At 41.6% G+C, this 57671-nt stretch carries 57 protein-coding genes, 1 tRNA gene and 3 pseudogenes (1 of these 61 running past the window's edge); 7 read left to right on the forward strand and 54 right to left on the reverse strand.

From position 1 onward, the window contains the following. The first annotated feature begins 414 nt into the window (after positions 1 to 414). A tRNA-Tyr gene (locus tag KQI87_RS10740) sits at positions 415 to 496 on the forward strand. A 151-nt stretch (positions 497 to 647) separates the two neighbouring features. Here the strand turns inward: KQI87_RS10740 and KQI87_RS10745 are convergent. From KQI87_RS10745 to KQI87_RS16835, 25 genes are all read right to left on the reverse strand, one after another. After that, a complete protein-coding gene (locus KQI87_RS10745; protein WP_216460153.1) occupies positions 648 to 2753 on the reverse strand; it encodes a glycoside hydrolase family 13 protein in 2106 nt (701 codons plus the stop codon). A gap of 307 nt (positions 2754 to 3060) precedes the next feature. After that, a complete protein-coding gene (ftsH, locus tag KQI87_RS10750) occupies positions 3061 to 4914 on the reverse strand; it encodes an ATP-dependent zinc metalloprotease FtsH (RefSeq protein ID WP_216460154.1) in 1854 nt (617 codons plus the stop codon). Positions 4915 to 4930: 16 nt separating this feature from the next. Next, complete coding sequence (gene hpt / locus KQI87_RS10755; protein ID WP_216460155.1) at positions 4931 to 5461, reverse strand: hypoxanthine phosphoribosyltransferase; 531 nt, start codon at positions 5459 to 5461, stop codon at positions 4931 to 4933. After that, positions 5454 to 7019, reverse strand: a complete 1566-nt coding sequence (tilS, locus tag KQI87_RS10760) for a tRNA lysidine(34) synthetase TilS (protein ID WP_216460156.1) — start codon at positions 7017 to 7019, stop codon at positions 5454 to 5456. Before tilS ends, hpt begins: the two co-directional genes overlap by 8 nt. 25 nt (positions 7020 to 7044) lie before the next feature. Then, complete coding sequence (locus KQI87_RS10765; protein ID WP_216460157.1) at positions 7045 to 8538, reverse strand: SpoIIE family protein phosphatase; 1494 nt, start codon at positions 8536 to 8538, stop codon at positions 7045 to 7047. Between the two features lie 115 nt (positions 8539 to 8653). Further along, the gene (locus tag KQI87_RS10770) at positions 8654 to 8866 is read right to left on the reverse strand and encodes an FtsB family cell division protein (RefSeq protein WP_253292476.1); all 213 of its coding nucleotides are present in this window, start codon (positions 8864 to 8866) and stop codon (positions 8654 to 8656) included. Positions 8867 to 8928: 62 nt separating this feature from the next. Beyond that, positions 8929 to 9387, reverse strand: coding sequence for a spore cortex biosynthesis protein YabQ (yabQ, locus tag KQI87_RS10775; RefSeq protein ID WP_216460158.1), 459 nt, complete (start codon positions 9385 to 9387; stop codon positions 8929 to 8931). Between the two features lie 3 nt (positions 9388 to 9390). Beyond that, complete coding sequence (gene yabP / locus KQI87_RS10780) at positions 9391 to 9657, reverse strand: sporulation protein YabP (protein ID WP_216460159.1); 267 nt, start codon at positions 9655 to 9657, stop codon at positions 9391 to 9393. An 80-nt stretch (positions 9658 to 9737) separates the two neighbouring features. Further along, positions 9738 to 9977 carry an RNA-binding S4 domain-containing protein gene (locus KQI87_RS10785; protein WP_008707948.1) on the reverse strand — a complete coding sequence of 80 codons (240 nt, stop codon included), beginning with the start codon at positions 9975 to 9977 and terminating at the stop codon, positions 9738 to 9740. A gap of 107 nt (positions 9978 to 10084) precedes the next feature. Further along, on the reverse strand, positions 10085 to 10363 hold the full coding sequence (locus KQI87_RS10790; RefSeq protein ID WP_117677071.1) for an HU family DNA-binding protein: 279 nt from the start codon (positions 10361 to 10363) through the stop codon (positions 10085 to 10087). 204 nt (positions 10364 to 10567) lie between these two features. Continuing rightward, the gene (locus KQI87_RS10795; RefSeq protein WP_216460160.1) at positions 10568 to 11572 is read right to left on the reverse strand and encodes a phosphotransferase; all 1005 of its coding nucleotides are present in this window, start codon (positions 11570 to 11572) and stop codon (positions 10568 to 10570) included. Positions 11573 to 11662: 90 nt separating this feature from the next. Further along, positions 11663 to 12988 carry a CCA tRNA nucleotidyltransferase gene (locus KQI87_RS10800; protein WP_216460161.1) on the reverse strand — a complete coding sequence of 442 codons (1326 nt, stop codon included), beginning with the start codon at positions 12986 to 12988 and terminating at the stop codon, positions 11663 to 11665. 242 nt (positions 12989 to 13230) lie between these two features. Beyond that, on the reverse strand, positions 13231 to 14670 hold the full coding sequence (gene proS / locus KQI87_RS10805) for a proline--tRNA ligase (RefSeq protein ID WP_216460162.1): 1440 nt from the start codon (positions 14668 to 14670) through the stop codon (positions 13231 to 13233). Between the two features lie 493 nt (positions 14671 to 15163). Continuing rightward, positions 15164 to 15655, reverse strand: a complete 492-nt coding sequence (locus KQI87_RS10810) for a deoxycytidylate deaminase (RefSeq protein WP_008707937.1) — start codon at positions 15653 to 15655, stop codon at positions 15164 to 15166. 224 nt (positions 15656 to 15879) lie between these two features. Beyond that, positions 15880 to 16311: a ribose 5-phosphate isomerase B gene (rpiB, locus tag KQI87_RS10815; RefSeq protein ID WP_118567208.1), complete on the reverse strand. Its 432-nt coding sequence runs from the start codon at positions 16309 to 16311 to the stop codon at positions 15880 to 15882. Between the two features lie 132 nt (positions 16312 to 16443). Continuing rightward, entirely contained in the window at positions 16444 to 17496 is a 1053-nt protein-coding gene (locus tag KQI87_RS10820; protein ID WP_118759354.1) for an L-threonylcarbamoyladenylate synthase, read from the reverse strand. Positions 17497 to 17812: 316 nt separating this feature from the next. After that, entirely contained in the window at positions 17813 to 18883 is a 1071-nt protein-coding gene (locus tag KQI87_RS10825) for a DUF459 domain-containing protein (RefSeq protein WP_216460163.1), read from the reverse strand. Positions 18884 to 19113: 230 nt separating this feature from the next. Further along, positions 19114 to 20397, reverse strand: a complete 1284-nt coding sequence (locus KQI87_RS10830) for a sensor histidine kinase (protein ID WP_216460164.1) — start codon at positions 20395 to 20397, stop codon at positions 19114 to 19116. 26 nt (positions 20398 to 20423) lie between these two features. Then, positions 20424 to 21137 carry a LytR/AlgR family response regulator transcription factor gene (locus KQI87_RS10835; protein ID WP_216460165.1) on the reverse strand — a complete coding sequence of 238 codons (714 nt, stop codon included), beginning with the start codon at positions 21135 to 21137 and terminating at the stop codon, positions 20424 to 20426. A gap of 517 nt (positions 21138 to 21654) precedes the next feature. Continuing rightward, the gene (locus tag KQI87_RS10840) at positions 21655 to 22758 is read right to left on the reverse strand and encodes an InlB B-repeat-containing protein (protein WP_216460166.1); all 1104 of its coding nucleotides are present in this window, start codon (positions 22756 to 22758) and stop codon (positions 21655 to 21657) included. Positions 22759 to 23262: 504 nt separating this feature from the next. Beyond that, the gene (locus tag KQI87_RS10845) at positions 23263 to 25500 is read right to left on the reverse strand and encodes a DUF2298 domain-containing protein (protein ID WP_216460167.1); all 2238 of its coding nucleotides are present in this window, start codon (positions 25498 to 25500) and stop codon (positions 23263 to 23265) included. Positions 25501 to 25700: 200 nt separating this feature from the next. Next, entirely contained in the window at positions 25701 to 27860 is a 2160-nt protein-coding gene (locus KQI87_RS10850; RefSeq protein ID WP_330655789.1) for a hypothetical protein, read from the reverse strand. Positions 27861 to 28149: 289 nt separating this feature from the next. After that, positions 28150 to 28845 (reverse strand): N-acetylmuramoyl-L-alanine amidase, encoded by a 696-nt coding sequence (locus KQI87_RS10855; RefSeq protein ID WP_320813757.1) that lies wholly within the window; start codon positions 28843 to 28845, stop codon positions 28150 to 28152. A gap of 215 nt (positions 28846 to 29060) precedes the next feature. Further along, complete coding sequence (locus KQI87_RS10860) at positions 29061 to 30707, reverse strand: glycosyl hydrolase family 18 protein (protein WP_216460168.1); 1647 nt, start codon at positions 30705 to 30707, stop codon at positions 29061 to 29063. Between the two features lie 320 nt (positions 30708 to 31027). After that, positions 31028 to 31159: a hypothetical protein gene (locus KQI87_RS16835; protein ID WP_256444823.1), complete on the reverse strand. Its 132-nt coding sequence runs from the start codon at positions 31157 to 31159 to the stop codon at positions 31028 to 31030. A gap of 573 nt (positions 31160 to 31732) precedes the next feature. Here KQI87_RS16835 and KQI87_RS10870 point away from each other — a divergent pair. Continuing rightward, positions 31733 to 32482, forward strand: coding sequence for an adaptor protein MecA (locus KQI87_RS10870; RefSeq protein ID WP_216460169.1), 750 nt, complete (start codon positions 31733 to 31735; stop codon positions 32480 to 32482). Positions 32483 to 32656: 174 nt separating this feature from the next. Here the strand turns inward: KQI87_RS10870 and KQI87_RS10875 are convergent, their stop codons facing one another. The 6 genes from KQI87_RS10875 to KQI87_RS17245 all read right to left on the reverse strand — a co-directional run bounded on the left by KQI87_RS10875 (position 32657) and on the right by KQI87_RS17245 (position 38199). Next, a complete protein-coding gene (locus KQI87_RS10875) occupies positions 32657 to 32857 on the reverse strand; it encodes a DUF1858 domain-containing protein (RefSeq protein WP_216460170.1) in 201 nt (66 codons plus the stop codon). 179 nt (positions 32858 to 33036) lie between these two features. Further along, positions 33037 to 34017 carry an ABC transporter permease gene (locus KQI87_RS10880; RefSeq protein WP_216460171.1) on the reverse strand — a complete coding sequence of 327 codons (981 nt, stop codon included), beginning with the start codon at positions 34015 to 34017 and terminating at the stop codon, positions 33037 to 33039. Positions 34018 to 34029: 12 nt separating this feature from the next. Further along, entirely contained in the window at positions 34030 to 35109 is a 1080-nt protein-coding gene (locus KQI87_RS10885) for an ABC transporter permease (RefSeq protein WP_216460172.1), read from the reverse strand. Further along, complete coding sequence (locus KQI87_RS10890; protein WP_216460173.1) at positions 35106 to 36641, reverse strand: ABC transporter ATP-binding protein; 1536 nt, start codon at positions 36639 to 36641, stop codon at positions 35106 to 35108. The genes KQI87_RS10885 and KQI87_RS10890 overlap by 4 nt, the downstream gene beginning before the upstream one ends. A 209-nt stretch (positions 36642 to 36850) precedes the next feature. Beyond that, entirely contained in the window at positions 36851 to 38002 is a 1152-nt protein-coding gene (locus KQI87_RS10895) for a BMP family ABC transporter substrate-binding protein (protein ID WP_442860615.1), read from the reverse strand. A 56-nt stretch (positions 38003 to 38058) separates the two neighbouring features. Continuing rightward, a complete protein-coding gene (locus KQI87_RS17245; RefSeq protein WP_334300735.1) occupies positions 38059 to 38199 on the reverse strand; it encodes a DUF6783 domain-containing protein in 141 nt (46 codons plus the stop codon). Between KQI87_RS17245 and KQI87_RS17250 the strand changes: the two are divergent. Then, a pseudogene (locus tag KQI87_RS17250) lies at positions 38137 to 38322 on the forward strand (DUF6783 domain-containing protein); the annotation flags it as partial. The gene KQI87_RS17245 and the pseudogene KQI87_RS17250 overlap by 63 nt on opposite strands. Positions 38323 to 38535: 213 nt before the next feature. After that, positions 38536 to 38709: a DUF362 domain-containing protein gene (locus KQI87_RS10900; protein WP_118511208.1), complete on the forward strand. Its 174-nt coding sequence runs from the start codon at positions 38536 to 38538 to the stop codon at positions 38707 to 38709. Between the two features lie 119 nt (positions 38710 to 38828). On the opposite strand, the gene KQI87_RS10905 is transcribed toward KQI87_RS10900, so the two are convergent. The 8 genes from KQI87_RS10905 to KQI87_RS17255 all read right to left on the reverse strand — a co-directional run bounded on the left by KQI87_RS10905 (position 38829) and on the right by KQI87_RS17255 (position 45124). Continuing rightward, positions 38829 to 39308 (reverse strand): helix-turn-helix domain-containing protein, encoded by a 480-nt coding sequence (locus tag KQI87_RS10905; protein WP_216460175.1) that lies wholly within the window; start codon positions 39306 to 39308, stop codon positions 38829 to 38831. A 295-nt stretch (positions 39309 to 39603) separates the two neighbouring features. After that, positions 39604 to 40935: a replicative DNA helicase gene (gene dnaB, locus KQI87_RS10910; RefSeq protein WP_216460176.1), complete on the reverse strand. Its 1332-nt coding sequence runs from the start codon at positions 40933 to 40935 to the stop codon at positions 39604 to 39606. Positions 40936 to 40957: 22 nt separating this feature from the next. Beyond that, positions 40958 to 41404, reverse strand: a complete 447-nt coding sequence (gene rplI, locus KQI87_RS10915) for a 50S ribosomal protein L9 (protein WP_216460177.1) — start codon at positions 41402 to 41404, stop codon at positions 40958 to 40960. After that, a complete protein-coding gene (locus tag KQI87_RS10920) occupies positions 41401 to 43452 on the reverse strand; it encodes a DHH family phosphoesterase (RefSeq protein ID WP_216460178.1) in 2052 nt (683 codons plus the stop codon). Before KQI87_RS10920 ends, rplI begins: the two co-directional genes overlap by 4 nt. 322 nt (positions 43453 to 43774) lie before the next feature. Further along, the gene (rpsR, locus tag KQI87_RS10925) at positions 43775 to 44038 is read right to left on the reverse strand and encodes a 30S ribosomal protein S18 (RefSeq protein ID WP_008707906.1); all 264 of its coding nucleotides are present in this window, start codon (positions 44036 to 44038) and stop codon (positions 43775 to 43777) included. Positions 44039 to 44085: 47 nt separating this feature from the next. Beyond that, positions 44086 to 44538, reverse strand: coding sequence for a single-stranded DNA-binding protein (locus KQI87_RS10930; protein ID WP_216460179.1), 453 nt, complete (start codon positions 44536 to 44538; stop codon positions 44086 to 44088). Positions 44539 to 44617: 79 nt separating this feature from the next. Beyond that, positions 44618 to 44905 carry a 30S ribosomal protein S6 gene (rpsF, locus tag KQI87_RS10935; protein WP_020993443.1) on the reverse strand — a complete coding sequence of 96 codons (288 nt, stop codon included), beginning with the start codon at positions 44903 to 44905 and terminating at the stop codon, positions 44618 to 44620. Positions 44906 to 45049: 144 nt separating this feature from the next. Continuing rightward, entirely contained in the window at positions 45050 to 45124 is a 75-nt protein-coding gene (locus KQI87_RS17255) for a DUF6783 domain-containing protein (protein WP_334300736.1), read from the reverse strand. On the opposite strand from KQI87_RS17255, the gene KQI87_RS17260 reads away from it, so the two are divergent. Both KQI87_RS17260 and KQI87_RS17265 read left to right on the forward strand, forming a co-directional pair. Continuing rightward, complete coding sequence (locus KQI87_RS17260; RefSeq protein WP_334300737.1) at positions 45101 to 45154, forward strand: DUF6783 domain-containing protein; 54 nt, start codon at positions 45101 to 45103, stop codon at positions 45152 to 45154. The genes KQI87_RS17255 and KQI87_RS17260 overlap by 24 nt on opposite strands. 28 nt (positions 45155 to 45182) lie before the next feature. After that, on the forward strand, positions 45183 to 45248 hold the full coding sequence (locus tag KQI87_RS17265; protein WP_334300738.1) for a DUF6783 domain-containing protein: 66 nt from the start codon (positions 45183 to 45185) through the stop codon (positions 45246 to 45248). A 43-nt stretch (positions 45249 to 45291) separates the two neighbouring features. Here the strand turns inward: KQI87_RS17265 and KQI87_RS10940 are convergent, their stop codons facing one another. The 4 genes and pseudogenes from KQI87_RS10940 to KQI87_RS17270 form a co-directional block, all read right to left on the reverse strand. Continuing rightward, positions 45292 to 45879 carry a hypothetical protein gene (locus tag KQI87_RS10940; protein ID WP_216460180.1) on the reverse strand — a complete coding sequence of 196 codons (588 nt, stop codon included), beginning with the start codon at positions 45877 to 45879 and terminating at the stop codon, positions 45292 to 45294. A 34-nt stretch (positions 45880 to 45913) separates the two neighbouring features. Further along, entirely contained in the window at positions 45914 to 46984 is a 1071-nt protein-coding gene (locus tag KQI87_RS10945) for a DUF4179 domain-containing protein (protein WP_216460181.1), read from the reverse strand. After that, positions 46981 to 47556: an RNA polymerase sigma factor gene (locus KQI87_RS10950; RefSeq protein ID WP_216460182.1), complete on the reverse strand. Its 576-nt coding sequence runs from the start codon at positions 47554 to 47556 to the stop codon at positions 46981 to 46983. Before KQI87_RS10950 ends, KQI87_RS10945 begins: the two co-directional genes overlap by 4 nt. Positions 47557 to 47843: 287 nt before the next feature. Then, positions 47844 to 47945: pseudogene (locus KQI87_RS17270) on the reverse strand (DUF6783 domain-containing protein); the annotation flags it as partial. Between KQI87_RS17270 and KQI87_RS17275 the strand changes: the two are divergent. Continuing rightward, positions 47922 to 48017, forward strand: a pseudogene (locus KQI87_RS17275) (DUF6783 domain-containing protein); the annotation flags it as partial. The pseudogenes KQI87_RS17270 and KQI87_RS17275 overlap by 24 nt on opposite strands. Positions 48018 to 48118: 101 nt before the next feature. On the opposite strand, the gene KQI87_RS10955 reads toward KQI87_RS17275, so the two are convergent. From KQI87_RS10955 to KQI87_RS11005, 11 genes are all read right to left on the reverse strand, one after another. Then, the gene (locus KQI87_RS10955; RefSeq protein WP_173683475.1) at positions 48119 to 48310 is read right to left on the reverse strand and encodes a DUF951 domain-containing protein; all 192 of its coding nucleotides are present in this window, start codon (positions 48308 to 48310) and stop codon (positions 48119 to 48121) included. A gap of 31 nt (positions 48311 to 48341) precedes the next feature. Then, positions 48342 to 49064, reverse strand: a complete 723-nt coding sequence (locus KQI87_RS10960; protein ID WP_216460183.1) for an NAD-dependent protein deacylase — start codon at positions 49062 to 49064, stop codon at positions 48342 to 48344. Positions 49065 to 49135: 71 nt separating this feature from the next. After that, on the reverse strand, positions 49136 to 49945 hold the full coding sequence (gene srtB, locus KQI87_RS10965) for a class B sortase (protein ID WP_216460184.1): 810 nt from the start codon (positions 49943 to 49945) through the stop codon (positions 49136 to 49138). A gap of 149 nt (positions 49946 to 50094) precedes the next feature. Continuing rightward, positions 50095 to 51663, reverse strand: coding sequence for an AAA family ATPase (locus KQI87_RS10970; protein WP_216460185.1), 1569 nt, complete (start codon positions 51661 to 51663; stop codon positions 50095 to 50097). A 103-nt stretch (positions 51664 to 51766) separates the two neighbouring features. After that, entirely contained in the window at positions 51767 to 52963 is a 1197-nt protein-coding gene (locus KQI87_RS10975; RefSeq protein ID WP_253292477.1) for a vWA domain-containing protein, read from the reverse strand. Continuing rightward, entirely contained in the window at positions 52960 to 53268 is a 309-nt protein-coding gene (locus tag KQI87_RS10980; protein ID WP_216460186.1) for a hypothetical protein, read from the reverse strand. The genes KQI87_RS10975 and KQI87_RS10980 overlap by 4 nt, the downstream gene beginning before the upstream one ends. 186 nt (positions 53269 to 53454) lie before the next feature. Then, positions 53455 to 54099, reverse strand: a complete 645-nt coding sequence (locus KQI87_RS10985) for a dihydroxyacetone kinase family protein (RefSeq protein ID WP_216460187.1) — start codon at positions 54097 to 54099, stop codon at positions 53455 to 53457. Between the two features lie 16 nt (positions 54100 to 54115). Beyond that, the gene (locus KQI87_RS10990) at positions 54116 to 55108 is read right to left on the reverse strand and encodes a dihydroxyacetone kinase subunit DhaK (RefSeq protein ID WP_216460188.1); all 993 of its coding nucleotides are present in this window, start codon (positions 55106 to 55108) and stop codon (positions 54116 to 54118) included. Between the two features lie 105 nt (positions 55109 to 55213). Beyond that, a complete protein-coding gene (locus KQI87_RS10995) occupies positions 55214 to 56188 on the reverse strand; it encodes an ABC transporter permease (RefSeq protein ID WP_216460189.1) in 975 nt (324 codons plus the stop codon). A 1-nt stretch (position 56189) separates the two neighbouring features. Next, entirely contained in the window at positions 56190 to 57206 is a 1017-nt protein-coding gene (locus KQI87_RS11000; protein ID WP_216460190.1) for an ABC transporter permease, read from the reverse strand. Between the two features lie 27 nt (positions 57207 to 57233). Beyond that, a protein-coding gene (locus KQI87_RS11005; RefSeq protein WP_253292478.1) for a sugar ABC transporter ATP-binding protein crosses the window boundary here: on the reverse strand, positions 57234 to 57671 show its 3' end. The gene runs 1026 nt beyond the window's last position; the window shows 438 of its 1464 coding nt (coding positions 1027-1464); its start codon lies beyond the right edge, outside the window — the gene reads right to left on this strand; it ends in the stop codon at positions 57234 to 57236.

Raw genomic sequence — 57671 nt, forward strand, 5'->3', positions numbered from 1 at the left:
GGTAAAAAATATTTTGTCAAGTTTTTTAAAAAGAAAAAAAGCCAGCAAATATGCTGGTTTGAGTAGTGGTCGAATTTTTGGTACTGCAAAAAATGATAGTGCTAAATCCTAAAGACGGGCATTTCTGTTGCACTTACTAACATGATAAATTCCTCCTAATCTGTAGTAACTGCTACGTTCTTTCGCAGCTACTCTAATCAATCTTTGATATGGAATTACATCTATATCCAGATATGGTTATATTACCAGATTTCTGCTTTTTCGTCTACTATTTTGCTAAAAAAATGACAAACAAAATTACATGGATTTATGAAAAACTCCCTGCTGCATGAGAAATCTTTTAATTTTTTCAGATTTTTTGAAAAAAGTTCTTGCAATCTGGTTCTGTTTCATATATAATAAGTTCCGGTTCAAGGATGGATTCCCGAGTGGCCAAAGGGGGCAGACTGTAAATCTGTTAGCAACGCTTTCGAAGGTTCGAATCCTTCTCCATCCACTTAAGACTCAGACGGATGTCTGGGTCTTTTTTTGTTCCATCAATACCGCCTGATACATATTGTAATCAAACAAATAACTTGTTTGTACAAAAAAGAACAGAAACTAAGAGCAAAATCTTAATCCCTGTTCTTTTTAATGCCAATTTTCAATTAATTTTTATGATGTAAAACCACCACGCCAAATGCCGGCATTGTAAGTTTGAGTATTCCAGCGGAGGCGATGTATTCGGCTGGTTCTTCGGTGAAGCCTTCGGCAGAAGTCATGACGATCCGTTCAAGTTTTGTATCTGCCAGTCGGCTGATTCCAGACTGCCATAGCTGGATTTCTACTTCACGGCTCTCGGCTCTGTTATTAATGATCACGATCATCTGCTCTTTCTGTGAGAATCTTGCATAGCAGAGTCCCTGATAGTCGTTCCAGAGGAAGCCCAGAGACCCTGTTTTCAGGACTTCGTAGCTCTTGTGGATGCGGATCATGACTCTGTGGAAGTCGATCATCTGATAATCTTCACGTCCCCACGGATACGTACGTCTGTTATCCGGGTCTGTAAATCCGCAAAGTCCGGCCTCATCTCCATAATATACCGTCGGTGCACCCGGCCATGTCATCTGGATGGCTACGGCTTCACGCATAACTGCCGGATTTACTCCCTCAGATGCTGCTTCTGCACCTGCGTAGGAAATCCTTCCTACTCTATGGTTGGTTCTGGTCAGGAATCTGGAATGGTCATGATTGGATAACTCATTCATTGCAGTCTGAAGCGCGGACATATGAAGAGCACGCATGTGATTCTTCATTGCACCGATAAAAGCATCGCTGTTGCCCAGAAGATCCTCTCTGTACTCATCGCTATGCTTCTCCATACCAGTCAGGAACCAGGTCAGTGGTTCCATGAACGCATCGTAGTTCATAACTGTATCCCACTCATCGCCCCGGAGCCATCCTTCTGGATTGCCGTAATGTTCTGCAAGAATGATCGCATTCGGGTTCGCTGCTTTCACTGCCTTACGGAAATCTTTCCAGAATTTATGGTTAAATTCATTGCTGTGTCCCAGGTCTGCTGCCACGTCAAGTCTCCATCCATCTACATTGTATGGTGCAGATACCCATTTCTGACCTACACGGAGAATATAGTCATAAAGTTCCTGAGAACCTTCATAATTCAGCTTCGGTAATGTGTCATGTGTCCACCATCCATCATAAGTCGGATTGTATGGCCATTTATTCGGATCATTAAAGGAGAAGAAGTTTCTGTATGGACTGTCTGCAGAAATATAAGCCCCTTTCGGATATCCTTCCTGGTTCTCATAAATGCGTTCTCTGTCCATCCATTTATTAAAAGAGCCGCAATGGTTAAATACACCATCCAGAATGATCTTCATTCCTCTTCTGTGGATCTCTGCTGTCAATTTGGCAAACAGTTCATTGCTGGCTTCCAGGTTCTTCTTGTCTGTGACACGTTTGATATATTTCCATGCATGAGAATTATCGCTGTCATCTCCCAGAAGAATTCCCTCATTACAGTCCTCTACGATCCTGCCGTAATGTGGATCTACATAGTCATAGTCCTGACAGTCATATTTATGGTTACTCGGGGAAACAAAAATCGGGTTCAGGTAAATAACCTCCACACCCAGATCCTGCAGATAATCCAGCTTGTTCATAATGCCCTGCAGGTCACCGCCGTAAAATTCACGTACGCCCATTACTGCCGGAATCTTGTTCCACTGTTCTACCTGTACACTCTTATCTCCAATATAATGGTATTCTCCGGTCACTACGTCATTGGTCGGATCTCCGTTCAGGAAACGATCCACGTAAATCTGGTACATGACTGCACCCTTCGCCCACTTCGGCGTATCAAATCCCGGATAAATCTCGAAGTCCATTCTGCCTTCATGCTTGGTACAGACTCCGAGGTTGTTATAATAGCAGGTTACCCAGCCATACTGTATCTCAAAATAATAACGGAAAATGTCCTCTCCAATGGTTACCTGGGCAGAATAATAATCGAATCCATTTTCTGTATCACATATCTGCATCTGTATGCGCCGTTCTCCGCTTACAAGGTATACAGAATCTACATTGTTCCTCTGTGTACGGAATTTGATCGTTACCGTATCCCCTGCCTTTGGCTCTGCCGGGTTTCTGTAAAATTCTGTTCCGTCACTGAAAAGCGCCTCTTTATTAAATACAGGACGCATGTTTAAGATATATTGCATTTTTTTTCTTATATCTGCTTTTCCATGTTCCATTTCCGTCAATCCTCTCTGTCATTTATCATCTTATTTATTTTATCTTAAAACAGGTAAGATGACAACCATCTGATTGTCCCAAATTTGCGCAGAGATTCAGTGATTCTGCTCAATCTTCCGCCGTTTTTTATACAAAGTAAAAAAGCCAGCGGGATAAGCTGGCTTTTTTGGAGAAGGTATTTCTTCTTATGGGGTGTAGCAAAAACTATATAATGTATTGGGGGGTTTTTACGATATATATAATAGCATGGGGCAAGGAAAAAGTGTGCACAAACTTCACAAAATTTGGCACACTTTTTTGTTTATATTATATATCAGTATTTTCTGTTTCTGGATTTTCTGTTGTAAAAAGTGCTTCAAACTCGTCTCTGTGCACCTTTTCCTTCTCAAGAAGAAGTGCTGCGCACTTGTGCAGAACGTCCTCATGTTCCAGAATAATTTTCTTGGCCTGATCGTGGCATTCTCCGATGATACGGCGGATTTCCTCGTCGATCGCCTTGGCTACATCTTCGCTGTAACTTCTGGTGTGGGCCAGATCTCTTCCGATAAATACTTCATCATCGTCATCACCGTAGCAGATCAGTCCCAGTTTATCAGACATACCATATTTCATCACCATGCTTCTTGCAGTCGCAGTTGCACGTTTGATATCATTGGATGCACCGGTAGTAATGTCCCCGAAGATAATCTCCTCTGCGATACGTCCACCCAACAGAGTCATAATATCCTGAAGCATTTTCCCTTTGGTATTAAACATCTCATCATTATCCGGAAGCGGCATAGTGTAACCTGCTGCCCCCATTCCTGTCGGGATGATGGAAATCGTGTAAACAGGATCCATATCCGGAAGTACATGGAACAGGATCGCATGTCCGGATTCATGGTAAGCTGTGATCTTCTTCTCTTTCTCAGAGATCACTTTACTCTTCTTCTCAGCACCGATACCAACTTTGATAAAAGCACCCTTAATATCAGACTGAAGAATGAATCCTCTTCCCTGTCTTGCAGCTTCAATGGCAGCTTCGTTCAGAAGGTTCTCCAGGTCTGCACCTGTAAATCCTGCGGTTGTTCTTGCGATCTGAGCCAGATCTACATCCTCTCCCAAAGGTTTATCCTTCGCATGAACACGAAGAATCTCTTCTCTGCCTTTGACATCCGGACGTCCAACTGCAACCTTACGGTCAAAACGTCCCGGACGAAGGATCGCCGGATCCAGGATATCCACACGGTTTGTAGCCGCCATTACGATGATTCCTTCATTCACACCAAAACCATCCATTTCTACAAGAAGCTGGTTCAGTGTCTGTTCTCTCTCATCATGGCCGCCGCCCATACCTGTTCCACGCTGTCTGGCAACTGCATCGATCTCATCGATGAAGATAATACACGGTGCATGACGCTTGCCTTCTTCGAAAAGGTCACGCACACGGGATGCACCTACACCGACAAACATTTCTACAAAGTCAGAACCGGAAATAGAGAAGAACGGAACTCCCGCTTCTCCGGCTACTGCTTTTGCCAGAAGTGTCTTACCTGTTCCTGGAGGGCCTACAAGGATCACACCCTTCGGGATTCTCGCACCGACTTTTGTATATTTCTGCGGGGATTTCAGGAAATCAACAACCTCTACCAGATCTTCCTTCTCCTCCTGCAGACCTGCTACATTGTCAAAAGTAACTTTCTTATTGTCATCCGGAGTTGTCATTCTCGCACGGCTCTTACCGAAATTCATCATCTTGGCATTTCCACCGCCGCCTCCACCGGCCATCTGACGGTTCATCATCATGATCAGGAAGATCACAAGTGCACCTGTGAGAAGAACCGGGAGCAGAGTTGTGAGAAATACATTATCTCCTGGTACATTCTGAGTTGTAACATCAATATTATACTTGTTCAGCAGTTCAATTGCCTGGTTGACATCTGTTACATAGACTTTTCTCTGTCCGTCATCTGTTGTGTCTACGATCACAGCACCTGTCGGAACCTCTCTGTTCTGCTGAATCGTTGCATCAACCACCTTGTTGTCTTCAAGAGCCTGCTCCAGCTGCTTCTGTGTGTAACTGCTCTGAGAAACCACCTGATTATTCAGATAAAAATATCCGGCTACCAGAGCAATGATCAGCACCAGATACAGACCAATTCTGCTTGGCTGTTTATTCACTTAGTTAAATCTCCTTTCAGTCTTCCCCCAGTTCTACTACTCCGATGAATGGAAGATTCCTGTATTTCTGTGCATAGTCCAGACCATAGCCTACTACGAACTCATCTGGAATATTGAAGCAGCAGTAATCAACTTTGACATCTTTGACTCTGCGTTCCGGTTTGTCCAGTAATGTACACAGACGGATGCTGTTCGGATTTCTCTTCTTAAGGATCTCGATCAGATAGCTTAAAGTCCTTCCAGAGTCAATGATATCCTCTACGATCAGAACGTCTTTACCTTCCAGTGGCTGGTCAAGGTCTTTGACGATTTTTACAACTCCGCTGGATTTGGTATCATCGCCATAGCTGGATACAGACATAAAGTCAAGTGAAACCGGTACTGTGATTCTCTTGGCAAGTTCACATGTAAAGAACACACCACCCTTTAATACACAGATTAAATGAATCTCTTTACCTGCATAATCCTTGCTGATCTTTGCTGCGATCTGTTTAATACGGGAATCTACTTCCTCTTCGCTGAGTAAAACTTTGATTTTCTCACTCATTTTCGTGTCCTCCTTGGTAATTTAATACTAACACCTTCCTAGTTTGGGGGTTAATTTTATACCTCTCATTCATCCTGCTTCCCACCATCCAGAGAATCTCATTTCCGCATGCGATCAGCGGAATCTCGTCCCGCTTCTCTGACGGGATCTTCTCATCGATCATACAGCGGTTCAGTTTCTTTGTGTTTCCCTGTGCGTTGATGACCATGTAATCCCCTGTCTGTCTGGTTCGAATACACGGATTCCCTATTATTCTATCATAATCAAGCCATTTCGTATACTTTTTTTCTTCAATCTTCTGACCTTCATAGGAAAATATTTCTGCCGAAAAAGTACCCAGAGGACTGGTGACAGTTCCAGGAATACAGACTTCCCACTTCATAGCTGCTGTATCATCTTTACAAGCTGTCTCCACTGACTTGATATCCGCCTTTTTTATATTATTCTGGCCTGACACCGTTCTCCAGTCATTCATATCAGATGATTGTTCCTCTTTTCGAAGAGAAAGCCGCACACCTTTATAAACTCTTCTGGCTTCCATGTTATATGGCAGACTGATTCTTTTTCCTGTCTGCATCTCATGAAGTGCCAGCACTTTCTCATAATGAACTGCTGTCAGGTCTTTCCGTTTACCTGCCAGACTCTCCATCGCCTGCTGAAGTGCATAAATCTGAATGATCTGAGGCTGCGCAAAAAATTTCTCCGTAAAATAATAGCCGGTATCTGTCTGAAATTCTTCCAGTATCTGACTGCTCTGCTGTGTCAGATACTCCTCCGCCTGTGAGATTCTGGCTGCTGTTTCTGCCATATGTGCCGCAGCTTTTGTATTTATCTGCCGCTCCAGTATCGGCAGAATATGATGGCGGATACGGTTTCTGGTATATTCATCAGACAGATTCGTACTGTCCTGGATATGGGAAATATGCTGTTCTTTTAAATAATCGGCAATTTTTTCCCTGCTTAAACATAAAATCGGGCGAATAATCTCTCCATCCACAGGACGCATGGTACAAAGTCCGCGCAGACCAGTTCCTCTGCACAGGTTGTGGATCATAGTCTCAGCAAGATCCTCCTGATTATGTGCCAGTGCTATCTTTATGACATTTTCTGAGTTTCCGCTGTCGTTCTGCCCTTTATCTGCCATATGGGATTCCTGCTTATTCACTATATTACATTTCTTCCTGCAGTCTTCCTGCTCTTTCCCACAGGCACTGATTTCTCTGTGAAAAGCCTCTTTCCTGACAATTCTTCCGGTCTCTTCTTCGCCCATTTTCCATTCCCTGCTCAGTTTCGGCACATCATAATGATAGACTCTGCATGGGATCTGCCATTCCCGGCAGATGTTTTCCACAAAGCTGCTGTCTCTATCAGCTTCCTTTCCACGTATTCCGTGATGTACATGCACAACCCGCAGCGCAAAACCCAATTCCTGCTGCAATTCCTTCAGCAGATGCAGCATTGCCATGGAATCACTACCTCCGGATACACCCGCAAGGATTACATCTTTCTCCACGATCATTCTGTTTTGCTTTATGTAAGCAAGAACTTCTTTCTTCATCTTCTATCGTTTATCCTTTTTTCTATTATTTCTTCCACACGCCTGCCACCAGCACCGTCATATCATCCCGTGCATGATAATCGCTGTATCCCAGCACCCTCTCCAGAATTCCCCTGCCAAAGTCTTTCGGCGCTTCCTCATGGACATCCATGATGATCTCCTTCATGGTCTCTTCCTCCTTCTGACTTGGAAGTGCATCCAAGACTCCGTCTGTCATCATGATCAGATAATCTCCGTGATAAAGTTTTCTGGATGCTGTTTCGAAGTCAATCTGCTGTACAAGTCCTGCCGCCAGGCTCTCAGAAGTGATGGATTCTACCCAATGATCTCTTTTGATAAAAGTCGATGCAGCACCTGCTTTCAGAAAATTACAGATTCCTGTATACAGATCCACAGCACAGATATCCACCGTGGAGAACATTCCTTCCTGATCTTTCAGCACCAGCGCGGAATTAACCATCTTCGCTGCTGTTTCCTGGGAAAACCCCGATTCCATGAACTGTTCCAACAGTTCTACAACTGTTTCACTCTCCCTGCATGCCTCCATCCCGGATCCCATGCCATCTGAAAGGCACATAACAAATCTGCCGCCATCTTCCTGCCTGCATACATAATTATCACCGGAAACCTTTTCTTCTTCCCTTGTCAGTCTGGCAACTCCGTAAAGGATCTGATAGCTTACATCTTCGATAAAATGCACCGTATGATATTCCCCATTTACAATACAACGGCTTCCATTTACAGGTACCATCAGACTGCCGCAGACCCCGGAAAGCAACTGCGAGATTTCTGTCATAGAAATGCACTGCCCGCTTCTGGCACGCATGGTAAGAAATACCTGCCTGCGCCCTTTTACCTTGTCCATTACCCAAGCCTGACGCAGGATCACATGGCACTTGCGCAGACTTTTTCGCAAATCTTCCTCAAACTGGGGTGTTCCTCTTTCCAGATCATACAGATCACTTGCTACATTTTCCATGATCTTTGAAACTTCCATCAGCTGCTGTGCAACTGCAAGTCTATTCTCGATCATGCGGTTATCCCACATCAGATTCTGTTTCTCCCGCTGATAATTCTCGGTAACTGCTTCATAATACTGAACCGAACGGGGACATATGCCTGTCCAGTCACCGCGGATACTTCGAATATCCTCTTCATTTCCGATCTCCATAGAACGTACCAGTGTCTCTACTCCCTTACAAAGCTCCTGTGCATGTTCTCCCCAGCAGATTTCCCGCTGATAACATCTGCTGCATACTTTCGCATTCGTATCCTCGATGATCCGCTCGATCTGCCTGCTGCTCAGGTAATCTTTACGGTACGGCATTCCATAAAAAGTATCTGCCAGTTTCTGAAAAGATGCCGCGTATTTCTCCACCCGTTCTTTCTGCGGATGACTTTCCTGCAAAGAGAGCAGTTCTTCTGTATCCGGCAGATTTTCCGCTAAAATAGTTTTTGCCATGTCCCGTATGATCAGCATGATGCTGATAACGAGCATGGCAATCATCCATTCCTGCATATTCTCCCCTCCCCTTGATATTCCCCTTATCATTCTTATCAGAGGTATTATATGGAAAGGGCTCTGAAATATCTGTCAAACTCAGACGAAAAAATCGTAAAAGTTTTCGACGTTTTTATTGCTGTTTCTTAAAAACAGTCTCATTATCCTTTACAAGTCCCAGTTTCTCTCTGGCAACTTCCTCAGCATATTCGTCTGTTTCCATATATTTCTTTAATTTATCAATCTCTTCTGTGCGGTTCTGCTCATCTTCTATCTGCTGCTCAAGTGTGGCGGCTTTAGCATCGTATCCTGTGAGGCGTTCCTGAAGGTCATTACTTTTAAGCATAAGTCCTCCCAGAAGGACTAAAACAACCAGCGCAATCGCAAGCATTCCAAGAGATTCATAACCTACTTTTCTTCTCTTCTTTTTTTTCTTAGAATTACCCAATTTGCCAGCCTTTCTTTCTTAGCGCACTTATACACTTTATATTTCAGAAGTTTACATCTTTTGACCGGAAATAGCAACCATTTTATCAAAAATTTAATAATTATTACAGGAATCTCCATAAGTCTCGTGCAGCATTTTACAAAAATACCGCCAAGTATTCTGTGACAAACGTATGCTCCCAGCAGGAAACCCAGAATCATAAAAAAGCGCAAAATTCCTTCATTTGTCCTGTAAATCTCCGAAAAGATAAAAAATGCACAACACAGCCAGTAGAGAAGATCTTCAATCCCTGCTGCTTTCTCCGAATGTGCAAGGACGTTTCTCAGGGCGATCAGAAGATCATAACACAAAAGGAGAACCGCTCCTGCAGCTACGGTCCGTACCAGAAGAAGTAATTCATGATGAATAAATGTACTCATCTCTTAACGAAACATCCTTTTTAGAAAAGATTCATCTCTGTTATCTGTATTCTTTGACAGATAGGTAAGACTGTCCACTTTTCCTTCCAGATCTACTTCTCCTTTTTCCAGATCGAGCTGCTTCACATGAAGCTGTTCTCCTTTTATTACAAGTTTACCTGCCTGTGTAAAAAGCAGGATTTCTTTTTCATCAAAGGATTTGACATCCTTTACTCCGGTAATTCTGCCGCCCTGACGGTTCTCCAGCATCAGGCTGTGTGTATTATCCATAGCCGCCTCCCGGATTTCTCACTTATCAGTATTTTATGTCCGTCAGGCTTAAAATAGAATTACCAGTATAGCATTGACTGTTAAAGGTATTTATACATACTCTCTACGTCTTCTTTTTTTACGGTCTCTTTTACATCCAGTACTTCGACTTTGACGTTCTTGCTTCCGAACTGGATTTCGATGGTGTCTCCTGTCTTGACCTGTACGGATGCCTTGGCAGGTTTGTCGTTTACAAGGACTCTTCCTGCATCACAGGCTTCATTTGCTACCGTACGGCGCTTGATCAGGCGCGACACTTTCAAATACTTATCTAATCTCATAATTCTGCTCCTGTATCAGATACTCACGAATTGCTCCGCTAACGCTCACGCAATTCTGGAGTATCAAAAAGGGGGAACTTTCGTCCCCCCGGTTATCGTCTTAATTATTATTTACCGTTAACCATATCTTTTAAAGCTTTTCCAGCTTTGAATTTCGGTGCTTTAGAAGCTTCGATCTTCATTGTTTCACCAGTCTGAGGATTTCTTCCCTCTCTAGCAGCTCTTTCGCTTACTTCAAATGTACCAAATCCAACTAACTGGATCTTTCCGCCATTTTTCAGTTCTTTAGAAACGACATCAACGAAAGATTTCAGAACATCTTCTACGTCCTTCTTGGATAAGTTCGTCTCTTTCGCCATAGCTGCTACTAATTCTGTTTTATTCATGGTGTTTCCTCCTCTAATGATCTCTTTCTTGTTTGGTGGCATCTGCCAAAAGCGACAGAGCTCTATCTTCTATATATATACCTTTTTCCCTATATTGTCAAGGTTTTTCAAAAGATTCGGGCAGTTCCGGATGCCCGAAATAGTTACTGTTCACTCCGTTCTCAGTAACCCGAAATATGCCCCTTTTAACATGTGCTATATTTTTCAAAAATCAGCAGGATAAACCTCAAAACACTTTTGTGCAAAATCCTTCCAGTTTTCTCTCTGTCGGATGAGATTCTGAAGCTTTTCCACATTTTTCTCAGAAATCCACACCTTTTTGTGCGAATAGTAATAATTTGCCAGTTTCCAGTATTTTTCGGGATAAGTAAAGCGTACTCTCAGGTTCTGCCATTCAGCTTTTGAAATGGGACGGATCCTGTGATATTCCCGGAGCATTTCCTGCGCCAGATTTAAATTCCAGTTATACTTTTCTAGGATTTTTCTCATAAAACGGTACAAATCTGCCATCTGAATGTCAAAGTTCCAGTGCCCGAAATTTGTCACTGCTGCAGTTTCATCTTCCCCTTTCAACATCAGAACATTATGCTGGTTGTATTCTCCGTGACAGACCTGTCCCTCACGCCATACCTTCTCTCTGAGACTGTCGTATTCTGTCTCGTCCAGAAGCTCTACCGCATACTGCGCTCTCTGTAAAAACCACTCCACACTTGCCAGATAATCTTTCTCGAATACACTGGACGCACCTTTTTTCCGGATGAATTTGCGGATCTTGCGAAGTTCCTGATTATGCCGGAGGTATTCATCCCGCAGGGAGCGTTCCCTGTATTCCTCCACAGGTTCCATTTTCATTAAAATATGTAACCTTGCCAGCGTCCGGACACTCTTTATGATATCATCTCTGGATTTGGTGTCGCATTCTCTTCCTTCGTACCAGTGCTGCAGTGTAAAAGCCATCTGGTCTTTATCCTTGCTGACCAGACTTTCCTGTGTATTCTGTAGAAAATAATCGGTATTCATCCCGCATTCTTTTAGATGAAGCAGCAGTTCCTGCTGTTTTTTCAGCTTTTTTTCCGAACCGTGAAATTCCCTCAAAATCAAAAGTCCCTGCGAGGTATAACAAAGCAGGGCCCCCCTTGTCCTTGCAGAACGGTCTGCTGTCAGCTCATACTGAGCCAGAGTGCTTAGTCCGTAATCATACAATGACATATCCCCCTCTTATTTTGATACTTTCTATACATATGAAAAAAATCCGGGGGATATACCCTCGGATTTTTATTGCCAGAAATGTAAACTGTTTTATTTCTTATCCAGCATACCTAATAATATTTCTTTCTGATTTTTCTGCGGATCAGCAAGTACCTCTTCCAGTAAACGGTTCAATGTCTCCCCAATCTCACGCCCCGGCTTATATCCGGCCTGGATCAAATCTTTGCCTGTGATTGCCAGGGTTTTCAGAGATACACACTGGTGCTCGTTCAGGATCACCTCATAGGCTTCTTTTACCTTGTCCAGACGCTCCTGTTTCTCAGCACGTCTGTACTCGCTCTGCGCCAGCATATCTGCCTGCTGCACTTCCAGATAATATGGAAAAAGCTCTTCACCGATGCGGTTCACTGCACGGCGGACAGATTTCGTTGTTCCCTCCGGTCTGTCATCATGCCACTTCACCAGGCGGGTTACTTTGCGGATGGTATCGTTGTCGAATTTCAGTCTGCGCAGGATCTGACCTGCCATCTTTTCCCCAGCCTCTCCATGGGTTTTGAAATGATCTCTGCCGTTTTCATCTGTCTTACGCACAACAGGTTTGCCGATATCATGGAGCAGCATGGTGATCCGCAGAACACGGTCTGCACGCACATAGTCAAGACTGTGCAGGATATGCTCTCCGACTGTATAGCAGTGATGAGGAGTATTCTGTGGCGTTTCCATGCAGGCATCAAACTCTGGCAGAAACTCTGCTGTGATCCCTGCTTCATAAGCGACTCTGAGATAATCCGGATGCGGAGACATGAGAAGTTTCACAAGTTCCACCTGAATACGTTCTGCGCTGACATGTTTCAGATTCGGCGCCAGGACTTTCAGTGCCTTACGTGTTTCCGCTTCAATGCTAAAACCAAGCTGTGCACTGAAGCGGACTGCACGCATAATGCGAAGTGCATCCTCTGTAAAACGCTCCAGCGGATCGCCCACACAGCGGATGATCTTTCTATCGATGTCCTCCATTCCGCCAAAGAGATCAACAAGTCCTCTGGACGGATTGTATGCCATAGCGTTAATCGTAAAGTCACGGCGCTTTAAATCTTCTTCAAGACTTGCCGTAAAGGTTACTTCTTTTGGATGTCTGCCATCTTCGTATTCGCCGTCTACACGGTAGGTCGTAACCTCATAGCCTTCTTTCTCCATAAGAACAGTCACGGTTCCGTGCTGCAGACCTGTATCTACAGTCCTGTGAAACAGTTCCTTAACCTGCTCCGGTTTCGCAGAAGTAGTGATATCCCAGTCATCCGGGGTACGCCCCAGGATAGAGTCGCGGACACAGCCGCCTACTACATAAGCTTCATAGCCTGCATTCTCCAGTATGTGCAAAATTGTCTCAGCATTTTTCGGTATTTCCAGAATCATATGACCATCCTTATCTGTTTAAATTATTATCTTTTCTTTTAGCCAGAAATCCGTGTATAGTTGTTTATACCTGCGCTGGATTTTCTCTGACAGCATATTCTTACTATACACCAACACAGTCCTGTCTGAAAGACTTTTTTATAAATTCTGAAAACCGGCATTCAGATATAATCTGCTGCCGGTTTTCTCTATTGCTGTTTTGTAACTGTTCATTATCTTCTCAGTTACAGCATTCTTCTAAATTAATATGCTCTTCCCCAGTAAACCATCTTCTTAGCCGGTTTTCCACAGCATACGCAAACATCACTTAAGTGTTCCTGCTCAAACGGCATACATCTGGATGTAGCCTGAACATCTTCTTTGATCTTGTCTTCACATGCACGGTCGCCGCACCACATAGCTTTTACGAAACCTGGTTTGTTGACGATAGTGTCTTTGAATTCTTCGTAGTTTGTAGCAACATAAGTATGAGCATCTCTGTGTGCACGCGCACGCTCCAGCATATCCTTCTGGATTGTTTCCAGGATCTCCTGTACTTTCTCTACAAGCTCATCAAATGTAACTGTGTATTTCTCTCTTGTATCACGACGGCAGATTACAGCCTGGCCATTCTCGATATCCTTCGGGCCACACTCGATACGGATCGGAATACCACGCATTTCCTGCTCTGCGAATTTGAATCCCGGACTCTTGTCTGTGTCGTCTACTTTTACGCGGACTCCTGCTGCTTTTAATGCTGCAAACATCTCGTCTGCTTTCTCAAGAACGCCTTCTTTTCTCTGCTGGATCGGGATGATCACTGCCTGTGTCGGAGCGATTCTCGGAGGCAGTACCAGACCGCTGTTGTCACCGTGTACCATGATGATGGCACCGATCATACGTGTTGTCATTCCCCAGGATGTCTGATGTACATACTGAAGTTTATTCTCTTTATCTGTATACTGGATGCCAAATGCTCTTGCAAATCCATCGCCAAAGTTATGGCTTGTACCGGACTGAAGGGCTTTTCCATCATGCATCAGAGACTCAATTGTATAAGTAGCTTCTGCACCGGAGAATTTCTCCTTGTCAGTCTTCTGTCCCTTGATAACTGGGATAGCAAGTACTTCTTCGCAGAAGTCTGCATACAAGTTCAACATCTGAATAGTACGTGCTTCTGCTTCCTCAGCTGTTGCATGAGCAGTATGACCTTCCTGCCATAAGAACTCACGGGAACGAAGGAATGGACGTGTTGTCTTTTCCCAACGTACTACAGAACACCACTGATTGTATACTTTCGGCAGATCTCTGTGAGACTGGATCTCTTTTGCATAGAAATCGCAGAATAATGTCTCAGATGTCGGACGTACGCACAGACGCTCCTGCAGCGGATCCAGACCACCGTGAGTTACCCATGCAACCTCAGGTGCAAATCCTTCTACGTGATCTTTCTCTTTCTGGAGAAGAGATTCCGGGATAAAGATAGGCATGTATACGTTCTGTACGCCTGTTTCTTTGAATCTTCTGTCCAGTTCATGCTGGATATTCTCCCAGATCGCATATCCTGCAGGTTTAATCGCCATGCAGCCTTTAACGCTGGTATATCCGCAAAGTTCAGCTTTCTTTACAACGTCGGTATACCACTGGGCAAAATCGTCTTCCATGGATGTGATGGCTTCTACCAGTTTCTTGTTGTTTGCCATGATTGTTTCTCCTTTTTATGTGATTGTGTTGATCCTGAACAAAATTCAGAAATACTAATATACTTTTCTGGCTTTTACTGTGTCAGGATATAGTCGCGGCGGAATGCATACTCTTCTTTTTTCATAAACGAAAAAAGAAGCCCAGCATCCCTCACAAGGGACCGAAAGGCTTCGGCGGTACCACCCTAATTAGCACTGTGCCCAAATGCCTGCACATTGCTCGCTCTTCTTCCGATAACGCAGGAAAAACGCCGTACTTCAATTGTACGGAGCTCCGAGGCCGGTTCCATAATTCACGCACAGAATCCTTCCACCACTGTTTCACAGCCAACCGGCTGTTCTCCGGGACTCTTCTCTGGGATTGCTCCTTATGTACTATTCTCTTCATCGCTGTATATATTTCGCATTTGGTTATATTTTATTTGAAATAAATTGATGTGTCAAGAGTAAAATCTGTTTACTGTTCACTCCGTTCTCAGTAACGTAGCCAAAATCACACTTCGATTGTAATCTTACGTCCGGTCCGGTTGTATTTATAATAACGAACCCCGGCTGCATCCAGCATTCTCTTGGAAGCGATCACTGCCGGCGTGTCTGCATATTTATCGCAGTCATAGACAATCGTCTTAATACCTGCCTGAATAATTGCCTTGGCACATTCATTACATGGAAAAAGGGAGACATAAAGCTTTGCACCTTCCAGACTTCCTCCTCTGTAATTAAGGATCGCATTCAGCTCACTGTGTGTCACATAAAAATATTTCGTATGAAGACTGTCACCCTCTCTCGCCCATGGAAATTCATCATCTGAACAGCCCTTTGGAAAACCATTATAGCCCATGGACAGGATTTTATTATCCTCACTTACAATACAGGCACCTACCTGAGAATTCGGATCCTTGGAACGCATCCCTGACATCATGGCAACTCCCATAAAATATTCATCCCATGATAAATAATCTGTGCGTTTATGATTTACATCCATTTTCCAAACCTCCCCTTCACATACTTCACCATTCACCTGCTTCATAAAAGCATCACATTGTCCGTTACTGTGAACGGAGCGAACAGTAACCATTGTCTGCTTATAACTGACACAGCCAGAACTTCACACTTTACTCTACAGCAATTCCCATTCATCATACATGTGAGAGAATTACTATAATCATGCAGGCTCTGGCTGTTTTATCAGTTTTCTTATTTTATGGCTTATTCAGTCTCTATCTGATTAATTCTTCTGATATGTCTCTCATCATTGGAAAACGGTGTATTCAAAAATGTATCCACAATCTTCAATGCCAGCCCAGGTCCTACCACTCTTCCGCCAAGTGCAAGGATATTAGCATCATTGTGAAGTCTTGTAGCCTCTGCTGTAAAACAATCTGTGCAGACTGCAGCTCTGATTCCCTTAATCTTATTTGCTGTAATGGAAATTCCGATACCTGTTCCGCAGATCAGGATTCCCTTCTCACATTCGCCGTCAAGAATTGCATGTGCAACCTTCTTTGCATATATCGGATAATCTACGGAATCCAGACTGTCACATCCATAATCTTTATATTCAATTCCTTTCTCATCCAGATACTTCTTGATCTCCTGTTTCAGTTCATATCCACCATGATCACATCCTAAAGCTATCATTAATCTTCCTCCTGAAATTAATTTCTTTACCTCTTCAGCAGACTATTTAAGTGAATCTTCATTATCCATCTGGCCATTACTGCTGATAAGATTATATAATCAGGCATATATCTGCTTCACTACCTGATTATATCATACCACCTGTATGATCTTATGTCCCGCTGCTTTCAGCAGACGGTTCATAATGGCCTGTCCCATTCTTGGTGTATAAAACGCTTCTGAATAAATAGACCTGACCGCACTCTGGTCAAAATCACGAAGCACTTCATATAAATGATGGGCGATTGTTTCCTCTTCTTTCCGACTTCCGATGCTGACTACCAGACCTTCGGGATATCTGTCCTTTGTCTCGTCCGTTGCAATAATTCCGACCTGCTCGCCGTGTGCTTTCGCTTCCGCAGCCAGCTCATTAATCTTCTTCACAACAGCTTCCTCTGGTCCCTCAACAATTGCCAGATCTGCCTTCGGTGCATAATGGCGATATTTCATACCCGGCGCTTTCGGACGCACCTTGCTGTCAGCCGCAATCAGCCCCTTGTCCATCCTTACATCTCCCAGAGTCTCTTGAAGCATCTCCAGAGAAATATAACCCGGACGCAAAACCACCGGCACATCCTCAGTAAAATCAACGATCGTAGACTCAAGACCGATTCCCACCTGGCCTCCGTCAATAATCATCTCAATCGCCTCGCCAAGATCCTCCTCTACATGCTGTGCAGTAGTCGGACTGGGTCTGCCTGAAGTATTCGCACTGGGTGCTGCCACATAGCCGCCGGCAGCCTTGATCAGCTCCTGTGCAATCCTGTCACTCGGAAACCGAACCGCCACACTGTCCAGACCACCCGTAGTTTCCTGTGGTACAAGATCCGACTTCGGAAGAATCATAGTCAGCGGACCCGGCCAGTACTTCTCTGCCAAAATCTTCGCCTTCTCCGGAACCTCCGCTACAATCGGAGCCAGCTTATCAAACTCTGCAATATGCACGATCAGCGGATTATCCGAAGGTCTGCCCTTCGCCGCATAAATTTTCATAGAAGCCTGCGGATTCAACGCATCTCCACCAAGACCATAAACAGTCTCCGTAGGAAACGCAACCAGACCACCCTGTTTCAAAATATCTCCACCACGCCGGATAGCCTCCATATCAAGATTATCCGCTGTCATGGATACAACTTCTGCTCTCATTAAATTCCTGCTTTCTTATCTGTTCTGTATTTTATATAACAATATTCCTCTTACTTTATTTTCGTTTTGTATGTTCATGATACAACAGAGATAAAAATTCGTCAAATGTTTCTTCTTTGGCAAACAGATATTCTCCATTATCCAACCAAACAAATAACAAGCTGACAGAAAATATTTCTCCTGTCAGCTCGTACATCAATCTCTTAATTTATCAAGCAATACATATACCCTTTCTTTTGTGAGTTCTGTGGCCTTAACTTCTGCTTATACTGCTTACCTGAAACAAGATTATAATTTGTGTATAAATCAAAAAGCATTATCTGATCGCATTCATACAATATTTATAGATTCTTTTATAGGTACGTGTAGAATAGTGAACGCCGTCATCTATATTTCCCTTAAACTCATTGTATGTACTGTAACCATTCTTCATCAGATATTTATAGGTATCTATCCATTGAAATCTCTTATTTAACCTGCTCTGCAATCTGTCATTAAAGTAACGTAACTGCGCTTCTTTTCGAGTTGGTTTCATTGCTGTATTTACCGGATTCACAGACATATAAAACAATCTGCAGTCACTTTCAAGTTCCTCTGCAAGAGTGTTCATACGCGCAAGATATGCATTTGCCTCGCCTTTATAATCAACCCCATTTCCGGAATTATGACTCGAAAGATCATTCACACCAAGATTAAAAATAACTGCTACGGGCTTATCTGAATCTGACTGCAGACGGGCAATTTCACTTCTCATTACTCTCTCTCCTGCTGTTTCAAACCAGCTCAGTCCCTCCCCTGTCTTACACACAAATGATACTTTTGCAACTGCATCCTTTCCATATTCCTGAAGAAGAGTTTTCTGCATAAAATACGTTCTGGAATCTCCCACAAAAATAATTCCGGAATACTCCGACAGCTGAGCTGCCAGATTATTGACCTGAATATCCGGCTCCTGTTGCCAGTTATACATAACTGCATATAAATGGGTTTTCTTCCTTACCTGTATCACCTGTCCCGCCTGATACTGCGGATTCTGAGTCTGATCCGGCTTCGTGCTCCATCCAAGAAAAGTATATCCGGTCTCGTTCTTTATTGCAGGAAGTGTCACTTTTCCATTACTGTCTGCTTTTCTTATTATCGTAGACCCATCTGCCTGATGGAAAATAACCACCTTCTGAGAAGCAGATGAAATCGCTCCTGTTCCCTCCGACGGTACCAGTGATTCATCCTTTTTATTATCCGAATATGTAAAAGATGTGAAGCTTGTGGTTCCTTTTTCCACATCGTAAACCCTTACTTTGCTGGTTTTCGCAAAAGCTGTTTGACAAAAACACGAGCTGAAACAAATCATTCCTGTCAACATTACAAAAAACAATTTTTTTACCATAATATTTATCTCCTTTCTGCTTTTCAAATTATACTACGTTTCACCTTGTAAATTTAGAACATGGCGAAAATAGCCCTAAATTTGGCGAAACTAATCTATAATAATCGAGTAGGGGAAATTTTTTTCTCCCCTCTCAGTCGAGTAAGTAAGTGGACTTTCACCACAGACTGACGGTATGCCCGTCATACGCAAAAAACAGATGGCTTTTACCATCTGTTTTTGTTATTTCATTATATAATTTCAGCAGATTTCAGCTTTTCTACCAATAACATTACTTTCACACAAAATATTTCTCCATCCCAGTTTATATTTATATCTCCTTCTTTCTCTTTTACAATTTTTTCCACATTGCCTAATCCAATTCCGTGTCTATCCACATTTTCTTTGGTTGATAATAGTTTGTTTTTTTCCATTCGCAAAACACCACTGTAACTATTTTCTACTTGTATATACAATATCCCCTGTTTTTCCCGTATAAATATACTCAGATACTTTTTTTCGGACTGTTTTGCCGCATGAATCGCATTATCAAGCAAATTTCCCAATATTACATTCAATGTAAATCCATGAATATCTAATTCTTCAGGTAATGCTACTTTCGCTCGCACATCATCTAGATTTTGCCTCGCATAATGCAATAAGTAATTCAATGTACTGTCTACCTCACTAATACCAGAACATATATATTCGTCCTCATTTACTATCTGCTTCTCCATATTATCCAGATATATCAGAATTTTATTTATATCTTCGTGTGCTGCCAGATATTTCAATTCAAAGATATGATGTTTCAAATCATGTCTCAAACTTCTAATCTTTCTCCATGATTCCTGCATAACTTCAATTTGATTCCTGTAACCTTCCATTAAAGAATGAAATTTTTCTTTCTCTGATTTCTGTTCATAATAATCCTGTAGTGCATCATACAGATAAAATATTGCAATATTAGTGATCAAAATACCAATAATTTCCATACTAATAAGTCGCTTATTATTATAATTTGCCTGCCACATACAAAATACTTCTATTATACTAAATGCTGGTACAGATAACATCATAATCCAGAGAGATGTCCTTATTGGAAACTGTCGTTCTTTCTTAAAACAAGTTCTCTCTAACAGAAACACACAAAAATATATTCCCAAACTGGTGATGCATTCTTTTATGGAACGAGTCATTTCATCATAATCTTTATATAACCCGGTTGCAGAAAAAACCAAGCTTTCAATCACTACATTAATCGAATAAATTCCAATAGCAAATACTATTTTTTTTTCTAAGCTTTCCTTATATATTAAAAGTATCAACATTAATCCCGTCAAATTTGTCATAATATTAATTATCTGATTATGAAACAGATAATATCCCCCACTTGTGAGGACTACAAAACCAGAATACATCAATATCTTCAAACGTCGCGAAACTGTTTTTAAAGGATTCATCACTTCCATAAAGCGGTAAATGGCATATGTTCTCAAAATATTCGCCATTACCCCAAGTATAATTTCCTGCATTTTTCCTCCCATTTTATAATCTTTTTCTATCCCAGTTCTAACTGCATCAGTTTTTGCTTTACACTTCCCCTATATGGCTTCGATATACTGACTATATCACCATTTATCATCTTAACCCAATCAGTTCCGTAACATTGTACATAAACGTGATTAATCAGATATGATTTATGTATTCTTAAAAACATTTTATTTGAAATCTCAGATTCTATATCATCCAATTTAGCAGAAAATTTAAATGTTTCTCCTGACTGCATGACCATATAAACAGTCTTGTTCTCACTTCTGAAATATAAAATATCTTTTATAAAAAAAACACGATTTTCTCTGTCTATCTTAACCGTTATTTTTTTTCTGTTCACAAGTTTTCTCTTCATCACTATACCTAAAGTTCTCTCTACCATTGGAAAAGTAATGGGTTTTACAAGAAAATCCATCGGTCTGCATTGAAAAAGTTTCATAGCATAATTTGTCTTAGATGATATATAAATAATCTCAGTTTCTTCATTTTCCAATTTTTCTCTTATATATTTTCCAACCTCTACACCATTACATTTCGGTAATTCAATATCCAAAAACAATAAATCTACAGAAGATGAACTTTTCAGATATTCACATAACGATTCACCATCATAAAACACATCTATATCTGCTTTTATAAAATGCTCCTGAGAATATTTTTCAATATAATTTTCCAGTTGTACACATGTACTAAATTCATCATCACATATAATAACCTGCATAACCATTTTCTCCAATCAAACGGATATTCTCAATCCGCTCCGCTACTTGTTCATAACCGAATAATTGCTTGATTCGGTGAAATCTATGCTATTTAATTGTTACTGTTCACTCCGTTCACAGTAACGTGTGAACAGTAACATTTAATTTTCTTCATTTTTGTAAGTCATCTATATTTTCAATTTATAGATATCAATACAAAAAGTAAATCCAAATATTCTATTTCCATATATATTTGTACTTCTTTTTATAGTGTATAATACTGCATTTTCTCAATCCTTTCAACTTAAATTAACTTATAAAAAGCATATTACCAACTTCTGTTTTATACAACTATAACTTGTATAATATTGACCAGAAAGACTAAAAATGAACCGTATTAAAGAATTACGTAAATTACTCGGAATTCCAATTGATTATATTTTTGAACTTTCTAATGTTAAGCACGAATGTATCCAGACTGTAACGTAAAAACAGTGGTAACCATGGACTTCATAATCCATGCTTACCACTGTTTTTCTAACTTCTGATCGCATTCATACAATATTTATAAATTCTTTTATAGGTACGTGTAGAATAGTGAACGCCATCATCTATATTTCCCTTAAATTCATTGTATGTACTGTAACCGTTTTCCATCAGATACTTATAGGTATCTATCCATTGAAATCCGTTATTTAATCCACTCTGTAATCTGTCATTAAAATAACGTAACTGTGCTTCTTTTCGGGTTGGTTTCATTGCTGTATTTACCGGGTTTACAGACATATAAAACAATCTGCAGTTACTTTCAAGTTCCTCTGCAAGAGTGTTCATACACGCAAGATATGCATTTACCTCACCTTTATAATCAACCCCATTCCCGGAATTGTGATTCGAAAGATCATTCACACCAAGATTAAAAATAACTGCTACAGGCTTATCTGAATCTGACTGCAGACGGGCAATTTCACTTCCCAACAGTCTCTCCCCCGCTGTTTCAAACCAATTCAGGCCCTCTCCTGACTTACACACAAATGATACTTTTGAAACTGCATCCTTTCCATATTCCTGAAGAAGAGCCTTCTGCAAAAAATATGTTCTGGAATCTCCCACAAAAATAACTCCGGAATACTCCGACAATTGACCTGCCAGATTACCGACCTGCATATCCGGCTCCTGTTTCCAGTTATACATAACTGCATATAAATGAGTTTTCTTCTTTACCCGTATCACCTGTCCCGCCTGATACTGCGGATTATGAGTCTGATCCGGCTTCGTGCTCCATCCAAGAAAAGTATATCCGATCTGGTTCTTTATTGCAGGAAGTGTCACTTTTCCATTACTGTCTGCTTTTCTTGTTATCGTAGTCCCATCTGCCTGATGAAAAATAACTGCCTTCTGAGAAGCAGATGAAATCGCTCCTGTTCCCTCCGACGGAGCCAGTGATTCATCCTTCTTACTATCCGAATATGTAAAAGATGTGAAGCTTGTGGTTCCTTTTTCCACATCGTAAACCCTTACTTTGCTGGTTTTCGCAAAAGCAGCTTCACAAAAAAATGAACTACAGCAAATCGCCCCTGTCAACATCATGATCACCATTTTTTTGCTATAATGTCTAACCTGAATTCTTTGTTTACTCATTTCAAAACTCTCCCTTTCTGTCATGTGAATATTCACACTCCTCATTTACTCCTACTACTTATACAGTGTCATCTTTTCATTTTTCCACTGTAGAAACATATTTTTCTTTTATATTACACATACATTATTATAATACAATCGTAATTCATATCTGTAAATTTTACTTTTTCACCTGATAATTATTTCCCCAAAACCATTCCAGTCAATAACCAGCGTAAAAAAATATTTCATTTCCTGTGCATTTGCAGGGTACTTAGATATTCTTAGCCGGCAAAATCTGCGTTATGAGAAATCAGAGACACTGTCTGAGCCGTAGGCGAGTTTGGCTCTGATTTCTCATGCCTTTAGCAGATTTTTGGCGGCTTAGAATATCTTAATGCCCGAAACCGCACAGGAAATGAAATATTTTTTTACGCGTCCCTCTTGACTGCAAAAGATTACCTCCGACGTTCTTTACAAAAATGCAAAAAATGGCGACACAAACTGCCGCCATTTTTCGCCCTCTTACTTATTAACTTTAAGAATATAAGTACTATACTCCTCATCCTGGAACACCACTTCACCAAACGCCTTCAGCACATCCTCATTCAATGCATCCCCATATTTCTCCCTCTCCTTCGATCCGACAAAAATATAAGAAACATCATACTCTTCCAGCAGTTCCTTCACATACTCCTGATCCAAAGAGGTATAAATATCCTCAATATCCGCACTCTTCTCATTCAGATCCGCAGTATCATCTCTCCACAGCCACTCATGCACATACCATCCCAGCACAGTCGGCAGCCCTGTCATAGCGGAAACACGTTCATATCCACTATAGCTGTCTCCATTCGCTTCAAGTACGACCGGCGAACCTTTCACTTTCTTCTTCAGCCATTTAATACCAGCTACATCCTCCGCGAAATCATTTGACAGGAACGATGTCGCATTCAGTCCTTTATATTCGGACGGATCCCATACCTTGCCAAACCAGGCATGTACACTGTTTCCGAAATATCCAAATGTCCAGCAAAGCAGCACCAGCCCGATCACTGACACCACCTTAAACACTTTCTTCTTCGCTGTCACCAGCATACGGAAAATACCATATCCCATCGTCATCCCAAACAACATATACGCCTGATAAGTCAGCTTAAACATGGTATTCGCTCTGGCATTTCCATTCTCGTAAATATCTCTCACATAAACAAACTCCGGAATCGCGATCAGCCCGATGGCACAGAGTCCCATAATAATTGCAAAGAGATCCGGTACAGAAATCGCTTTCATCAGTTTATATAGACTTCTGTTCGCACCGCCGCAAAGCTTCTCCCAGATAATGCAGATGATCAGCGGAACTGTCAGAACCACCGGCAGTCCCCACAGGATCAACAGCTGATGGATCATAGAATGATTCTGCGCGATTCCTACGCCCTTAAACATACTGTCAAACTGTAAAGTAAACGGCAGAGAAACAACATAGGAGATTACAATGATCTCCACTGCCTGAACCACAGTCACTGCCAGAATCTTCTTCACCTTACCATCAAACTGCACAATATTAGTAAACAGCACCACTCCACCGGTTACCACGAAATAAATAATAAAATCCCAGAAATTCGTAAACCGGAACATGCCGATCATCACTGCTGCCAGCAGGATATGCGGGATCAGTAACTGTTTTTTCCAGAACTCTTTTCGTCCCGGCTTCCTGATCATTGCTTCTCTCATCCGCACGCTTCGCATCCAGGCATAGAGAAGTCCCACCAGAAACATCACAAACATCACATTGACTACATGCGCATGAAGATCTCCCAATACAAAAGAATAGCACGGAAATTCATGGATCGTCTTGTCCGGCACATCCGGATTGTAACCGATATAGCGTGTCGCATCCGGGAACCAGTAGCTGTCCACTTCTTTTCCCTGCAGTTTCTGGATCCATGGAATGATCTTGCTGTAAACCACATAATGCATATTTCCCGCAATTGATACGGAAAGTCCTGCAATAATCCCAGATACAGCCGGTACACAACGTTTCTTTCCTGTCAGACTTCCCTTAAGCCTGTCCACAGACATCTGATGAACCAGTGAAAACGGCAGTATAAATGCAAATGCCGCCACAAAAGTACGCATTAGATTATAAGTAAGCTCCACTTTACTTCCCGTCAGCTTCGTAAGAAATACTGCGAAATACTGACCGCCATAATAATAGTTGATCGTGCCTTCGGAATACCACAGATCTCTTGCCGGGAGTGTCGTGCTTCGCATCATAGCTTCCATGAACCCATAATCCATAAACTTCTCAGTTCCGTAAGCCTGCGGACGGAATCCTGCGAAATAAGTCCACATCAGGAAAAATGCAAAGAACAAAATCTCTTCCCAGTAGATCAGCTCTCCCTTTCCATTGGGAATGCAGTCAATTCCCTTCTTCATCTGGATATGATACAGAACTCCACATACAACCGCACACGCCAGTGATACCCCGATACATGTCACAGCTGTAAAAGACAGAATCTTCACTGACACAAGCAGCCAGGTGAGAAAGCCTGTCACTGTAATCGCCAGAACTTTCGAGAACATCCAGCCTTTGTCTTCAAATCCTGCAAACAATCTTCCTGTTACAGGCATGGCAACCATTCCCATCAGGAACGCCAGCAGCCACCAGGTCCAGAATGTCCAGACATCTCCTTTTAATAAAAATGCAGACAGCCCTGTGAGGACTGCTGCAAGAAGCACTCGCGGTGCCCATTTTTTCATCCGTATCTCCTCCTCTTACCACTTATTCATTTTAATTTTACTCACGCTTTCCCTGTTTCTGTAACTTATCACTTACCTGACTCACCAAATATCTGCAATCCAATTCTAAATCAGATACAAGAAAAATTTCTGCCCAGAACGCTTTATTGTTATAGGAACATTACAGAGTAATTTCCTGTAACATAATATAAGCATCCGAATTACTCAGAAGTCTTATAAATCCGTATCCGTCCGTCTTCTGTCTCGTACACTTTCTCATACGTGGCAGCAATCATATCCTCCACACACTGCTGCTGTTCAAACTCAGAACCTTCTTCGAACAAGATATGTGTGATCTTCTCCTGTTTCACTACGTTTTTCAGTTCTTCGCTGTCCGTTGTGGTATAAATAGTCACCGCCTGCGCTGCCCTGTAGTTCGTGTCGTATCCTGCCGACCATGCATAATACGGCCAGCCGCAATAGAGCATCGCCCCAGACATTGTCACTTCATTCATGCTGTACTCCGGAGTCAGCAGCAAATCATTTTTCTCCAGATTCTCTGCCAGCCATTTCGTCAGATCACTGTTCATATTTACAGTCACACGTCTGCCCGATCCATTGTCCTTTATGATTACCACAAAATCATAAATACCGGTTATACTCAGACATAAAGCTAATACTACAGCCAGTATCTTTCCCGTAATTCTTAATGCCTTAGACTTACCTGATTTATTTAACTTCTTTGCATCTATTCTCTGCTCTCCTGTTGTTTCAGCACCTATGACTGCAATTTCCATTGTGTCAGACCGGAGAGATCCGCTCCACAGACTGCATACCGACCATGCCCAGAAAATTGCCAGAAATGCATAAGAAATCATAATATATTTATGATTTACATTAATATCCGGTGTCATTAAAAGTACAAATGCGAAGATCGTTGGAAAAAGAAATCCCATCAGGATCGTTCGTTCCCGTCTCCTCATAAACCACACCAGCACTGCCAGACCAAGAAAAAAGATCCCGCTCATCCAGAACAGATACTTGATGACTCCCAAGACTGTCTTCTCTTCTGCCAGAAATCCAAGATAAATCTGCGGACTCATCGCACTTCCTGAAATGAAAATCTTCGTCTGAAGCCAGGAAAAGAAAATCGTAACAGCCGCTGTAACAGCATAATCAATTTTTCCGTCCGAAAAAACTGCAAATCCGCATAGGATCAGCAGTCCGCCGATTACTGCTGCTCCGTTCCAGAATGCACATAAGCCAAGAAACAATCCCATAAGCAACGCCTGCTCCAGATTTCTGCTCTTCCAGCCCTCTTTTGAAAAAATACGATTCTTCATCCAGAGGAAACCTTTTTCCTTATGGGCAGTCCCTGCTTCCAGCCAATCCATAAACAGATACAATGCCAATGTCACCAGCAGAAGTCCAAACGCCAGATGTCTCTGATTCAGATAAACATTAAAATTCCACAATCCCCAGTTTTCATTGGCGGTATATCCAATAAAAGTCGTATTTTCACTTAAAGTTTCCAGCAGATCACCTGCCTGAATATGCTCCCATGCAAATCGGAAAAATGCCATTCCGCTTCTGAAGAAAAACAGAAAAAGCGTTACCACTCCACCGCACATTTTTCCCGTAATCCTCAATGCAAGCTGATACAGCAGCATGAGAAATCCTAGAAGCGAAGCAACACTTACAATATTGTAAGCGAAATCCATCCGTAATCCAAGATATTCCAGATTTCCGGACAGAAACTGAAACATAAAGTGATATTTCACATCTGCCCCGCCATAATGCGGATACTGTGTGGGGAAATTATTTCCAAAGGAAAAAGAACGCATCATTGCCGTATGCGGTGCATAATCTCCATATACAGTCAGTCCGGAATATAGAATACCGTCTTTTATATAAAAGACGTAGAACATCATATATGTAATAAACACTGCCAGCAATCCAAACAGAATCGCTTCTCTCTTAAAAGTTTTTTTATTGCTTATCAGCTTCTCTGTCGTTTTGATTCTTATCTTCTTACTTTCTTCGCTCCCCGCCGCTGTCCTCTTATGGCTTCGTACTGCTGTCAATATCAGAAGCAATGCTGTCCCCGTCATGGCAATCGCATTTCCGTATAACAATGGATTCGTAACTTTGCCAACTACACTGAAAAACCAGGAAATAATGTACACTGTCCATGTCAATAAAAGGATTCCTGCACCAAATGAAGCCGGAAGTATCAGCCAGATCCGATTAACGCCAGGTACACTTCTCCTTTCTTCCGTCAGCATCTTCGACACTTCATATCCTAACATTCCTGCCAGGATCAGATAAATAATTCCAAGCATAATCTCTCCCTGTGCTCTTTCTACCTTAAATATTGTCAAACGGATAAAATCATCCGCTTCGCTACTTGCTCATAACCAAATAACTGCTCCGCAGTTTATCAGAAGGAGCTCGCACTCCTCCTGCTACAAGCAAGTCCCCACCCACTGCCTATTGCTTTTCGCAATTGAAGCAGGGGGCTTACCTGATTTTGTTAAATCGCTATCAGTATAGCAAAAAACTCTACTTATTAAAAGCATGTTCACATAAATTAAACATTTTGTCGTCCGAATTATTTCTGCCCCATTGTCGTTTACGCCATATTTCTACATACATACTCTGAAACCGCATTTATTCTTTCAGATATGCGTCAATCCCCTTAGCTACCGCTTCTGCCACCTTTTTCTGATATTCTTCTGTCTGAAGAAGTTCTGCTTCTTTGGGATTAGTCAGAAAACCGCATTCCACAATATTCAGCACACTTTCACTTCTCTTCAACAGATAATACGTTTTATTTCCTTTTGCCACTCTCGGACGTGCCACTTCCAGTCCTGTATTTAATTCTTTCTGGATCAGTTCTGCCAGTTCTTTGCCCTGCGCTGAATCTTCATAATAAAATACCTGCGGTCCATAAACTTCAGAATCCTGATAACTGTTCTGATGAATACTTACACATAATACCGGTCTGCATTCCTTGATTATAGCAATTCTTCGCTGCATATCCTGCGCTTTCTGGTTTCTACTGTCCTCATCGTAAAGGCCCTTATCCTCCTCGCGCGTCATAACCACTGTATATCCTTTTTCTTCAAGAATCGCCTTCAGCTTTACTGCGATCTGCAGGTTGATTCCTTTTTCCTCCAACCCTCCCACTCCTATCATCCCGGGATCAGCTCCGCCGTGCCCCACATCCACCAGAACTGTTCTGGAATTGTCTGCCGTGCTCATTGTTCCTGCTACCTGTGCCGCCTGCTTCGACAGAATCAGGAAACTCACAAGCAACAGACACGCCATCAGAAACTCCATTCCATACCTTTTCATATAATTCATATAAAAAACACCTCCGGACATATTTATAGTTCCCGGGAAATATCTCTTTCCCCGGACTGCTATACTTAATATATGTCTCAGAAGGTGTTTTTAGAGCCTGTATGAAAATCTCACACAGTTATTTCTAGTTTATTCCATTTTCAAAACAATAGTAACTGTTCAGTACCTTCACAGTGAACTGCTGAATAGTTACAAATAATATTCTGTTATATTGATTAGTTCAGATTATCCGAAATTACCTGCCAGATTCCGCTGTTCTCGAATCCAAGCTTCCATGCAGAAACTCCTGCAAGATTGTATTTGGACACAAGCTTCACTTTCTCTGCAATAGACTGGGAATCTTCCAGCCAGATCTGATAGGTCGAATTATCAATATCATAAGTTCCATAATTCTGGGATGTTGTCTTATCCCAGTAAGTTTCTACATTATTCTCAGCGATTACCTGCTGTGCCTGATCCATACCAATGGCTTCACTGGTCACATTTCCGCCAGTTGTTCTCCAAAGCCTGGTATAAAACGGTACTGCATTGATCACACGCTCTGCCGGAACCTCTGCCAGTGTATCCTGTACACCCTGCTCTACCCAGGGAAGAGATGCCACAGAACCCGCATCGGAACCTACATAGTGCTCATCATATCCCATAATAATTACATAGTCCACAACTCTGCCCTGCTCTGCACGGTCATAATGACTGGTAAAGTCTTCCGGAACCGGATTATCTACAGAGAGAACCAGATTGTTCTTATGGCACTCTATGGAAAGCTCTCTCAGGAATTCCAGAAAATGAATCCCCACATCTTCACTGAGAGATTCAAAGTCCACATTGATGCCATCCATTCCCACGCCTGTAGCAGCCTGGATCAGCTGACTGATAATGTTCTGTCGTGCCGCTGTGCTGGAAAGAGTTTCTGTTGTGCTCACATCCTGTGTAAAGTTGTCAATGAGCCCCCATACTTTAAGTCCTTTTTCATGTGCCTGAGCTACATAATCTGCGCTGGCAATACTTGCAATATTTCCGGATGTATCTGTCAGATAAAACCAAGTCGGTGAAATTACATTTACACCTGTCATATTCGCAGTTGCATCTGCAAAATATGCATTTGCATCTGTGGAAGTCACCTGATGCCATACCATATTGACTTTCTCATCCATTGTCAGATATGAATACTGCTCTCCTTCAAAATTCCTCTCGAAAGTTGTCTCTGAAGCTTTTCCAACTTTCTTCTTATCTATATAACCAATATATCCATTATCTGTCGCTACCTGATCCCAGTTGTCCAACTCCTCAATCAGACGAAGCTGCGTTCCCTTCTTTACAGAAGTAATGATTTTAGACTTAATTCCTCCGCGGTAACGGATACTTGTATTCTTCTTGACTTCTACTGTCTTAATATTATCGAAGTTATACTGAATGGAAACCCTGTATGGTTCTTTAGAAATATATGCGTCTATATCCGTATACTGCTGTATATAGGAAAGATTCAGATATACGGTACCATCTTTCAGCCATACCTGATCACCTGCTTCGGAAGCTGCCGATACAGAAGTAAGTTCAGAAGGTGTGGCATAAAGTACTTTCTGATCTGCTGAATCCCAGTAATATCTCTGATTCAGATATGTATTTACCACATCCAGAGGTAAATAAACTCTGTCTCCGTCGATAAGACCGCGGTCTTCCAGCTTCTCTGTTCCAAGAATCAGTGCAATCTCCCCGTCTGCCACCTGTCCGTAATATTCATTTAAGTCCATTTTCTCTGTGGAAGGAACATATTTCATTACGACATGGCTGACAATTCCGATCACAGCTACCAGCAAGACCAGAACCACAACTGCAACTATCGGTTTATACTTTTTGTCCATATTATTCTTCCTTTCGGTAAAATTGTTGCCGTTCGGTCTAAGTATACCATAAATGATTACAATTGTATTGCTTTTCATATTTTTTTTATATTTAGATTGTGCCGACAAGCTGATTCTTGAAACAATCTTGCAGGATAAATTTTTTATTTCAAGGCATGCTGCCTGAATGTTTCCTGTTTACTTCGTTCTCATGTAATACACTTCACAGAATAGTGGTGTGTAAACAGGAACTATGCAGAGACATTATGAACATCGGGGGACTGTACCATAACTTTTTTCAGGCAGCCTTTATCTTTTGTGCTTTCTGCTATTTTCTTTTGTTATTTCTCTTTGACGAAATCGAAATCTACACGAGCGATTCGTCCTTTTTCATCCTCCACGTAATCCCGCATATAACCACCGCCCTCTGCAATCTGACAGGCTTTTGCAATTGATTTTGGGTTACTGATCATACCGTCGAGATACAGGGAAATCCCCTGATCACAGTAACTTTTAAGTTCATTTTCCAGTGGTTTACGCAGGGCTTTCTTTTTTGCACGTGATATATTTTCCGTAAGCTTACCTCCTTTCTCTGAAAAATCATGATTTTAGAAAGCACCTTATCGGCTGTTGAAAAAACAATATCCCTGCTGTACTTATTTATCCTGGGAAATTTACCTGTGTACTGCCACGGCAGGAACGCCGCATGAATGATCGACAGCAAGGTTTAGAAAAAATAATCTTATAGGTTAATGTTCTGACTCTCTTATAGGAACCGCAGGTCCATTGCTTCTTCTGCCTATTATTATACCTGTTTTCTGTTTTGATGCAAGGACTTTTATTCATTTATGTGTTTTTTTCGTTTTTGTTTCCAAAAATTTAATATTTAGGAAGATTCCTTATCTTTACATTTTGCAGTTTCCTGTTATATAATATAGTGTATAAAATTATATTTGCAGAAAAGCTTTCTGCAGCACATATTATACAGCAGAAGGATTTTAATAATCCGGCAATTCTGCAACGTTATTTAGATAGGATGTGACAACATGAAAATAGAAAAAATCAACGACAACCAGATACGCTGCACTTTGACAAGAGAAGATCTTGAAAGTCATCAGATCCGTATCAGTGAATTAGCATATGGCACAGATAAAGCCAAGAAACTTTTCCGCGATATGATGCAGCAGGCCCAGATACAGTTTGGTTTTGAAGCAGATAATATCCCATTAATGATTGAAGCGATTCCGGTCAGCACTGAGAGCATCATCCTGATCATCACAAAAGTAGAGGATCCGGAAGAACTCGACACACGCTTCTCCAAATTCGCTCCGTTTAAGGGTAATGAGAAGACAGACACTGTCCAGCTTGACGGCGCAGACAATATCATCGATATTTTCCAGAAGCTTTATGAAGCTAAAGTAAAGAGTGCACAGGCTAAAGAGAAAACCTCTTCCAGAACTACTGCTCCGGCAGATAAGGATAATACAACTCAGGTTCCTGATGTAAATCTTATCCGGCTTTACGAATTTGAAACACTGGACGATGTGATCGATGCAGCTCATGGACTGAATGGTTATTTTGCAGGTTCCAATACTCTGTACAAAGATCCTGCTGATGAAATTTACAAACTGGTCATCCACCAGTCTTCTCTCTCACCTGAAGAATTTAATAAAGTATGCAATATTCTCACCGAATATGGTCGCGGAAAGGCATTCACTGTTTCCGGTGAAGCTTATCTGAAAGAGCACGGTGAACTGATCTCAGTTTCTGCACTGCAGCAGCTGGTACAATTATAATCACAATGAGCATTTCTGTAATACCAAAAGAGCAGAAATGCTCTTTTTATATTTAAAAGGAGTAAATTCTGTCTTCAGAACTTCAAATCTATGGAGAACGCTTCAGCAGCCAAAAATGGGAGGTTCCGATATATTCAGAACCTCCCATTTATATGTCAGTTTTGTGCTGACTGATTATTCACCAAGAAAATCGTTGATCTGGTTAACAAGAACGTCTGCGTCCAGTCCGTGAACCATAGCAGCCTCTTCCAGAGATTCCATCTGAGAAGATGGGCATCCAAGGCAATGCATTCCTGCTCTCATAAGAATTGGTGCGATATTTGCGTCAATCTGAAGAAGCTGACCGATCAGCATATCTTTTGATACTTTAGCCATTGTAAATTTCCTCCTTAATTTTACTCAGCATTTATCGTTTCCATATTTTCTGCCCTGCATTCATTCTGCACAACATCCGCATATGGCACTTTCTGCTCAGCTTTATATAGCTTCTGATATTATAATACTATTTTACTCTGGAATCAACAGCAATCTCTGATTTTTATTATCAGATTTTATCATCTTTCTTCCCTGAAATACGGAAGTCCCAGCGCAGCCGGCGGCTGATGTTCTTTCTTCTTTCGGAAGCTTGTAAATACAAGTACGATAATGGTTACCACATATGGCAGTGCCTTAAATACTTCCTGCATGCTTCGGCCAAGTCCCGGAATATACAGATACAGGATGTAAAGAGCTCCAAACAGAAATGCTCCCCAGATGGCATTCAGTGGTTTCCAAAGCGCGAAGATTACCAGTGCAACTGCAAGCCATCCTCTGTCTCCGAATCCATTGTCTGTCCAGGTTCCGCCCGAATATTCCATTACGAAATAAAGTCCGCCAAGTCCTGCCAGACCAGCACCGATACAGGTTGACAGATATTTGTACTTGATAACATTGATACCTGCAGCATCTGCAGTTCCCGGATTCTCACCGATGGCACGGAGGCTTAATCCCGCTCTTGTTTTAAAGAGGAAATAGGATAACACAACTGCTGCAATGATGCAGAGATATGTCAGGAATCCATAGTTAAACAAAATTCCTCCAATAACCGGAATCTTCGATAATCCCGGAATTTTTGCCGTATAGGCACTCCCTGTTACTTTTACGGAAATCTGACCAACACCGCCTGCAAGCTTGGAGATGGAACCACCGAAGAAGTTACCAAAACCTGTACCAAAGATTGTCAGCGCAAGACCTGTTACATTCTGATTTACACGAAGTGTGATAGTCAGGATACTATAGATCAGTCCGCCGATCGCTGCACATGCAAATGCACATAAGAACGATATCAGAACACCTACAAGGGCATTGGGATTCGGATTGTCTTTTTCATAAAGGAAGGCTCCCATCAGACCGGAAATACCGCCCATATACATAATTCCCGGAATACCCAGGTTCAGGTTACCGGATTTCTCTGTCATAATTTCACCAAGCGCACCGTACAGAATACAGATGCCCTGGACAATTGCTTTTTGAATAAAAATGATCAGTACACTCATTGCATCTACCTCCTATTTCTTTGCACGCTTTACTCTGTAGTTAATAAAGAATTCCGCTCCGATGAGGAAAAACAGGATAATTCCCAGAAGAACATCGGAAGCATTCTCATTCAGTCCATACTGTGTTGCGATCTGTACAGCACCCTGATCCATAAACACGATACCAAAGGAAACTGCAACCATGATAAATGTATTAAACTTGGAAAGCCATGCAACAATGATCGCAGTAAAGCCACGACCGCCTGCAGTTGCAGTGGAAATTGTATGGCTGGCACCGCTGACAATAACGAAACCTGCGATACCGCAGATCGCACCGGAGATTGCCATTGTACGGACAATGACTTTTCTTACCTGGATACCTGCGTATCTGGCAGTGTTTTCACTCTCGCCTACAACTGCGATCTCATAACCCTGTTTGCAGTATTTCAGGTAAATGAACATTCCCACTGTCAGGATCAGAACAATCACTACATTCCAGCCGTATTTCTGACCAAACAGTTCCGGGAGCCATCCGGCTTTTGTTGCCTGATTGATAATACCAACTGTATTAGATCCTTTTGGGTTTTCCCAGAATACGATGCAGTAGGTAACCACCTGCATGGCAACGTAGTTCAGCATCAGAGTAAACAGTGTTTCATTGGTATTCCAGCGTGCCTTAAAGACCGCAGGGATCATTCCCCAGATCATTCCGCCGACTGCACTCGCCACAAACATCACAATCAGAAGCAGACCTGTCGGCATTTTGTCTCCTGCGTAGATCATAACCGCTGCGGAACATGCACCACCGATCAGGATCTGTCCCTCAGCACCAATGTTCCAGAATTTCATTTTAAATGCAGGTGCCAGACCAATGGAGATGCACAACAGAACCATGGTATCTCGTATTGTCTGCCAGAGACGGCGTTCTGAGCCCATGGCGCCATCCCAGATTGCCTTGTATACATCAACAGGATTCATCTTCACCAGTGCCACGATCACCGCACCGCATACGATCAGTGCCAGTATCAGAGCTATAAAACGAATCAGAAGACGCTCCTGCCATCCGGCTTTATTTCTTCTTTTACTTACCTGTAAGAAAGGTTCTTTCTTCATGCCTGTGTCCCTCCTTTTTCATGTTTCGTCATAAGAAGGCCGATTTCTTCTTTTGTTGCAGTTCTTCCGTCTGCAATCCCGCTGATCTTTCCGCCGCAGAATACTGCAATCCTGTCACAAAGTTCGAGAACGACATCCAGATCCTCGATTACGCAGACTACTGCAACTCCCTTTTTCTTCTGTTCATTCAGAAGTTTGTAGATTACATGAGAAGTATTGATATCCACACCTCGGGTAGGGAATGCGACCAGAAGCACCTTCGGATTCTGGGCAATCTCTCTTCCTACCAGAACTTTCTGGACATTTCCTCCAGACATCTGACGGACAGGTGCGGAAATACTCGGGGTCATAACTTCAAGCTGCTCTTTGATTTTCAGAGCCAGAGCTTTCGGGCCTTTTCGATCCAGGAACGGGCCTTTTCCGTTGCGGTAACTTCTGAGCATCATATTATCTGTCATATCCATGTCACCCACAAGTCCCATACCGATACGGTCTTCCGGTACAAAGGCAAGACTGATTCCTGCTTTATTAATGGAAATGGAATCCATTCCTGCAAGTTCCATTCCTTTTCCGTTGTCGTCCAGCAGGCTGATGGAACCGCTCTCTATCTCCTGCAGGCCTGCGATGGCTTCCAGGAATTCTTTCTGGCCGCTTCCTGAAATACCGGCAATACCAAGGATTTCACCTGTATTAACATCAAGGTCAATATCATCCAGTGTTTTTACATCATCTTTATTCTTGCAGTTCAGGCCTTTGACCACCAGTCTTTTCTTCACATCTTTTAGTTCCGGGCGGTCAATGTTCAGGTCTACTCTGTTTCCTACCATCATCTCTGACAGACTCTGTACATTTGCCTGTGCAGTTTCCACGGTATCTATGTATTTACCTTTTCTGAGGATTGCAACACGGTCAGACAACGCCAAAACCTCCTGCAGTTTATGGGTGATGATCATAATGGAACATCCGTCTTTGCGCATGTTTCTCAGGATGTCAAATAAACGGTCGGCTTCCTGAGGTGTCAGAACTGCAGTCGGCTCATCCAGGATCAGGATCCTTGCTCCGCGGTACAGCATCTTTACGATCTCTACGGTCTGTTTCTGGGATACGGACATTTCATAGATCTTCTGTGACAGATCCAGTTCAAATCCATATTTATCTACCAGTTTCTGGATATCCTCTGTAATCTTCTTCATATCCAGCTTTCCTTTGCCCGGAAGACCCAGAATGATATTCTCTGCTGCTGTCAGTATATCTACCAGTTTAAAATGCTGATGTACCATACCGATTCCCAGTTCATAGGAATCTTTTGGTGAGCGGATGGTTACTTCATTCCCATTTACAAAAATATGTCCTTCATCCGGATAATAAATTCCATAGATCATATTCATCAGAGTAGTCTTGCCGCTTCCGTTTTCCCCCAGGATTGCAAGAATCTCTGATTTTCTCAGTGTGAGATTTACATGGTCATTTGCCTGGACCGAACCAAACCGCTTGGAAATATCTCTAAGTTCAAGTGCGTAGTTTTCTCCCACTATTATTCCCTCCTTTTCTCTGAACGCAATTACATCTGCTAATGCATCTGCTCATACTTGTGAATTATGGAGCAACTGTTATTACGCCGAAAGTCTTCCATAATACAGCAAAAGAAACCTCCCGTCAGGAGACTTCCTTTGCGCGTATGATACACGTACGATATGAAAAAAGCAGGGCTGCCGACAAGCAGCCCCGCCCGTTTCATTGCTTATTCTGTGATAGATGTAATTCCATCGATTGCTACATCAAATGCCGGTGCTGAACCATATTCTGATTCATGGAAATATCCGTCAGAAACATATTCCTGTCCGTCTTTCTCATATGTATCAAGTTCTTTGCCGTCTACTGTAAATGTAGAAGTATCAAATACATGAAGAGAACCATCGCTGAGCGCATCTTCTACTTCTTTTACTTTATCTTCTGTGCCTTCTGCTACAACTTTGTCATTGAGAGGTGTGATCTTGTCTGCGCCTTCTGCAAATCCTTTACACCAGTCAGTGTCAATTGTTGTACCATCGATCATGCACTGTACTGCATATGTGTAATATACACCCCAGTCCATAGATGCGGAAGTAAGTGCTGTGTTAGGAGCAACAGATGTCATATCAATGTTATAACCTACACAAGGAACGCCTGCTGCTTCACAAGCTGTAGGAGCACCTGTTGTATCTGCATGCTGGCTGATCAGTACACATCCGTCAGAGATCAGAGCATCTGCGCATTCTTTCTCAAGGTCGAAGCTTGCCCAGCTGTTTGTATATTTCACTTCCATTGTTACGGATGGGCATACACTCTTTGCACCAAGGTAGAAAGAAGTATAACCGGAAATAACCTCTGCATATGGGAATGCACCTACATAACCGATCTTGCATGCATCTTCTTTTACTGTGCCGTCTGCGATCATCTCATTCAGTTTCAGACCAGCTACCACACCAGATACATAACGTGCTTCGTAGATATTTGTAAAGTAGTTATGCATATTGGAAAGTCCGCTGGATGCTGCCTGAGTTCCTGTTGCATGACAGAACTGTACGTCCGGATATTCTCCTGCTGCTTCGAGGATATAAGTCTCATGTCCGAAGCTGTTTGCAAAAATAATCTGGCATCCCTGGTCTGCAAGGTCTGCTGCTGCATCGTAACATCCCTCATCTTCGCCGATCAGAGTTTTCTCAATAACCTGTGAATCGTCAAGTCCAAGGTTCTCTACCATTTCGTCGATTCCTGCCATATGAGCTGCAGTATAGCCTTCATTCTCATCACCGATATAGATTGCACCAATCTTCAGATCTTCTTTCGCGATCCCTGCACCACCTTCGCTGTCGTCACTGGCAAATACGGGTGCACTCATAGAAACTGCCATTACTGCTGCAAGTCCAATTGCTAATGCTTTTCTCATTCTTCTTTCCTCCATTCTTTCTACGCTCTAGAGCATGTTTGAAAAAGGCTTTCTGCAAGATGTGCGTCACAATTTGTGGGAGATTTTGTTCGGATGAGGGCGTCGTAGCGGGCTACGACAACCGAATTCGGGCAAAATATACCGCAAAGTGGGGCGTGCAGATTGCGGGAATGATTTTTCAAACACGCTCACTCCTGTTACGGAATAAAAGAGGCACAACCCTGTTTGTTATGCCTCTTTGCAAGTATCTTTACTATACCTTTCTATTCGGAAATTGTCAATAAATTCAAAAAAATCGTACTATTTTTTTGATACTCTTATTTTTTTTGTATATTAACAGACTATTGTCAGTGCAAATAAAGTAAGTGTGTTCTAACTCGATATTATTTTATTAATGTATCTGATTTTATACTTGTAATTCCGACAAAGATATATTAAAATGTTCGTAGAACCCAAAGAGGTACTAAAACGTTATTATAATAAGGAGGATTATAATTATGGCATATGTAATTTCAGACGAATGTGTAAGCTGTGGAACTTGCGAAAGCGAATGTCCAGCAGAAGCTATCTCTCAGGGAGATGAGCATTTCGTAATCGACGCTGACGCTTGCTTAGACTGTGGAACATGCGCAGAAGCCTGTCCAACAGAAGCTATTCATCCAGCAGAATAATTTACGGATATAAAAACAGCTCCATTTCTGTTTCGGCGGAAATGGAGCTATTTTTTTCTCTATTATTGTAATTTGTATATTATTATCACTAAATGAATTGCGTGTTATTATTGTAATCTTCAAAAATGTCTCTTCCTGAGTTTTTTATTCTTTTTACTGTTTCTCTCTAATGTCACAGCTGCTTCTTTTCTTGCAAGCTGACGATTACGGATTGCTTCATCCAGATCACGACACTGGTCTTCTCCTTCTTTTTTCATATGTAGTTCCTGAGCGATCAGACGCTCCAGGATTTTCTGGAATTCAAGAAGCTTCTCCCTCTCAGGTTCTTCATCTTCAAGGAGTCTCACCTTACTCTCTGTACTTCCCGGTGCAGTCCGCGAAATCCTTGGAATCAGTTCTTTGATCGCACGTAAGGCAAGTCCTCTTTTCTTAAGTTCTTTGATATTAGCCAGAAGCGTAATATCATTTCCAGTGTAGTAACGATGTCCCTGCTCATTCCTGCCTATCCTCAGCTCAAGCTCCTCCTCCCAATAACGGAGAACCGAAGCCCTTACTCCAAGGATATCTGCTGCCTGTGTCACAGTGTACCGCTGCTCCATGCTACCCCTCCTGTCCATAGAACTTCTGCGTTACTGTCCACACGCCGCTATCAAACAAGATGTGCATACACATGCAAAAATCCCGTAAGCTCTTTCTATTTCGTATAAACAGCAACAAGTCTCTTACTCTCTATTATAGAAATGCAGACAATGGAATGCAAGAAAATTCCATTGACAAACTCTTCTGAAAAATCTCCTGAAACGTGAAAACAGAACGGCTGATTCCGGCATTCGCCTTTACAGTCGTCCTGTTGACATCTTTCTTTAGTAACTGTTCAATCCCTTTACTGTTACTTTATTTCTTCATATTTACAAACTGTGTATACCTCGGCAGCCATACAAGTTCTACGGTACCGATCGGACCATTTCTCTGTTTGGCTATGATAACCTCGGCAATATCCTTCTTCTCTGTATCCTTATGATAATAATCATCCCTGTAAAGGAACATTACCACATCGGCATCCTGCTCGATAGCTCCTGATTCTCGAAGGTCAGACAGCATCGGTCTGTGATCTGGACGCTGTTCTACTGCACGGCTAAGCTGCGACAGGGCAATTACTGGAACACTCAGTTCTCTGGCCAGTGCCTTAAGCGAACGGGAAATCTCTGAAATCTCCTGCTGACGGGAATCGCTTCTCTTTCCACCACCACTCATCAACTGAAGGTAGTCGATCATGATGATCCCGAGATTATGCTCCAGTTTATATTTACGGCATATAGAACGCATTTCTGTAACAGAAATTCCCGGTGTATCCTCGATAAACAGAGGCGCATTACCAATCGTATTCGCAGCTTCTACCAGCTTTGTCCAGTCATCATCTTTCAGATTACCAGTTCGCATATTCTGGGAGTCTACATGTGCTTCCATAGCGATCAGTCGGTTAACCAGCTGGACTTTTGACATTTCCAGACTGAAGATCAGTACAGGTACCTGCTTACGGCATGCCATATAATTTGCGATATTCAGTACAAAAGCAGTTTTTCCCATAGACGGACGTGCCGCGATCAGCACCAGATCTGATGGATGCATACCTGAAGTCTTATAATCCAGATCAATAAATCCGGTAGGAATACCTGTTACAGAACCTTTCAGCTTGGACGCTTTCTCGATATTGTTGATGGCTTCAAGAACAATCTGCTGGATCGGTATAAATTCTTCGTGTCCGCGTCTCTGAAGAATATCAAACAGTTTCTTCTCTGCTTCGTCCAGAATTACTTCTGTGCTCTCTTTCTCCAGATAACAGGTATTAGCAATCTCCTCGTTTACTCTTATCAATCTCCTGAGAACAGCTTTCTCACTTACGATAATTGCATATTCCTTTACGTTGGCAGAGGTCGGAACATGTTCGATCAGATCACGCACATATTCCATACTGCTAATATCCGGCGGAAGTTCTTTTTCCTTTAGTCTGTTCTGAAGAGTTATGACATCAACCGGTTTTCCCTCATTGAACAACTCAACCATTGCATCAAATATAATCCCATATTGCTTCTGATAGAAATCATCACCTGTAATTATTTCTGATGCTATAAGGATTGCCTCTCTATCCATAAGCATTGCCCCGATTACTGACTGCTCAGCATCTATGCTATGAGGCAGTATTCTCTTAATCAGCGCTTCTTCCATTGTTTATCCCTCCTGGAAGATCTCAGGCTTCTTTTACCCATACTTTAAGAGTTCCTGTTACCTTAGGATGTAATTTAACCGGCACCTGAGTAACGCCCAGTACACGGATTGGCTCAGGAAGCTGAAGTTTCTTTTTATCAATGTCAAGATTTAACTGTTTCTTTGCAGCTTCAGAAATTTCCTTAGAAGAAACAGAACCAAATGTTCTTCCACCTTCTCCTGTTTTCAAAGTAAGGATGATTTCTTTTGTTTCAAGATCTTTGGCAAATGCCTGTGCTGCTTCGTATACTTCTTTAGCAACTTTCTCTTCGTTTGCTTTCTGAAGTTTCAGATCATTTAAGTTCTTAGGGGTAGCTTCCAGACCCAGTTTCTTAGGAAGGATCATATTTCTTGCATATCCGTCGCTTACGTTTACAATCTGTCCTTTTTTTCCAAGTGCTTTTACGTCTTCAAGTAAGATTACTTTCATTTCTTGTTTTCCTCCTGATATTCCTGATCTATGATGTCTTTGAGCATTCTCTCTACTTCATCCGGAGAAGCTTTTACCTGGGCACCGGCGATATTCATATGTCCGCCTCCGCCCATCTTTTCCATCATTACCTGTACATTGATCTCATCAATGGCACGGGCACTGACATAAACTTCATTATTGTACTGAGTCAGTACAAAGGATGCCTTTACTCCTGCAATATTCAGAAGTTCGTTGGCTGCCTGGGCACCTACCACTGTAGGGCTGTCCAGATTTTCACTCGGGCATCTGGAAATAGCAAAACATTCTCTGTAAATGTGTGCTGTTCTCACTGCCTCCGCACGTGCCTGATAAGACTTCAGATCATCTCTTAAAAGCTTACGTACTCTGGTCACGTCTGCTCCGCTTCTTCTTAAGAATGCAGCGGCTTCAAAAGTACGTACACCTGCACGTGTTGTAAAGTTATTCGTATCGATCATAATACCTGCATACAGGCAGTCTGCCTCAATATTGCGGATGCGCAGATCATCTGAGAAATACTGCAGGATCTCTGCTACCATCTCACAGGCTGAGGATGCATACGGCTCTACATAAGAAAGTACAGCATTCTCAATAACTTCGCTGCCGCGTCTGTGGTGATCCAGGACAACAACTGTCTTAGTCATGTACAGCAGATCTTCACATTCTGTATAGCTCGGTCTGTTGGTATCAACAACAACTACTACTGTATTATTATCTACCAGATCCTTTGCCTGCTGGCTGTCAACAAACATGGACGGTTCATAATCCGGATTGTTCTTATATTCTGCGATCAGCGGTCTGATAGATTTAGTCGGATCATTTACTACGATATGAACTGGTTTTCCAAGAGTTTTACCGGCACGATAGATACCGATTCCGGCACCCAGCGCATCCACATCTGTGATCTTATGTCCCATGACTACGACACGATCCTTGGTACTCATAAATTCCTTCAGAGCCTGAGCTTTGACACGGGCTTTGACACGGGTGGTCTTCTCCATCTGCTGGGTCTTGCCGCCATAATAGGTAATGTTATTTCCATTCTTGATGACAACCTGGTCGCCGCCGCGTCCAAGTGCCATTTCAATAGCGATTCGGGAATACTCATAATTCTGGATATAAGTAGCAGCGTTAAGTCCGACACCGATACTTAAGGTGATCGCCATTTCATTTCCGATATTAACGGTCTTGACTTCGTCCAGAATGTGGAATCTCTGCTCTTTGAGAGCTTCCAGTGAACTCTGGCGCATGATAAGGAAATATTTATCCTTCTCAAGCTTCTTTACAAGACCATCGAAATTAGAAAAATATTTCGTGATCTTTCGGTCGATCAGCGCGATCAAAAGAGAACGTCTTACGTCTTCTACACTCTCCAGTGCCTCTTCGTAATTATCCAGATAAGCCAGTGCTACGACAAGCTTATCATCTTCGTTCTTTTTGATATACTCTTTCAGTTCTGTATTGTCATACATATACATGGCAATCAGACTGACATTCTTGTCTATATCTTCAAAGATTTCACTGCCTGCTATGATCTCGCCAAGTTCTACGCGCTGCATGGATATGCGGTAGATTCTCTCTCCGAACTGGGTACTGATTTCGCTGATTTCTTTCTTTCCTGCAACCGGCAGTTTATCTGCTGTTACATCAGAAAAAATCGTGTTAATATTCTTCTTATAAAACTGGTCTCTTCCTGTCAGCTCTGCAAAAACTTTGTTTGACCAGATCATTCTGCCATTCATATCCATGATGGCATAGGGCAAAGCCAGTTCCTCAAGGATTCTCTTCTCAAGTGAATCGTATTGGTTAGCAAAGGCTATCAGTTCATTTACGATGAATGGTCTGTGGCATCGAAGTACAACTACTGCGATTCCTACGTAAATGAGGATTCCAGCAGATACAATGATACCCGCCTTTACGCTGGTAAAATATACCAGGATGTTAAGTACGATCAACAAAGCTGAGAGAATCAAAGGCCACCTCATAAATGCTTTCATGTGCCCTTTTAGTTTCAGTTTATCACTCATGTCTTTCTTTCCGTTCTTTACTTCTGTTGTTTTGGTACAGGGGGGATAAAACGCCCTTTGGGTTGTATTATAACAGATTTGTTGGGGATTTACCATAGTAAGTAGAGGGACGCGAAAAAAATAATTGTGTTGGGGCACGGCTTCGAAGGCTAATAATACTACGCCTCCTATAGATGTGCCCCAACACAATTATTTTCTCCGCTGTTTACTGGCTGTGCCAGTAAATTTGCTCACCACCGATTTATTTTGTAATAAAATAAAGTCTAACGACGCAAAAAATGCTGCTCCGCATAATGCGGAACAGCATTTATCATCTTCAGAATTAGTCCTGGATGTATGGCATCATAGACATATGACGTGCTCTCTTGATAGCAACTGTCAGTGCTCTCTGATGTTTTGCACAGTTTCCTGTGATTCTTCTTGGGAGGATTTTTCCTCTTTCAGAAACATATTTTCTTAATTTTGCTACATCCTTGTAGTCGATTTCGTTATTCTCTTTACCACAGAATACGCAAACTTTTTTTCTTCTGCGACCGCCTCTTCTCTTCATTGGAGAGTCTGGTCTTTCGCCTCTATTGTAAGCCATGATTGCTTTCCTCCTATCTTATTCTATCAGTTTGTAATAAGCCTTAATTAAAACGGTAACTCTTCATCAATTCCATCTGGAATGTTCATGAAACCGTCTGCACTGGCTGCTCCCGGAGCTGGCATGGATGGTGCAGGTGCGGATGTCTGAGGATGGGATGCCGCATAATTATCGCTGGCTGACTTGCTCTCAGCAAACTCCTGTTCCTCAACTACAACCTCTGTTGTGTAGACCTTCTGGCCGTCACGGTTGGTGTAGCTGCCTGTCTGGATACGTCCTGAAACAACGATCTTAAGTCCCTGACGGTAATACTTCTCTGCAAACTCTGCTGTACGTCCAAAGGATACACAGTTGATGAAGTCTGCGGTTGCCTCACCATCACGACGGAATCTTCTGTCTACTGCCAATGTGTATCTGGCAATTGCCAATGCATTCTCTCCTGCGGAATATCTTACCTCAGGATCTCTTGTTAAGCGTCCCATTAAAATTACTTTGTTCATGTAACTACCTCTTCGTTTCTGCTTTGAATGGTTGAACGGATCAATTAATGGTACTTTCTAAAATCCACTCTGTATAAGATTATGCGTCTTTTCTTACGACTAAGTATCTTAATACATTGTCCATGATACGAACGTGTCTTTCAACTTCCGCTGGGCACTGTGCGTCTGCTTCAAACTGAATGAAATAGTAGAAGCCTTCATGCATTTTCTGAATTTCGTAAGCTAATTTCTTCTTACCCCATTCTTCTACTTCTGTGATAGTGCCATTGTAACGTGTGATGTATCCTTTTGCTTTCTCAACAACTGCATCACGTACTTCGTCTTCAACTTTTGCACTAACAACTAATGCTAACTCGTACTTGTTCATGTCTTGCTTTACCTCCTTATGGTCTGTTGGCCCTTTGCCTGTCAAAGAGCAAGGATATAAAATATATCACGAGTGTTGATTCTAACATAGTTTTTGGTGTCTGTAAAGTGTTATTTTTCTTTTTTTAGGTTTTTTTATCAAATTTTATGTGTTAGAGCGTGTTTGAAAAAGGCTTTCTGTAAGATGTGCGTCACAATTTGTAGGAGATTTTGTTCGGATGAGGGTGTCGTAGCAGGCTACGATAACTGAATTCGCAAAATATACTGCAAAGTGGGGCATGCAGATTGCGGGAATGATTTTTCAAACACGCTCTAGTATAGTGCTCAATAAAAAACTACTGTAAGTCCAATATTTATGGACTTTACAGCAGTTTTGAGAATTCTCTATTATATTTTTGTCATAGGCGGTGTTACAACAGAGCCATCCGGCTTTACACCAATTTTAAAAGTTCCACCAAATCTTGTTCCCGTTCTCTTATTGAGTACAATACACTCTGCCTTTGCCCATCTTCCCTCGTTATAATGTTTTCCCTGTAATACATTGAAGATGTTCGGATCATTATTGTATACATTTAATTTGGTATCCGTACATGCACTTGTTTTCCCGTCATATTTAAATATGCCATGAAGTGAAAATTGTACCATAACCTTATTATCTGATTTACGTTTAACATAATAGTGGCGTGCTTTTTCAACTCTATGTACCGTTGTATATGCAACAATAACAGGCGTATCTGTAGTGTCTTCCACTTCAAGATAATATTCATCATCCAGTTCTTCCGTATATCGGTCAACTATTTGCATGTTATCATTCCCATAGATTTCGACATCCGTACTAAATTTGAATATATCCCCTTTTATAGTTTCTTTGAATTTCCTCATGTCAGCATTCTCTGCTGCATATACAGGGAACGCACCACAGATCATAGATAGTACCATCGTCATCAATATAATCTTTTTTAATAGTTTTTTCATTTTGTACAACCTCCTTGATATGAATATTTCATTTTTAAGGCTTCGTATATTTAACCTCTTTTTCTGTATTTGCCTTCTTAATATTTACCACAAAGCTATCTCCAACTGGTTCCATTTCAGAACCATTCTCATCTATATAATCTTCAGCAATAAACTCTCCTTCTTCTGAAATACTATTCAATTCACCCAAATTATGCTGATACAGCTGCAATTCCAATTTTGTAGCATTCGGAGAAATATGGCTATCTATCTCTTTTACAAAAACAATATCAGGATTTTCATATGAAAACAGGCGGTAAACTACTTGATTCCCGCAATTATCTTTTCCTTTAAGATAATATTCGTTTCCTAATGGCAAATCCTTGCAATTCGCCACAATACTACTTTCGACACTATTTAAGGTCAACATTGATAACTTTAATTCCACATTCTCTGATACCATAATACTTTGATTCATTGGAATTCTACTAGTTTCTTTTTCTAATTCTTCATAAGATGTATTAAATTTGAATTGATATTTGCCAATCTCGCCACCTTCATCAGCTTTTTTTATTGTAAATATCGCTTCAATTTCCAAATTATCATCATTCAAAATGTCATCGTTCAAATAATAGCTCAACACATATTTATGAGCCGACTCGTCAAGTGTAGTATTTGTAATATATTCTTTTAATATATTTAATTTAGTACCGTTTATCTTTACATTCTCTAATAATTCTGTATCTGTTTTCTTTTTATCTGATTCAAATTTTTTAGAAATTAAAATATACAATTGGTTTTTATCTAAAATAACTTCCTCTATCGTCAATGTCAAACCATTATGTGTAACAGAGATATTTTTCTTATCTGTAAATGAAGAAATATCCTCCTCTATTCCCAGCATTCCACTAATCAATATAGCTACTTTCTCCAATGCTGCTTTTACTTCCGTGTGATAAACGCATCCTCCAACTAAAACTGCCACCAAAATAGCACAAGCAATCTTAGTACGGTATTTGTACAATAATAAAATTTTCTTCTCATGCCATGGCTCAAATGATTTATCAATATATAAACTGTCTATTTCACCGAATAACTCTAAAAATAAAAATTTATCTTTGTTCATATAAAATACCCCTCTCTTTCTAATAATTTTTTCAATTTGTTTCTTGTGCGAAATAAATTAGATTTTATTGAGTTCTTAGATACTTTATGTCGAGCAGCTATATCCGCAACAGAATCCATATGCCAGTATCTATGGATAAAAATATCTCTGTCTTTTTCACTCAGTTTTCCTAAAAAAGAATTAATCAGTTGAATAAGCTCTTTTTCTTCTATATGTTTTTCCAAAGAATTGGCTACCCAACCATTCAGTAATTCAACCTCCCACATAATCTCTGTATTCTTGTTTTCCATATGAAGATCAGTCCTTTTAGCAGCATATTTTTTCCTTAAATTGTCAATAGCGAAATTTCGGGTAATCCTTCCTAAAAAAGCAGATAATATAGAGGGTTTTACAGGTGGAATACTTTTCCATGCACGAAACCATGTATCATTTACACATTCTTCTGAATCTTCTCTATTTTCCAATATTTTCCATGCTGTATTAAAACAAAAATGATTATATTTTTTATCTACTTCTTTTAAAGCTTTTTCATCTCTGCTCCAGAATAATTCTACAATTTCTATATCTTCCATGAATTCCTCCTCGTACAATTTTTGATGCACATTATCATTACCTCTTATATAATAGTTCGTACTTTTTTTCTTCTGGTTGCGTTTTTTCCAAAATTTTTTTGCTTTATAAATAATACTCAAAAAAAGAACTATAGCTTCACCCCTTCAATCGCTCAGAAAGCTTCCAGCTATTTTTCCCAAATGTTCTCTTACCTCTTCTTTAGAAAAAAATTTTATTTACAATATGGCAGGATTCACTTTATATTGCAGCACGCATTATTGTTAGCACTTCTTATGAAGCTACATTATCATCCCTTCGAGCGTGTTTGAAAAAGGCTTTCTGTAAGATGTGCGTCACAATTTGTAGGAGATTTTGTTCGGATGAGGGTGTCGTAGCAGGCTACGATAACTGAATTTGGGCAAAATATACCGCAAAGTGGGGCATGCAGATTGCGGGAATGATTTTTCAAACACGCTCCTAAAAAGAAAAAATGCCAGAAACCTTGATTTTACAAGGATTCCTGGCATCTTATTCCATCAAACTGTCAAAAACAGGAACATAGTTTTCGGTGTCTGTAAAGTACTATTTTTCTTTTTTTATCAAATTTTTTGTATTTTTTTCCACCATCTTGCGCGGTACCATGATCTGATGACCGCATCCTGTGCATTTCAGCCGGAAATCTGCACCTACTCTTAAGATTTCCCAATCTCTACTGCCGCAGGGATGGACTTTCTTTAATGTAACGGTATCGCCAACTTCATAGGGAAGTCCCATATTTCTTACTCCTCTTTTTTTTATTTCATTCTCAGCAGTGAATCTGTGAAAATATCTGTCCGATTGGTTCCTGGATCAGGAGGTCTGCGTATCTGTCTCTTGGTGTCGGAGATTTATTGATCACTACAAGATGTTCTCCACGGAAATAATCAATCAGTCCGGCTGCCGGGTAAACTGCCAGAGAGGTTCCCCCGATGATCAGCACCTGTGCCTCTGAGATCGCTTTCACGGATTCATTGATCGTCTGGTTGTCCAGACCTTCCTCATACAATACCACATCCGGCTTGATAATTCCACCACATTCACATCTCGGTACGCCTGTGGATGCCTTCATATGGGCAAAATCGTAAAATCTGTGACACTTCATGCAGTAATTACGATGTACACTTCCGTGAAGTTCCAGAACCTTTTTGCTGCCTGCCATCTGATGCAGATTATCAATGTTCTGAGTGATAACTGCTTTCAGTTTGCCTGCCTGCTCCAGCTCTGCCAGCTTCAGATGTGCTGCATTTGGTTTTGCAGTATCGCAGAGCATCTTGTCTCTGTAAAATTTGAAAAATTCCTCCGGCTTTCTCATAAAGAATGTATGGCTTAAGATTGTTTCTGGCGGATAGTCATATTTCTGATGATAAAGACCATCCTGGCTTCTGAAATCCGGAATTCCGCTCTCCGTAGAAACACCGGCACCACCGAAGAAAACAATATTGTCATATTTGTCCACAAGTTCCTGTAACTTCTCAACCTCTCCTGCCATTTTCTGTTCCTCCTTTAGTTTTTCCGAAACACTGTTACACAATTTCTACCAACATAAATATATTGCCAAAACTATTGTTCCACATCAAGAGTGTCCACACGTTTTCCCTGAACTACGTAACGGGTTGCCTCGTTTCCTGTGCAGGTAGACAGAGTGATGATCTTATCCTTCATATTCAGCCCTTCCGCATCTGTTTTAATCTCGGAATAGCCCTTAATCTTCTCCAGATATTTCTCGAATTCTTCTCCCGGACCTTTAAACAAAGTATAGGTATCACTGTTTACGCCTGTTGTATATGCCGAAATGATCTCATATCTGTAATTTTTCTCCGGTGTGAAGATCCAGAAATATTTGCTCTTTTTATAGGTTTCGTCATTCTGAGAAAACTTCTTCAGCTGTGCAAACATGGAACCATTTTTCATATTGTGTCCATATACGATGGTATTGCAGTCACTGAAATCTCCCTTGTTCTCGTAATCTACGAAAATTGTTCCTGCAAAGTTATAATTCTTCTCATAAGTTCTGTGAAGATAAGTTTCATTATCTGTTCCATGTACGATTGGATAATTGATATCCGGCACTGCCTCTACATAGATCCATCCTACCACATCATCATTCACACTCTTAAGAGATGCAAAATCAATATCCATCGGTGCTTTCAGTTCCCCGGCGGACGGTCCTGCCGCCTCCTGGTCCGGATCACGCTCTGTCACTGCCATCTGTGTAATGGAATTGTACTCATCTGTTCCCTTCTTGTATTCTGTATAAATATGAAACAGATTATATCCTGCATAACAGAATACACAGATTGCCGCCACAAGGACAACCGTCAGTACAATGTCTCCTGCCGTTTTCTTTTTTTTAGGCTGTTTCTCTGACATTCTTCCTCCATTTCCGCAGCAATCTTTCTGCTGCTATGTATCAGATACTGTCTGATTGCTTCTATCATACAGACATCAGCTCCCAGCCGCTGTCTATGATAGCTCATTATACCCGGCTGCTGGCCTGTCTATGTAGTTTTTCATTCCCTTCAGATTTTCTGTACCGCCTCCAGGCACGCTTTCCGCAAATCTTTTTCTTCTTTATTATATAAGAGCATTCCACTGTACTGAAAATAGGCCGGACATCCATTCTCAGCAATAAATGTAATCAGATCAGGATCTGCAGTGATCCCGGTCACAAAGAGCAGCATCTCCTGTTCCTCTCCAAAGCTTTCTTTAATAAAAGAAAAAGCATTCTGCAATTCTTTCTGTAGTCTTTCTATCAGATTTTCTCTATGGATAACCTCTTCTTCAAAACATTTGCAGATCCGCTTAAATCCGCTTTCCGCAGATCTCAGATGTTCTTTCTTCGCAGTCAGAATATATTCTCTTAATCTGCGAATCGCTGTTTCCTGGATTTTCTGCTCCCTGCCTGAAATAAGTTCCATTTTTATCTTAACCTGCAGACTGTTCTCCTGCTCCTGCGCAAATTCCTCAAGTACAGATATCCCTCCTGAAACACTGTCAATAAGCTGCATTCTGCTTTTTTCATCCTGAGAAATTTTCTTTACCTGATTCTTCAGATGGATTAGAAGTTCATGCAGTACCGTAATCTGCTGGTCTGCCCGTTCATATTCTCCTGCTGTTTCCCTGAGTGTGCCCTGGATCAGATTTACAACAGCAAAACGCTCTTCGAAAGCACCTCCTGCTGCCATTTGTTGTTTCTGTTTCAGGGTATCCGTACTCAGTTTTCCTTCCAGGATCGCAGGAATCTGATAATCCTCTCCATATTTCGTATACAACTGGTAAAATCCGGCAAAATCTCTGGCAGTTTCTTCTTTCTGCAAAAATTCTCCCACCAGTTCCTCGTTAATCTCAATTCTCAGTCTCTCATAACTCTGTATCAGCCTGGAAAGGTCTTCCCATCCTCTGGCAGTCACAAAGAATTTTCCGTCCACTGTATTCTCCACGGCATAGAATCGTTCCTTTTTCATGGAAAGATAAGAAATAACTGCCTGATGTACATTCTGCTGTCCGGCATATTTCAGCCATGTATCACAGTCCGGCTCAATCTCCAGTTTGCGGACACGATCCAAAGTAACTATGTCAAATTCTCTGACCGATTTATTATACTCCGGCGGATTTCCTGCTGCCACCAGAACCCAGCCTTCCGGAATCTTATGACTTCCAAAGGTTTTATTCTGGAGAAGTGCAAGCATGGCAGGTGCCAGGGTTTCTGACACACAGTTGATCTCATCGATAAACAGGATTCCCTCTTTCTTTCCTGTTTTCTCCATGCAGTCATAAACAGACGCTACGATCTCACTCATCGTATAGTCTGTCACCATCATTCCCTTTCCGCCATAATTTCGCTTCACGATCTCCGGCAGGCCAATGGCACTCTGACGGGTATGATGCGTAATCGTGTACGATACCAGTCCTACACCGCATTCTACTGCTGCCTGCTCCATAATAGCCGTCTTGCCGATCCCAGGTGGACCGATCATTAAAATCGGCCTCTGACGAACCAGCGGATAAATATAATATCCATCTTCATCCTTCGCCAGGTACGCACGAAGTGTGTTGCAGATTTCTTTTTTTGCTTCCTGTATATTCATTTCTCTGCTCCTGTCAATTATTACTGGCCGTTTCTCTTCTTTCAGCCAATCTCCACCTTGTTTTGTCACTATCATCAGGAGATAAACCAAAAAACCAGACATTCTATTTCACTTTCGTTATCAGGCATTTCGCCCAGGCCGGCACCAGTTTCATTTTGTCCGTACGTTCCAGAAATACAAACGCAGTTTCATAATCTGGCTTCTGTCTCGGATAAATCCCGTCACCATCTGTAAAATAGATCAGTGCTTTGAGATTTTTCAGCTCTTTTCGCTCTTTTTCCTGCCGGATCAGTTCAAAGACCGGTCGGAAATCTGTACCGCCCCGCCCCTGTATCGTTACGTTCCGGCTGTATTCTTTCCACTCTTCTTCAGAATGGATCACATCCACTTTCTGAATGAAACAGTCACACTGAACAATATATACTTTCATTCTGCTGAAAAAATTCTCTTTCTCACTTAAAATCGAATAAGTTTCTCCAAGGAATCTCTGCACCGTTTCCTTTGAACATGATCCCGAGGTATCAATAGCGATCACCAGTTCTTCCAGCCGGTTTACTTCTTTATATTCCAGAGGCTCTATCAACGGAATATTTCCGTAATGTTCCATTCCAAAACGATAAAAAATATAGTCAAAGCTTTCTGTATCCAGTTCTACTTCCTCACGCAGTCTGCAAAACTGCTTCAGAAATTTCCGGTAATCATATCTGCTCCGGTAAATCTCATCCAGTTCTTCCTGACGGCTCGTTGTCAGGGTCCCTGCTCTGCTTTGAGTTCCGGTTTTATTCTGCGACGTATAGGCAAGAATACGTTCCCACTTCTCTTTTGTTCTCCTGCCGCCGGATGCTTGTCCTGTGCTTCGTTTCCAGACTGTATGGTCATCAAAACTATTATCTGTCGTATCTGTACAAATCAGACTTCTTTTCTTCAAACTATGACTTCCACTCTCCCGAATAGCTTTGTCGATCAGATTCTCCACAAAAAAATCGCATTCCCTGTCCCATTCACTTAAATCTCTATCTGATTTCATAAAAATATGAAGATACAGACAATGTAACAGTATATGCAAATATCCCCGTTTTACAGCAAAAGGATCTTCTATATATTTTTTTAAAAGAAAAACTGGATTAAAATAAATCTTTTCTCCATCCGTCCCAATGGAGCTCAGGCTGTTGTCCGACTCATATTCCAGACTTGCAAACGCCCCGTCCAGATAAGGAAAATCCAGATACAGTTCATTTCTGCAATTCTGAAGAATCTTCTTTCCCAGAAGTTCCTGACTGTTTGCATCACTCATAGTCATAAAGAAAAGTCCTTCTTCTGATATCCGTATTTTTTATCTTTGAGATGAAGAAGCCATACCAGTGAACGCAACTTTGCTTTCTCCTGTGCATATTTAATAAACGCTTCCAGTTCCCTTCCTGAAAACCAGCCGCATGCTTCCAGTCTCTCCATCCGTTCTATGTCTTCTTTCTCTATCAGAAACTCCATTGCCGGACGTATTCTGAGTCTCAGATATTTCTCTGCTTCCTGGAATTCTTTTGATTCTTTATCGGGCACATTATCAAAATAAATCTCCAGTGCCCCTTCCAGCTTTCTGTCCTGCATGCTTCTGCTTCCTTTCTCAAATCCGGATAGTTTTTATCTTTCCGTAACTATTCTCAATATAGCACAAAAATGCCTTTTTTTAAAGACCCTGCTCTTTTTGCCACGAACTTAAAACAAACAAAACGCCCCGAAAACAACTGCTGCCAGCTCTTCCCGAGACGTTTCTTATTTAAGTTCAATCTTCAATTAATCCTGAAAATATTTCGCAAGACCTTCGATCAGGTCTTTTCCTGCTACTGCACCCTGATCTTCTGTTCCTTTTGCTTTCGCTGCAAATACAGCGGCTTTTCCAAATTTCGGAACCATATCTTTGGTGTTTTCCACACCTTTCTTAGCTCCATCAAGAGCTGCATTTACAACTTCTGCAAGTCCTGCACCCTTCTGTGCTGCCTCAACAGCAGCTTCTCCTGCCGGAAGAAGCGCATCATAGATTGTTCTGTCTCCTGCCTGGCATTTGCCTCTCTTTGCAAGTCCTGTGGCAAAATTACTGATAAAATCTGCCATCTCAGCAGGTCCCATCACACTCTTTCCTGCAATAGATTTACCACCTGCCATGATTCCACTTGCCATTAAAGTTCCCATTGTTGAAGGAACAAGACCTGCCATCTTCATTCCGGCTTTCATCAGAGTTTTTCCGATGTCATCCGGTGCAGTATTTTCTCTGATCAGATCCGGTAATGCGCCATATCCTTTGCTCATTGTCAGACCGAGATCTCCATCACCCATCTGTGCGTCCATCTCACATAAATGTTCTTTTTCTTTTGCAAAAATGTCAGCAACGCTTTCAAAAAGCACTGGCAGTTCTTCGATTGTGATTTCTGTTTTACTCATGATGCTCAGCTCCTTCTTAAATCTGTGTATAGAACGGTGTATGTACCGGCATATTGATCTGTTCTTTCATTTCTTCGTCTGCCATCTTGCAGATACTGATAGAAGCTCCGGCCATCTCCATACTTGTTGCATATTCACCTACAAAAGTTCTGAAAACTTTAATTTTCTTTTTATCAAGGATCTCACGTACATTACCTGACAGAATATATAATTCTTCAAGGCTTGTTGCTCCCAGACCATTAATCAGTACACAAACCTCTTCCCCTTCTTCAACCGGCATATCTTTGAAAATAGTATCCAGGGATTCTTCTGCCAGTTCAGCAGCTGTCTTGATCGGTCCATTCCAGATTCCTGGCTCGCCGTGAATTCCCATACCCATAGCCATTTCATTTTCACCAAGAGTGAAGTTCGGATGTCCGATCTCCGGAATGATACAAGGTGTAAGAGCGAAACCTACTGTACGTGTATTGTCTTTTGCTTTCTGTGCTGCTGCAAGAACTTCATCCAGAGTTCCCATCTTTGCAGCCTTTGCACCGGCACATTTATACATAAAGAAGATACCTGCCACACCTCTTCTGGTGTCCGGATCTGCATTTGAGTTTACATCATCAGCACCGACGATGCTGCGTGCCTCAATGTCATCCATCTCCAGCATTTCTGCTGCCATATCAAAGTTCATAATATCACCAGTATAGTTACCATACAGGAAAAGGACACCTGCTCCTGCATCCACTTCTTTTGCTACATTGTAGATCTGTTCAGAAGATGGAGACTGGAACACACCGCCTACACCGCATCCATCCAGAAGACCATCACCTACGTATCCAAGGAATAATGGTAAATGACCTGTTCCTCCACCTGTGATAATAGCAACTTTTCCAGGTTTCTTCTCTGCTATGCAATAGCAGCGTAAATCATCTTCTACATATTTAACCATCGGGTTTGCTGAATAAATTCCGCGAAGCATATCATCTGTGTAAGTTTCAGGAGCATTAATAATTTTTTTCATGATAGATCAAGTCCTTTCTGTCTTTATGTATAATTTTTCCAACTTCATTATGACTTTTCACCTGTACAGTCCTATCTGCTGCCAGATGAGCGATATAGTTTTATTTCAGCTGCGTCTTGCTCTTCTTGTAACAGTAACCTTATCAATAATCAGAGCCAATACCAGCAGACATCCATTTACCAGCGTTCTTGTAGTATCCGGTGCTCTCATAATTGTAAATGCATTGGCAACCAGCTGCAGTAATACGATGGATAACAGTACACCGCCAACTTTGCCTTCACCGCCATCTGGATTGATTCCTCCAAGTACTGCGATCAGAAGACTTAATGTTGTATAGGAAGAACCATTAGAGGATTTTGCTGAGTTTAAATGAGAAGTAATTACTACACCTGCAATACCTCCCAGAATACCAGAGCACATATAAGTCATAATCGTAACTTTAAGATTATTGATTCCTGAATATTTGGAAGCCTGTGCATTGGTTCCAAGATAATAAATCTCATGTCCGAACACTGTACATTTCATAATAAATGTAATAATAAGTACAACCGCAATAAAGATAAAGATTACGATCGGAATGGCACCAATAGAGCCATTTGCAATATTCTTAAAAGCATCTGGAAGACTGTTGATTGCCGGTCCGCCTGTGATCGCCAGTGCAAGTCCGGAATAAAGTTCCAGTCCGCAAAGTGTAACCAGCATAGCCGGAATATTCAGACTTCCAATGATAAATCCATTAAATGCACCGCATGCTGCACCAACTACAAGTGCTGCGATAATTCCTATAACAATAGAACCGGTACTTCCGCCCATGTTCTTGATGATCAGGGCGCAGACAACACCTGCCAGGTTCATAATACCAACTAAGGACAGGTCAATTCCTCCTGCGATCATACACATCATCATACCAAAGGTAAGAATTCCATATTCAGGGAACTGGAAAAACATTGACCTTAAGTTAGGGATAGTGAAGTAGGTATCACCTTTAAGAATTGCCATCAAAATAAGTACAAACGCCATCATACCAAGCAGGGCTTTAATATGAGGATCGATCTGTATTTTTTTCTTCTCTGTGCTCATCTTATATTCCCTCCCTCTTTGCAATTTCGTATGAACGCTTCGTCTGCCAGGATGTAAGAATTGTTCCGATCAGAATTACAAGACCTACAACGAAACGCTGCCAGGATGTAGAAATTCCCATCATATTCAGTGAGTTCTGCACTAGTGTGATAAGAACAACACCAAGAACAACACCTGAAACATCTCCATAGCCGCCGGTGATACGTACACCACCGATAACGCAGGCTGCGATTACGATCATTTCATCGCCCATAAGAGCAGATGTTGTTGCAGAATGCATCAGTACTGTATACATCATTGCTGTAAGACCAGCAAAACATCCTGAAAAAACATAAGCAAAAAACTGAAGTTTACGTACATTGAAACCAGCTACTCTGGCTGCATTTTTGTCACCGCCGATTGCATAAAGCCCACGGCCAAGCATTGTCTTTTTCAGCATATATGCAATTAAGATACATGCAATAACCGGAACCAGGATCAAAACATTCAGCGGATAAGAAAATCCTGTACTCGGAGCAGTATAGTTAATAATGTTAAAATTATAAATTGCCTGCAGACTGTCCGGAAGAGTTGTAAATTCTCGCGTTCCGAGAAGAGTTACCACACCACCTGCTGCAATAGAGCTTGTTGCCAGAGTTGCGATCAGTGGCGGAAGCTCAAGGATACTTACCAGTACTGCATTGAACAAACCGAATAATAATCCGATCAACATTGCAAATGCAAATGCAAAGAATGCATTATCGATCTTCCATACACGGTTCATTACATACATCGGCACATACATGGCAACACATCCAATAGCCGGGAAGGATACATCAATACCACCCGCAATAATAACGATCATCTCGCATAATGCAAAACACATTGTAAAAATTCCTGCGCGGCAGAGTGTGATCAGCGTTGCCGGACTGAAGAACGCCGGCTGTCGGAGACTGACTATAATGCAGTACGCTATGATGATATAGATCAGGATCATCTTTGTGCTGGTCAGCCGCATTTTTTTATTTTTAGTCTTCATAATCTTTCTCCTTGCATTAACATACGGTTACAGCTTAATATTATCAATGTTATTATCTGTGATACCGCTGGCTTTACCATTTTTCATGACCATGATTTTGTTACAATTGGTGATCAGCTCTGACAGATCATCAGAAATGATCACGATAGCCATACCCTGGGCTGCCAGTCCCCTGAGCAATTCATGAATTTCTGTCTTTGCACCGATATCAACTCCGACGGTAGGTCCGTTAAGGATAAAGAGTTTCGGATGCGTATTCAGCCATTTTGCAATTACTACTTTCTGAGCATTTCCACCTGAAAGTGTACGGACCGGAACCTGAGAAGACGGTGTTACAACGCCTAATTCCTTTACAAGGTTATCTGACGCTTCACGCATTGCTTTCTCATCCAGTTTCATACCTTTGAAGTATTTTCTCAGCGAACTTGCCATCATATTCTTTTCGATAGACTTCTCGATAAACAG

This window comes from Blautia sp. MSJ-9, assembly GCF_018919065.1.
In the GTDB taxonomy this organism is placed as follows: Bacteria; Bacillota; Clostridia; order Lachnospirales; family Lachnospiraceae; genus Blautia_A.

Coding starts and splice junctions, on each gene's coding strand:
- KQI87_RS10745 (WP_216460153.1), bottom strand. CDS start 2,753: ATGGAACATGGAAAAGCAGATATAAGAAAAAAAATGCAATATATCTTA.
- hpt (WP_216460155.1), bottom strand. CDS start 5,461: ATGAGTGAGAAAATCAAAGTTTTACTCAGCGAAGAGGAAGTAGATTCC.
- tilS (WP_216460156.1), bottom strand. CDS start 7,019: ATGAAGAAAGAAGTTCTTGCTTACATAAAGCAAAACAGAATGATCGTG.
- KQI87_RS10765 (WP_216460157.1), bottom strand. CDS start 8,538: ATGCAGGAATGGATGATTGCCATGCTCGTTATCAGCATCATGCTGATC.
- KQI87_RS10770 (WP_253292476.1), bottom strand. CDS start 8,866: ATGCTTAAAAGTAATGACCTTCAGGAACGCCTCACAGGATACGATGCT.
- yabQ (WP_216460158.1), bottom strand. CDS start 9,387: ATGAGTACATTTATTCATCATGAATTACTTCTTCTGGTACGGACCGTA.
- yabP (WP_216460159.1), bottom strand. CDS start 9,657: ATGGATAATACACACAGCCTGATGCTGGAGAACCGTCAGGGCGGCAGA.
- KQI87_RS10785 (WP_008707948.1), bottom strand. CDS start 9,977: ATGAGATTAGATAAGTATTTGAAAGTGTCGCGCCTGATCAAGCGCCGT.
- KQI87_RS10790 (WP_117677071.1), bottom strand. CDS start 10,363: ATGAATAAAACAGAATTAGTAGCAGCTATGGCGAAAGAGACGAACTTA.
- KQI87_RS10795 (WP_216460160.1), bottom strand. CDS start 11,572: ATGTCATTGTATGATTACGGACTAAGCACTCTGGCTCAGTATGAGCTG.
- KQI87_RS10800 (WP_216460161.1), bottom strand. CDS start 12,988: ATGATTCTGGAAATACCGAAAAATGCTGAGACAATTTTGCACATACTG.
- proS (WP_216460162.1), bottom strand. CDS start 14,670: ATGGCAAACAACAAGAAACTGGTAGAAGCCATCACATCCATGGAAGAC.
- KQI87_RS10810 (WP_008707937.1), bottom strand. CDS start 15,655: ATGGATGTAAATCATAAACGCACAGATTATTTATCATGGGATGAATAT.
- rpiB (WP_118567208.1), bottom strand. CDS start 16,311: ATGATAGCTTTAGGATGTGATCATGGTGGATATGAACTGAAACAGGAG.
- KQI87_RS10820 (WP_118759354.1), bottom strand. CDS start 17,496: ATGAGAGCAGAAGTTGTATCCATGACAGCGGATAATCTTGATATGGAG.
- KQI87_RS10825 (WP_216460163.1), bottom strand. CDS start 18,883: ATGGTAAAAAAATTGTTTTTTGTAATGTTGACAGGAATGATTTGTTTC.
- KQI87_RS10830 (WP_216460164.1), bottom strand. CDS start 20,397: ATGCAGGAAATTATACTTGGGGTAATGGCGAATATTTTGAGAACATAT.
- KQI87_RS10835 (WP_216460165.1), bottom strand. CDS start 21,137: ATGCAGGTTATTATATGTGATGATGAATTTAGTACATGTGTACAACTG.
- KQI87_RS10840 (WP_216460166.1), bottom strand. CDS start 22,758: ATGAGTAAACAAAGAATTCAGGTTAGACATTATAGCAAAAAAATGGTG.
- KQI87_RS10845 (WP_216460167.1), bottom strand. CDS start 25,500: ATGAAAAAATGGGCACCGCGAGTGCTTCTTGCAGCAGTCCTCACAGGG.
- KQI87_RS10855 (WP_320813757.1), bottom strand. CDS start 28,845: ATGAATTATATGAAAAGGTATGGAATGGAGTTTCTGATGGCGTGTCTG.
- KQI87_RS10860 (WP_216460168.1), bottom strand. CDS start 30,707: ATGGACAAAAAGTATAAACCGATAGTTGCAGTTGTGGTTCTGGTCTTG.
- KQI87_RS16835 (WP_256444823.1), bottom strand. CDS start 31,159: ATGATCAGTAACCCAAAATCAATTGCAAAAGCCTGTCAGATTGCAGAG.
- KQI87_RS10870 (WP_216460169.1), top strand. CDS start 31,733: ATGAAAATAGAAAAAATCAACGACAACCAGATACGCTGCACTTTGACA.
- KQI87_RS10875 (WP_216460170.1), bottom strand. CDS start 32,857: ATGGCTAAAGTATCAAAAGATATGCTGATCGGTCAGCTTCTTCAGATT.
- KQI87_RS10880 (WP_216460171.1), bottom strand. CDS start 34,017: ATGAGTGTACTGATCATTTTTATTCAAAAAGCAATTGTCCAGGGCATC.
- KQI87_RS10885 (WP_216460172.1), bottom strand. CDS start 35,109: ATGAAGAAAGAACCTTTCTTACAGGTAAGTAAAAGAAGAAATAAAGCC.
- KQI87_RS10895 (WP_442860615.1), bottom strand. CDS start 38,002: ATGGCAGTTTCTATGAGTGCACCCGTATTTGCCAGTGACGACAGCGAA.
- KQI87_RS10900 (WP_118511208.1), top strand. CDS start 38,536: ATGGCATATGTAATTTCAGACGAATGTGTAAGCTGTGGAACTTGCGAA.
- KQI87_RS10905 (WP_216460175.1), bottom strand. CDS start 39,308: ATGGAGCAGCGGTACACTGTGACACAGGCAGCAGATATCCTTGGAGTA.
- dnaB (WP_216460176.1), bottom strand. CDS start 40,935: ATGGAAGAAGCGCTGATTAAGAGAATACTGCCTCATAGCATAGATGCT.
- rplI (WP_216460177.1), bottom strand. CDS start 41,404: ATGAAAGTAATCTTACTTGAAGACGTAAAAGCACTTGGAAAAAAAGGA.
- KQI87_RS10920 (WP_216460178.1), bottom strand. CDS start 43,452: ATGAGTGATAAACTGAAACTAAAAGGGCACATGAAAGCATTTATGAGG.
- rpsR (WP_008707906.1), bottom strand. CDS start 44,038: ATGGCTTACAATAGAGGCGAAAGACCAGACTCTCCAATGAAGAGAAGA.
- KQI87_RS10930 (WP_216460179.1), bottom strand. CDS start 44,538: ATGAACAAAGTAATTTTAATGGGACGCTTAACAAGAGATCCTGAGGTA.
- rpsF (WP_020993443.1), bottom strand. CDS start 44,905: ATGAACAAGTACGAGTTAGCATTAGTTGTTAGTGCAAAAGTTGAAGAC.
- KQI87_RS10940 (WP_216460180.1), bottom strand. CDS start 45,879: ATGAAAAAACTATTAAAAAAGATTATATTGATGACGATGGTACTATCT.
- KQI87_RS10945 (WP_216460181.1), bottom strand. CDS start 46,984: ATGAACAAAGATAAATTTTTATTTTTAGAGTTATTCGGTGAAATAGAC.
- KQI87_RS10950 (WP_216460182.1), bottom strand. CDS start 47,556: ATGGAAGATATAGAAATTGTAGAATTATTCTGGAGCAGAGATGAAAAA.
- KQI87_RS10955 (WP_173683475.1), bottom strand. CDS start 48,310: ATGGGACTTCCCTATGAAGTTGGCGATACCGTTACATTAAAGAAAGTC.
- KQI87_RS10960 (WP_216460183.1), bottom strand. CDS start 49,064: ATGGCAGGAGAGGTTGAGAAGTTACAGGAACTTGTGGACAAATATGAC.
- srtB (WP_216460184.1), bottom strand. CDS start 49,945: ATGTCAGAGAAACAGCCTAAAAAAAAGAAAACGGCAGGAGACATTGTA.
- KQI87_RS10970 (WP_216460185.1), bottom strand. CDS start 51,663: ATGAATATACAGGAAGCAAAAAAAGAAATCTGCAACACACTTCGTGCG.
- KQI87_RS10975 (WP_253292477.1), bottom strand. CDS start 52,963: ATGACTATGAGTGATGCAAACAGTCAGGAACTTCTGGGAAAGAAGATT.
- KQI87_RS10980 (WP_216460186.1), bottom strand. CDS start 53,268: ATGCAGGACAGAAAGCTGGAAGGGGCACTGGAGATTTATTTTGATAAT.
- KQI87_RS10985 (WP_216460187.1), bottom strand. CDS start 54,099: ATGAGTAAAACAGAAATCACAATCGAAGAACTGCCAGTGCTTTTTGAA.
- KQI87_RS10990 (WP_216460188.1), bottom strand. CDS start 55,108: ATGAAAAAAATTATTAATGCTCCTGAAACTTACACAGATGATATGCTT.
- KQI87_RS10995 (WP_216460189.1), bottom strand. CDS start 56,188: ATGAGCACAGAGAAGAAAAAAATACAGATCGATCCTCATATTAAAGCC.
- KQI87_RS11000 (WP_216460190.1), bottom strand. CDS start 57,206: ATGAAGACTAAAAATAAAAAAATGCGGCTGACCAGCACAAAGATGATC.